Below are 54,407 nucleotides of genomic sequence, written 5' to 3'. Positions count from 1 at the left end.
TCGTCGGCCGAAACGGCCAAGGCATTGCCATCTTGCATTGTCGATTCCTGGTGTTAGTATCTGTCTTGTACAGGATACATGCGTCTCTTGTAAGAGACAATCGCTTTGAAATCATCGACGTGTGTCTTGCCTGTGCATGGGGAACACAACACGAAAGGAGGTCGCCGTGAACGACACATCCGGAAGACGTGATTTTCTGAAATTGGGAATGGCGGGACTGGCGACAGCCGGCGTGCTGGCAACCGTCGATGCGCAGAAGGCGGCCGCCCAGGCCGCATCCGACAGCCTGCTGCGCACCGTGCTCGACCGCGGCAAGCTTATCGTCGGCACCGGCAGCACCAACGCGCCCTGGCATTTCGAGAACGATGCCGGCGAACTGGTCGGCATGGACATCACCATGGGGCGCATCCTGGCCAAAGGACTGTTCGACGATCCGACCAAGGTCGAGTTCGTCATGCAGGACCCGGCGCAGCGCATCCCCAACGTCACCACCAACAAGGTCGACATCACCATCCAGTTCATGACGATGACGGCGCAGCGCTCGCAGCTGATCAACTTCAGCCGACCGTACTACGTCGAAGGCGTCGCCTTGCTGACGCTGCCCACCGCCGAGAACAAGACCTTCGACAAGCTGCTTGCCGGCGGTTCGGCGACGCGCATCTCCATCCTGCAGAATGTCGATGCCGAAAGCTCCGTCCACTATGCCTTGCCGCAGGCACAGGTGCTGCAGATCGACACGCAGGCCAACGTGCTGCAGGCGCTGGAATCCAAGCGCGCCGACGCGGCAGCTGTCGATCTGTCCACCGTGCGTTGGCTCGCCTCGCGCAATCCGGACAAATACTTCGACGCCGGCAAGAGCTGGTATTCGATGCTCTACGGCGCGGCCTTGCGGCAGGGCGATCTCGACTGGCTGACCTACGTCAACCAGACCTTCACCATCGCCATGTTCGGCCATGAATCGGCGCTCTACGATGCCGCCTTCAAGGATTATTTCGGCCAGGAGCCGCCGGCACGCCACCCCGGCTTCCCGGTCATCTGATCCCGGATCGCGGAAGGGCGGCATTCCAGCCCTTCCGCAATCCACTCGACGGCCCTCACACCGAGGCGGACGCATGGGCTATGCCCTCAATTTCAACCTGATCTGGCGGCATTTCGACAAGCTGTGGGGCGGTCTGCTGCTCAGCCTCGAGCTTGCGATGATCTCGATTGCGATCGGCACCGTCATCGGCCTGGTGCTCGCGGTCTGGTACGTCTCGGCCGGACGCGTCGTGCGCGCGATCATCGCCGCCTATGTCGAATTCATCCGCAACGTGCCGCTGATCCTGCTCGTCTATCTCGTCTTCTACGGTGTGCCGACCGTGGTCGACCTGGCCTACAGCGCGCCGACCTCGTTCGTCCTGACGCTGTCTGCCTATAGCGGAGCCTATCTGGTCGAGGTGTTTCGCTCGGGCCTCGAGGCCGTCCCGCGCGGCCAGCTCGATGCCGGCAAGGCGATCGGCCTGACGCCCTGGCAAAGGCTCATCCATGTGCGCCTCCCGACCATGCTGCGCATCACGCTGCCGGCGCTGTCCAACACCTTCATCTCGCTGTTCAAGGACACCTCGATCGCCTCGGTCATCTCGGTACCGGAACTTACCTTCGGCGCCCAGTGGATCAACTTCAACACCTTCCGCATCGTCGAGGTCTATCTGGTGACGACGGCGATGTATCTGTTGACCGGCTACATCCTGCTTTTCGGGCTCAGGCTCGTCGAGCGCCGGTTCCGGGCGGCGCGCTGACATGGCGAGCCAGATCCTCTACGCCCTGCCCTTCCTCGCCAAGGGCTTCGCCGTGACCCTTTGGGTGTCGCTTCTGGTTGTCACCCTGTCGCTCGTCGCCGGCGTCCTGCTTGGCGTCGGCCTGGTCTATGGCCCCGCCCCGCTGCGCTGGGCGGTGCGCATCTTCTCCGACACCATCCGCGGCATTCCGATCCTGGTGCTGATGTTCTTCGTCTATTACGGCCTGCCCGCGATCGGGCTGCATCTGCCGTCCTTCTGGGCCGCCGTGCTGGCACTCACCCTGTTCAAGACGGCGCAGGTCATCGAATATCTCAGGGGCGCGGTCGCCTCGATCCCGAAAGGCCAGTCCGAGGCCGCGATGGCGATCGGGCTGACCTTCCGCCAGCGGCTCACCTCCGTCATCTTCCCGCAGGCGTTCAGGCGCTTCCTGCCGCCCTGGATCAACGGCGTCACCGACGCGGTCAAGGGCAGCGCACTGGTCTCGCTGCTCGGCATCACCGATCTAATGCAGGCCATCAACCAGGTCATCGGCCGTACCTACGAGGCGATGCCGCTCTATATCCTCGGCGCGCTCATCTATTTCGCGGTCAACTACGCGCTCTCGCTCGCCAGCCGGCGGCTCGAGCGGCGCTTTGCCTTCATTCGGGAATAGCACGATGTCCGACGCCACAAACGCCAGTCCCGCGCTGCTCGACGTGCGCGATGTCTCCAAGGCCTTCGGCGCCGTCGAGGTGCTGCGTTCCGTCAGCCTTCAGGTGAAGCGCGGCGAAGTGGTCACCGTCATCGGCCCTTCCGGCAGCGGCAAGACCACGCTGCTGCGCTGTGTAAACTTTCTCGAAAGCTATGACTCAGGCTCGATCCGCATCGACGGCAAGGAGGTCGGCTATCGCGAGGCCGGAACGCGCCAGCGCCGCAGCGAACGCGACTTGGCCGCGATGCGCGCCGAGACCGGCATGGTGTTCCAGAGCTTCAACCTGTTTCCGCACCTCACCGCCGCCGGCAACATCATGCTTGGACTGACCAAGGTGCGGGGAAAGAGCCAGGCCGAGGCGCGCCAGATCGCCGAACACTGGCTCGGCCGCGTCGGCCTCGCCCACAAGGCCGACAGCCTGCCGGCCGAGCTCTCCGGCGGCCAGCAGCAGCGCGTCGGCATCGCGCGCGCGGTGGCGATGGAGCCGAAAATCCTTTTGCTCGACGAGATCACCTCGGCGCTCGACCCTGAGCTGGTCGGCGAGGTGCTGGCCGTGGTGCGCAGCCTCGCCGAGGACGGCATGACCATGCTGATGGTGACGCATGAAATGGCCTTCGCCCGCGACGCTTCGAGCCGCATCGTCTTCATGGCCGATGGCGGCGTCAGCGCCGTCGGGCCGCCCAAGGAGATCCTGGCGGCGGAAACCAGCAATGAGCGCCTCCGCACCTTCCTGGCGCGCTTCCGCGCCTCGCATTTCTGACATTGGACGGCCGTTGCCGTCCCAAGGAGCCTGCTTCCATGACGCCTTACATCCGGCTCGCCGAACTCGGCCTGACGCTGCCCGAGCCGCCGACGCCCATCGCCAACTTCGTCACCCATGCCGAGAGCGGGCGATTGATCTTCCTGTCGGGCCAGGGGCCGCTGCGCGCCGACGGCACGCTCTGCACCGGCAAGGTCGGCGAGGACGTCACCGTCGAGCAGGCCTATGAGCACGCGCGCCTGACCGGGCTCAATCTGCTGGCCGTCATGCATGCCGCCGCCGGCGATCTCGGCCGCATCGTGCGCGTCGTCAAGCTGCTCGGCTTCGTCAACGCGACGCCAACTTTCAGCGACCACCCGAAAGTGGTCAATGGCTGTTCGGACCTGTTCGCCGATGTCTTCGACAAGATCGGCGGTCACGCCCGCTCGGCGATCGGCGTCGGCTCGCTGCCTGGAAACATCACTGTCGAAATCGAGGCGGTCGTCGAGATCGCCGCCTGACCTGCCACTCACGGGATCCGCTCACATGAAAACCTATTCCGACACCGGCTCCAACACCACCATCCGCGAACGGCTGGGCTTGCGGCCGATCATCAATGTCTCCGGCACCATGACCGCGCTCGGCGCATCGATCATCGTTCCGGAGGCGATCAGCGCCATGGCGGAAATGGCCTCGCAATGGGTGGAGATGGACGATCTGCAGCGCGCCGCGAGCACGGTGGTGGCGCGCCTCACCGGCGGCGAGGCCGGCTTCATCACCGCCTGCTGCGCCAGCGGCATCAGCATGGCGATCGCCGGCGCGATGACGGGAACCAGCCTGCTCGCCATCGAGCGCCTGCCTGACGACACCGGCGACCTCAAATCGGAGGTCGTCATCCAGCTCGGCCACATCGTCAATTACGGCGCCCCGATCGACCAGTCGATCCGCGTCGCCGGCGCCAGGGTGGTGCCCGCCGGCACGGTCAGCGTCACCCAGGACTATCATGTGCGCGAAGCGATAAACGAGCGCACGGCGGCCGGCCTCTACGTCGTCGCCCACCACACGGTGCAGTACGGCATGCTGCCGCTGGAGGAATTCTGCGAGATCTGCCACGCCAAGGGCGTGCCGGTGATCGTCGATGCAGCGTCCGAATATGATCTGCGCGGTTTTCTCGCGCGCGGCGCCGACGTCGTCATCTACAGCGGCCACAAATTCCTCTCAGGCCCGACCAGCGGCATCGTCACCGGCCGCAAGGATCTGGTGCGGGCCGCCTATCTGCAGAACCGCGGTGTGGCGCGGGCCATGAAGGTCGGCAAGGAAAGCATCGCCGGCACCATGGCGGCACTCGAAGCCTGGGAGAAGCGCGATCACGCCGGCATCCGCCGGCGCGAGGAGGCGGCGCTCAACCTCTGGAAGGACGCTTTGCAGGGACTGCCGGGCATCTTTGCCAAGATCATCCCGGACCCGACTGCCAACCCGCTTGACCGGCTGCAGATATTCATCTCGCCGGAGAGCCGCTTCAGCGCCGCTGGCCTCGCCTCGGCGCTGGCGGCTGGCTCACCGCCGATCATCGTGCGCAACCACGAAGTCGAGCGCGGCCATTTCTTCCTCGACCCCTGCAATCTGCATCCCGGCGAGGCCGAGATCGTCGCCGAGCGGTTGCGTGCCGTGCTGACCGCGAAGGACCGTCCCGCCGATGCGATGAAGGCCGCCCGCAAGGATTCTTCCGGCGTCTTGCGCTGGCCGGATTGAGCACCAAGCCAATCATCCCAAACCATCAGTGATCACGCGACTGTGAACAGCCGGATCGCGGGCTGTGGGAATAAATCGGCGCCGCGACAAGTCTCCTCGGCATACGCCACCACTGGCGTTGAGGAGACCGGCATGCCCCATCATTGCAAGGACAGCGAACACGGCGGCAGCCGTCGCGATGCGCTGGCAAGCAGGATGATCGTCAGGCTCTCCTTTGTGGCGCTTGACAGCGGTGACGCAGATGAATTCAGTTTCGGCAAGGCAGGCGGCTCTGCCTGCTTCCGGGGGCTTTGCCCCTGCGAGCAGGGCAAGGTCGCCGTCGCATCTTGAGGCGGCACGGCCTGGAGTATCGGATCATGGTGCCGCTTTGAGCGAGAGGGCCCTGGCAGAACGCTTCAACGAAGTGGTGCTGCCGCATCTCGGCGATGCGCTGGCGCTGGCCCGCTGGCTGACCGGCAATGCGGCCGATGCCGAGGATGTGGTGCAGGATGCCTGCATCAAGGCTCATGCCGGCATATCAGGCTACGCTGGCGGCAACGCCCGCGCCTGGCTGCTGACCATCGTGCGCAACACCTCCTACACCTGGATGGCGCGCAACCGGCCGCGTGCCATGATGGCCGTCGGCGATCTAGGCGACCTCGATGACATGGCGGCGGCGCACGGCACCAGCATGCCCGACGAGGACGGCCCGGAGGCGAGCCTGATCGCCAAAGCCGATACGGCGGCACTGGAGGCGGCGATCGCGGCTCTGCCGCAGCCATTTCGCGAGACGCTGGTGCTGCGTGATATCAACGGCATGAGCTATCGCGAGATATCGGCCATGCTTGCCGTGCCGATCGGCACGGTGATGTCCAGGCTGGCCCGCGCCCGTGGCCTGCTGGCGTCTAAATTGGGGAGAGCGTCATGACGCACGACGACGGGCTGCCCAACGATCCCGAAGGTATCAGACTGATGATCCATGCCCTTGTCGATGGCGAGCTTGATGCGGCAGCCGCTCTTGCCGTTGAGCGTCGCATCGCCGCCGACCCCAGGCTTGCCGCCGAGCATGCCCGCATTGTCGCCTTGCAAGGCGCTGTCAGCCGCCTGCCGCGCCCCGATGTCAGCGACGCGTTTCGCGCCCGCATCGCGTCGATCGGCATGGCGGGCACCGAACGGCAGGCGCCGGTCGAGGCGGAGCCGCAGCGGGGCACGCCGTCGACGCTGCCGGGATTGATTGCAGGCCCTGGCGGCGGCCAGAGACGGGAAGCCGGGACACGTCCTTCCCAGGCGCGGCCATCGCCGAGAACGCGCCGCTTCGGCTCGTTCGACTGGCGCGCCATAGCCGCGTCGATCATGATCAGCGCGGTGCTGGCCAGCGGGGCGACACAATGGGTGATGCAGAGCGGCGTCGATGACGGCTTGGCCGCCGCGGTCGCCAGCGGCCATCGCCGCAGCCTGCTTGCCGCGAGCCCGATCGACATCGTCTCGTCCGACCGCCATACGGTCAAGCCCTGGCTCGACGCCCGCATTGGCGTCTCGCCGCCGGCACCCGACCTTGCCCAGGACGGCTACGCGCTGATCGGCGGCCGGGTCGAGGTGATATCCGGCCGGCCGGTGCCGGCCCTGGTCTACCGCCACCGCGAGCACCTGATCACGCTGGTCGCCGAACCGCAGCAGGGCGGCAAGACCACCCAGCCGGACGACCTTTCGTCCGGCGGCTTCTCGATGGTGCACTGGAGCGACGGCGCCTTCTCTTACTGGGCGATCTCCGACATGGAACGCCCCGAACTCGACGACTTCGTCGCCCGCTTCCGCAAAGCGGCGGTTTAGGCTGGATTATAGCCACCTGCCTTGCCGGTGGCCTGATATCCTTGCGGCCCCGCGCGAATTCCGCTAAGGCGCGCCTTTGTCGCCGGGGAGCAACAAGCTTGAACGATCAACGCGCCGACGTCGCCATCATCATGGGCAGCCAGTCCGACTGGGCGACGATGCGCCAGGCGGCCGAAACGCTGGAGGCGCTCGGCGTCCCGCACAAGCGCCTGATCATCTCGGCGCATCGCACGCCCGACCGGCTCTATGAATTCGCCAAGGGCGCCAAGGCCGCCGGCTACAAGGTCATCATCGCCGGCGCCGGCGGTGCCGCGCATCTGCCCGGCATGACGGCGGCGATGACGCCGCTGCCGGTGTTCGGCGTCCCGGTGGAATCCAAGGCGCTGTCGGGCCAGGATTCGCTGCTCTCCATCGTCCAGATGCCGGCCGGCATTCCTGTCGGGACACTGGCCATCGGCAAGGCCGGCGCGGCCAATGCGGCCCTGTTGGCAGCCGCCGTGCTGGCGCTCAACGACGACAAGCTTGCCCAGCGTCTCGATGCCTGGCGCGCCTCGCAGACCGCCAAGGTCGCCGACGAACCGACGGACACGCCGTGAGCCTGCCCGCCGGATCGACCATCGGCATCATCGGCGGCGGCCAGCTCGGCCGCATGCTGGCAATGGCCGCCGCCCGCCTCGGTTACCGCACCATCGTGCTGGAGCCGCAGCCGGATTGTCCGGCCGCCCAGGTCGCCAACCGGCAGGTCACGGCAGCCTATGACGACCCGACCGCCCTTGCCGAGCTGGCGGCGGCAAGTGCCGTCGTCACCTACGAGTTCGAGAATGTTCCCGTCGCCGCGGCCGAAGCGCTTGCCGCCAAGGTGGCGGTCTATCCGCCGGCGCGCGCGCTCGACGTGGCGCAGGACCGGGTGAGTGAAAAGACATTCCTCAACGGCATCGGCATTGCCACCGCCGATTTTCGTCCGGTCGACACCGACGAGGAACTGACGGCGGCGCTGAGGACATTCGGCGGCAGCGGCATCTTGAAGACGCGGCGCATGGGCTATGACGGCAAGGGCCAGCGTGTCTTCCGCAACATGGAAACGGGAGGCTTCGCCGGCACCTGCGAGGCGATGGGCAATGTGCCGTTGATCCTGGAAAGCTTCGTGCCCTTCGAGCGCGAGATCTCGGTGATTGCAGCGCGTGGCCTGGATGGCGCCGTGGCTGCCTACGACCCGGCCGAGAATGTCCACAGCCACGGCATTCTCCACACCTCGACCCTGCCGGCCGGCGTCAAACTTGAAACGGCTGAAGCGGCGCGAACGGCCGCGGCAAAAATCCTGTCGGCGCTCGATTATGTCGGCGTCATCGGCGTCGAGTTCTTCGTGCTTTCCGACGGTTCGCTGCTGGCCAACGAGATCGCGCCGCGCGTCCACAATTCAGGCCATTGGACCGAGGCGGCCTGCATCGTTTCGCAGTTCGAGCAGCATATCCGCGCCGTCGCCGGCCTGCCGCTGGGCAGCCCGGGGCGCCACTCCGACTGCGTGATGGAAAATTTGATCGGCGACGACGTGCTGCGCGTGCCCACCCTGCTCGCCGAGCCCGATCTGATGCTGCATCTCTATGGCAAGGCCGAAGCACGGCCCGGCCGCAAGATGGGCCATTTCACCCGCATCAGCCGCCGTACTTAGCTCAAAACGAGCTATTGCACCTCGTCGCTGCCCTCGTTGGGGCTGGCGCAGCTGGCATCGCCTTCGCTGCAATTGGCCGAGGCCGCAAGCTGGTTGATGCGGTCATTGGTGAGCCTGGTCAGGCACTGCGAGACCTCCATCGCGTGGATGGAGCCGCCCACGCTGGCGGCTGTGCTATGCGCGCACTCGGCGTCGCGGAAGGTGATCCAAGCGCGTTGCGCCACCTGCAGCAATCTCTTGCCGTTGGCATCATCGGAGCTGATCAGGTCCTGATAGGCCGCATTGAGCTTGGCGTCGGCGGCCTGGTAGTCCTCGCCGGCGCAAATGTTCATCATCTGCTGGCTGTCGTCGGAGCGGTCGCATTCCTGTGCGCGCACGATCGACGTTCCCGCCAGGACGACAAGGCAGGCGGACAGCAATATTCGGCGCATGATCGACCCCAAATCACTTGAAATACACCGCATCATCCCAGCCCGCCCGGAACCGTGCAATGCCGAGCGGCTGATATGGCGGATATTTGATGATATGGAGGTGTGGAGCATGCTTGCGGTTGACATGGGCAAGGCTCCTCGTTTATGAGCCACCCACCGTTGAAAAGGCGCGTCTTCTGGCGCGCCTTAAAATTTCGACCCGGAACCGGGTCCACACCGACAGGCAAGACCATGAAGATCAAGAATTCGCTCAAGGCGCTGAAGGCGCGTCACCGCGACAACCAGCTGGTTCGCCGCAAGGGCCGCGTTTACATCATCAACAAGACCGCCCCGCGCTATAAGGCGCGCCAGGGCTGAGCTTTAGGCCGGAGGCTTTTCGCCTCCGCCCCTTGATGCTTGTCGGCCTGCCGACCTTCTCACGCTAAAATCACTTTGCTGTTCCGCCGCCCGGGACTAGGATCGGGCGATGCGGATTCTTTTTGCATTTTTGACAGCCCTGCTTGTTTCCGGCGCCACAAGCGTGCCGGCCAGGGCCGCGGACGACCAGCCGGCGGCGCCGGCTGCCCCGGAGGCTCCCGCCGCGCCGATGACCAAACAGGCCCGGCTCGACAAGCTGTTTTCCGACCTCAAGCGCGAACGCAACGAAAAGGCGGCCGAACGCATCGCCGGCAACATCTGGGGCGAATGGTTCCAGTCCGGCAGCGCCTCGATCGACCTGATGATGTTGTGGTCGCAAAAAGCGATGGACAATCAGAAATTCGACGTCGCGCTCGATTTGCTCGACCAGGTGGTGACCTTGCAGCCGACCTATGCCGAAGGCTGGAACCGGCGCGCCACGGTGCATTTCATGATGAAAAACTACGGCAAGTCGATGTCCGACATCGACCACACGCTGCAACTCGAGCCGCGCCATTTCGGCGCGCTGTCGGGCCTGGCGCAGATCATGGCGCTGACTGGCCACAAGCAGTCGGCGCTCGAGGCCTGGCAGAAGGTGCTGGCCATTTATCCGATGATGCGCAGCGCCCAGGACCAGGTCGCCACGCTTTCGGAAGAGCTTGCCGGCGAAGGAATTTAGTGCAGGGAATAGGGCGTAGGCAGTAGGGGAAGGATTGGGCGGCAAACACCAACCTACTGCCTACTGCCTACTGCCTACTCAAACTTATCCCACGCCACCCCCGTATCTCCCCACATGAACCTGATCTCCGCCGCGTTCGCCTTCCTTCTCGCGCTCGTCTTTGCCTTGGTCGGCGTGACCCGCGTCGGCTCGTGGCTGATCGAGCGCCGCGATCCACCCATTGGCGAATTCGCCGACATCGGCGGCGCCCGCATCCATTATGTCCACATTCCCGCCCCCGCCAATCCGGAGCTGCCGCCGATCGTCTTCATCCATGGCGCCAGCGCCAATCTCGGGGATCAGGTGCTGCCGCTTCGGCCGCTGCTCGAGGGCCGCGCCGAAATGCTGTTCTTCGACCGGCCGGGTCACGGCTGGTCGGGGCGCGGACCCGGCAACAATGAGGATCCGTCAGCACAGGCCAATACCCTCGCTGCCTTGATGGACCGCCTCGGCATCAGGAAGGCGATCATCGTCGGCCATTCCTTCGGTGGCGTGGTGACGGCGGCTTTCGGCCGCGAGCATGCCGACAGGACGCTCGGTCTCGTCTTCCTGGCGCCGGCGACCCATCCCTGGCCGGGCGGCGCGACATCCTGGTACTACGACCTGACCACCGTCCCGGTGATCGGCCGGCTCTTCTCCGAAACGCTCGCCTATCCCGCCGGCACATTTCAGATGGCCGATGCAACGACCTGCGTTTTCTCGCCCAACAAGGTGCCGGACGACTATCTCGGCACGGCCGCGATCCCGCTGGTGCTGCGGCCTGCGGCCTTTCGCGCCAACGCCACCGACGTCGCCGGCCTCTATCGCTATACGCTTGGCGCCGCGCCGCACTACAAAGAGATCCGCGCGCCGACCGTGGTCATTTCGGGCGACCGAGACAAGGTCGTCTATGCCCATATCCATTCCGTCGGCCTGGCGCGCGATATACCGGGCGCGGAGCTCGTCTGGGTGCACAATCTCGGCCACAAGCCGGACTGGATCGCCTCGGACCTCGTCGTCGGCGCCATCGAGAAGGTAGCCGGCGGGGATGTCGACCTGGAGGCGATGGCCAGAACGGTCGAGGCGCGGATCGCCGGCGATGCCTATGGTGTGGGAAAGTGCGCCGACATCAAGGAGCCCCAGGCCGAACTCGCGCCGACCTGAGATGTATGTCCTCAAGCACGGCATCAAGAAAAACCCGGAAAAGCGATGGGCGCTGCCGGATCGCATCTTCTTCGGCTACGGCGCATGCCACATTCTTGCAGGCACTTTCCTCAAGCATCCCCCGCTTGAAGGATTTTATGCGGAGCGGATCATCCCGGCCGAGGGCTTTTCAGGAAACCATGTCTATGTGACGAACGGCGTCATCGCTTTCGACTACCACGGCTACTCCGACCGCGAGCGCCTTTTGGAGCACCATCGAAAGGGCTGGACCTCCCACAGTGCCGGTTGGCACTGCACGATCCAGAAGGTCGATTTCGACCTGCTCGACACGACCGAATTGAACCGGCGAAAGATGTTGGGTCCGGATCAGTATCTATATGACGCAGTTCTCCGTGCGCGTCGGTTTCTTCAGCGCAGGGACCACCCGGAGGCCGCGGCAAGAGCGCTCAGGATCGCGACGGCCAGAGGCTAGATGAAGGCTGGGATCATTGTCCCGCGCTTTGTATTCCAGCCACGGCGAGCCGCACGAAACCGCGCGACACGCTTCAGTCTCAAAATCAGCTGCTTAGCGGCTGCCCTGCTTTTCCGAGCCGACATAGGCGATGCGCAGCATGTTGGTCGAGCCGGGCGTCCTCAGCGGCACACCAGCGGTGATGATGACGCGGTCGCCCGGCTTGCCGAACTCTTCTTCCAGCGCAATGCGGCAGGCGCGGTTGACCATGTCGTCGAGATCGGTGGCATCGGGCGAGACGACGCAGTGCGTGCCCCACAGAAGCGACAGCCGCCGCGCGGTGTTGAGGATCGGCGACAGCGCGATGATCGGCACCTGGGGCCGTTCGCGCGCGGCGCGCAGCCCGGTGGTGCCGGATGCCGTGTAGGTGATGATCGCCGACAGTTTCAGCGTCTCGGCGATCTCGCGGGCGGCCAGTGAGATGGCGTCGGCGCCGGTCGCTTCCGGCTCGGAGCGCTGGGCGTTGATGATGCCGGCATAGGTCGGGTCGGTTTCGACCTTGGTCGCGATGCGGTTCATCATCGCTACCGCTTCGACGGGATAGGCACCCGCCGCCGATTCCGCCGACAGCATGATGGCGTCGGCGCCCTCGAAGACAGCGATCGAGACGTCGGAGACTTCGGCGCGGGTCGGCACCGGTGCGGTGATCATCGATTCCAGCATCTGCGTGGCGACCACCACCGGCTTGCCGGCGCGGCGCGCGGCGCGCGTGATCTGCTTCTGGATGCCGGGCACGGCTTCCAGCGGCATCTCGACGCCGAGATCGCCGCGGGCGACCATCAGCGCGTCGGACAGTTCGATGATCTCAGCCAGCCGGGCGACGGCTTGCGGCTTTTCGATCTTGGCCATGATCAGGGCGCGGCCGCGCGCGATCTTGCGCGCTTCGGCCAGATCCTCGGGCCGCTGCACGAAGGACAGCGCAATCCAGTCGACGCCCGTGGCGAGCACCGCGTCGAGATCCTTGCGGTCCTTCTCGGTCAGCGCGCCGACCGGCAGGTCGGTATCGGGCAGGCTGACGCCCTTCTTATCGGAAATCGTCGTGCCGGCGACGACCGTGCAGACGATCGACTTGCCGTCACTCTTCACCGCCTTCAGCTCGAGCTTGCCGTCGTCGATCAAAAGACGGTGACCGGGCTCGACCGAACTCAGGATTTCCGGATGCGGCAGATAGACCCTGGTCGACGTGCCGGGCTCGGGATTGTCGTCGAGCGTGAAGGTCTGGCCTGGCGTCAGCACTTCCTTGCCATTGGCGAACTTGCCGACGCGCAGCTTGGGCCCTTGCAGGTCGGCGAGAATGCCGATCGGCCGACCGACCTTTTCCTCGACGGCGCGGATGCGGCCGACCAGCGTGCGCATCAGTTCGTGGTCGGTATGGCTCATATTGATGCGGAACACATCGGCGCCCGCTTCGAACAATTTCTGCAGCATCTCCTCGGAGGAGGATGCCGGACCGATTGTGGCTAGGATCTTGACCTTGCGGCTGCGTCTCATTGACTGTTGGTTCCCGGGGCGGCTGGTGCGCCTCCCGTTGCGGGTTCATCGGTCAGCTGGACCATCCAGCTTGCCTGTTCGCCCGTGTCATATTCCTGGAATCCGGCGCGCTGAAAGCCCCGGGCGACGCAGTCGTTTACGCCGGCGATCTTGAACTCTTTTTCAGCCACGCACATGTTGATCGGGCCGTCCCAGCGTCCACCGCGCTCGGCGTCTTCTGCATAAAGATAGTAAAACCTTGATGACAGCGGCCCTTCGATCAACGTCTTGCAGCTCGATCCTTCAATGTGCCACCAGCCTTCGGTGATCCAGCCGGCCTTGGCACGATAGCCGATGCCGACGCCGACCAGGTTCTGCGTGGCGTTGCAGACACGGAAATCGGCGCGCGCCGGCGAGGCCATGACCATCGCCGACAGGCCGACGGCCACGGTCAGGAACGGCATGGCAAAGGCAGAGCGTATGCGCTGCCTGCCAGCGGAACCCATCCGAAAACCCCTCAAGAACCACATCTGCATCTCTCTGCGCCCCTTTTCGGAAAAGTCCGGGCGCATGTCAACGCGCCGTTTTGATCAATTCCAATCGATTTAGGAAGGCTCCCGGCGCACTATCCGTCGCCCTTTGCCAGATTTCCCGATAAACCTTGGCCAAACAACGGCATTGCGCACGCGTCGTCTTCGTGGAATGACGATAGCACCCTCCCCGGAAGCCAGCGAACAGACCATTTCCCGCCAATGACCCGATCCACAGTTTTCGCGCCTTTCGACATTGTCGAGGGCGACCGCAAGCGGGGCATCGTGCTTCTGGCCGATCATGCCCGCCGCGACCTGCCCGACGACTATGGCAGCCTCGGCCTGCCCGCGCCGGAGTTCGACCGGCACATCGCCTATGACATTGGCGTCGAAGCGGTGACGCGCGAACTCGCCGGCTTGCTCGACGTGCCGGCGGTCATCGCCAATTTTTCGCGGCTGTTGATCGACCCCAATCGCGGCGAGGACGATCCGACGCTCATCCGCCAGCTCTATGACGGCACGGTGGTGCCGGGAAACTATCCCATCGCGCCGGAAGAGCGCGAAAGGCGGCTCGACCGCTTCTACCGGCCCTACCACGACGCCGTCGGCGCCATGATCGCCTCGGTCGCGCAGGCTTCCGGCCGGGCGCCCTTCATCTTCTCGGTGCATTCCTTCACGCCGGTGATGCAGGGCAGGCAACGTCCGTGGCATGTCGGCATCCTGTGGGATCTGGACGACCGGGTTGCGCGCCCGCTGATCGATATGCTGGCGCAGGACAAGAACCTGATCGTCGGCGACAACGAGCCCTATGACGGCGCGCTGCGTGGCGACACCATGTTCAGGCACGCCATCGTCAACGGCTATGCCCACGCGCTGATCGAGATCCGCCAGGACCTGATAGCGGACCAGCAAGGCGCGCTTGCCTGGGCCGAGCGCCTGGCGCCAATCGTTGACGCGATAGACCGCCGTCCCGATATACATGCGGTAAAAATATTCGGCTCGCGCACCGGGCCGCTATGACGGAGGTTCCGATGACCAAACTCAGCGACGAGCAGAAGCGCGATTTCGAAGCCGCCGCTTTTCGCCGGCTGGTCGAGCACCTCAGGGAACGCAGCGACGTGCAGAACATCGACCTGATGACCCTCGCCGGTTTCTGTCGCAATTGCCTGTCGAACTGGTATCGCGAGGCGGCCAATGCCGAAGGTGTCGATCTCTCCAAGGATCAGTCGCGCGAGATCGTCTACGGCATGCCCTATGCCGAGTGGCAGGCTCTCAACCAGACCGAAGCGTCGGACGCCAAGAAAGCCGAATTCGAGGCCAGACGGCCGAAAGATCACTAAGACACGGCTGGCGTCAAGAACTGGCTGGTCTAGCCGGCCTCGGCAGAACTGGTCAGGCGTGTTTGCCTGATCTTCTCCATAAGATCGCTTAGCATGCCACGGGCTTCGGCCGATCCAACGTGATCAACGTAGTCTCGCGATTCTACAATCTCCCCATTTCGCACGCGCATGACGAAGATACAGGGATAGGAAACAGCCTGGCCGCTTTCGATCACGTGCCCCGCATAGCTGAATTCAGCCACGATGACCTCCGGATCGGCAGTCTCATGGACATGAATATTCGTCGGCTCCAATCTAATCGTCGGGGTGCCCTTCATTGCCCCAAAATGTCGCTGAAGTGCTTCGCGGCCGACAAGCTCAGGTCGTTTCAATGGGTCGAATGGGTGCACGACCGACGTATTCTCCGCATACAATTCCGGCAGATCTGGGCTTGCTTCGCAAATCCCGCGCACCAAGGCGAGGAATGTGTCTTTTGGTGTCCGTGTTGACGGCAATCGATACTCCTTTAAGTCTTCAAATGGTGGTGCAACCACGCTTGATCGCCGTGCTTCGGCATGGCCGGGCAGCGTGCCACCGGCGGCGGCGCAGAACGGATCATCTCTCATCTGGCCGCTGGTCTCAAGAAGGCATGGATGCCGGCCTTCCTTGATGGCAGGACATGCGCAGCGGCACCGCACGAAGACGTGGGCCAGCTGGCCCTCCGCTTGGCCCAGAACTTTGAGCAATGAGTGCTTGACTGAAAATTGAATCGATCTAATTTGCCGCGCAAAGCCATTTCTTGACCGGATTCGAGCCATGTATGCGCAAAACGCCATGCAGACTGCCATTCGCGGGCGATGGGCCGTGGCCGCCATTTTCCTCGCCAATGGCTTCCTGACCGGTAGCTGGGCGCCGCAGATCCCTGTGTTCCTGACCCGGCTCGACATTTCGAAATTCACGCTTGGCCTGCTGATCCTTTTGTTCGGCGCCGGTGCAGTCACCGCCATGACCTGGTGCGGCCACCTGATCTTGAAACATGGCTCGCGCACCGTGCTGCGCTGGTTCGGCCTGTGCGGCAGCCTCGGCCTGCTGGTCGTGGCGCTGGCGCCCAACGTGCCGCTGGCGGCCATCGCCATGTTCATTTTCGGCGGCTCGATCGGCGGCATGGATGTCGCCATGAACGCCAATGCGGTGGTGGTGGAGCGAAAGATGTCGCGCGCCATCATGTCCTCCTCGCACGGCTTCTGGAGCCTCGGCGGTTTCGCCGGCGGCGGCCTCGGCGGCTTTGCCATCCAGCACTATGGCCACCTCGCCCATGCCGCGGTCGTGACCGTGCTTGCCTTCGCGGCGATCGCGATGGCGGTCGGCTATCTCGTCGCCGAGGACAGGCCACAGGCGGCCGAGCATCACAAATTCACGCTGCCGGCAAACCCGCTGGTCTACCTGATCGGCCTGATGGCTCTGCTGACGATGATCTCCGAGGGCGCGGTGCTCGATTGGGCGGCGCTGTATCTGCGACAAGAACTCGGCGCCGACCTTGCCGTCGCCGGCCTTGCCTATGCCGCCTTTTCCGGCGTCATGGCGATCATGCGCTTCTTCGGCGATGGCGTGCGCAACCGCTTCGGCGCGGTGACGACGCTGCGCGGCTCGGCTGTCGTCGCCGCCACCGGCATGCTGATCGCCGGCCTGTCGCCCTCGCCCTGGCTCGCCATCGCGGCCTTTGCCCTTTGCGGCTTAGGCATCGCCAATATGGTGCCGATCATCTTTTCGGCGGGCGGCAACCAGGAAGGCATGTCGTCGGGCACCGGCATGAGCGTTGTCACCACCATGGGCTATTCCGGCATCTTGGTGGCGCCGTCGGCGATCGGCTTCGTCGCCGAGCATTCCAGCTTCGGACCGATCTTCATCGCCATGTCGGTGCTGCTGATCGTCGTCTTGCTGATGGCGGGCCTCGCTCACCGCGCCGAATTCGCCGCCGTGCCCGCCGAATAGCGCTTCAACTCCTCGTGGAGAAAATCCGCCACACGGCGGATGCGCACGCTGCTGCGCACATCGCGATGCATCGCCAGCCATACCGGCAGGCTTGGCAGCGGCAGGCCGGGCAGCACCTTCTCCACCAGCGGGTCGCGATCGGCCAGCGGCTCCTGACCGAGGCCAATGCCGTTTCCCGCCCGCACCGCCTCCCACAGGACGACCTGGTTGTCCGCCCTGAAACGGAAACTGCTCCGGGTGACCGGGAGGCCGAATTGCGTAAAGCCCCGGATCATCTCGTCGCTGCGGTCGAAGCCGATCAAAGGGTGATCGGTAAGGTCGGCCGGCCCAAGCGGGCGGCCGCGCCGGTCGAGATAGGAAATGGCCGCGCAGGCGCAGAGCGGGATGTCGCAGACCTTGCGTGCCACCAGTTCGTTCTGCGCCGGCTTGACCATGCGGATGGCGATGTCGGCGTCCCGTCGCAGCAGGTTCTCGACCTGGTTCGAGGCAACGATCTCGACCTCGATGCCGGGTTCCTCGATGCCGAGCCGTGCGGTCATGTCGGGCAGCACATAGGCCGCCACCACTTCGCTGGCGGCGATGCGCACCGTGCCTTCGATTGCCTCGACCGAACCCAGCGCCAGGCGTGAAAACGCGCTCGCCTGCTCGCTGACCGTCTTGCCGCGTTCGAACAGCGTGGCGCCGGCTTCCGTCAGCGCATAGCCGCTACGCCCGCGCCTGAACAGCGTGACACCGAGCGCCTGCTCCAATTCGCCGATGTGACGGCCAAGCGTCGGCTGGCTGGCCGACAGCTTGCGCGCGGCAGCCGACAAGCTGCCGGTTTCCGCGACCGTGACGAAGCTCTTGATCAAGTTCCAGTCGATATCAGCCATTCAATAATGAATATCAGAACTGCATCCATGGTCAATTTCAATTCATCAGTGAGGCAATCATATTCGCCCTGCAAACACCGATACGGACTGCAACCACCAACCAGGAGAATTCAAAATGACCAAGATCGCTCTCACCGCCGCCGCCCTCCTCATCGCCGCCAGCACGGCTTTTGCCGGCAGCGACAAGTTCGGCTCGAACGACGCCAGCCAGCCTGTCGTCGCCAGCACCGACGCCACGACCACCACCTCGATCGAGAAATCCGAGATCACCGATCAGAAGCCCCAGGGCAGCAACCGCGACCTCTTCGGCAGCCGCTGAACGGCGGTCCGCGGAAGATCCAGAAAGCGGCGGGCGCGTCCCGCCGCCTCAACCCCCCTCGCTTCAAATTAAACAAGGAGACGAACAATGACCAAGATCGCAATTCTCGGCGCCAATGGCCGGCTCGGCCGCGTGGTTGCCAAGGCCTTCATCGACGCCGGCTTCGACGTCCGCACCGTCACCCGCACCGGCAAGGTGCCGGCCGAGCTCGAAGGCGCCACGGCGGTTGCCGGCGATGCGCTGGACCGTCAATCGCTGATCCGTGCCACCGAGGGCGTCGATATCATCTTCAACGGCCTCAACCCGATCTACACCGACTGGGGCAAATGCTTGCCGATGGCCGAGAACGTCATGGCCGCCTGCCATGCCAACAACGCGCTGCATCTGTTCCCCGGCACCGTCTACAATTACGGCTCGCCTATGCCGGCGGTGATCACGGAAGACACGCCGTTCCATCCGACCACCGATAAGGGCCGTATCCGCTGCGCCATGGAGGATCTGTTCCGCCACGAGGCAGAAGCCAGCCGGGTGCGCACGATTCTGCTGCGCGCCGGCGACTTCTTCGGCGGCACCCGCAGCGGCTCCTGGTTCGACCTGGTCGTCGCCGCCAAGATCAGCAAGGGCGTCTACACCGCGCCCGGTCCCGCCGACCTCGTGCATGAATGGGCTTATCTGCCGGACTTCGCCGTGGCCTTCGTCGCACTGGCCAAGAATCTCGACAAGCTCGGCTCCTATGAGGCGCTGAACTTTCCAGGCCATGCCGTCACCGATGTTGAGATCAAGGCCGCTGCAGAAAAGGCGCTTGACCGGCCGCTCAAGATGACCTCGATGCCTTGGTGGGTGCTGCGCGCCGGCAGCCCGTTCGTGGCGATGTGGCGCGAGATCGTCTCGATGTCCTACCTGCGCTTCGAGCCGCACCGCCTGGCCTCGACGCGGCTGGAAGGCATCATCGGCGAAATCCCGCACACGCCGCTCGATCAGGCGGTCGCCCAAGCCCTCGAGGACATCGGCATCGCCACTGTGAAGAGCATGAAGGCTGCCTGAGTTAAGCCGTCTGGCCATGCCTGTCACGAAGCGAAAAGGCGGCTCAGAGCCGCCCCATCAGCAGCAACACCAGGATCACCACCAGCGCCACACCGACAATGCCAGAGGGTCCATAACCCCAGGAGCGCGAATGCGGCCAGGCTGGCACCGCGCCGATCAGGACAAGGATCAGGACTATGATGACAAGGGTGCTGATCGGCATGAGAAATTCCCTGCATTGAGTTTGCCCAAGGACGATGCTTTCGCATGACGCCGGGGGAACAATGCAAAAGGCCGCCCGGTTGTTCCGGGCGGCCTTTGCCTTTCAGATTGGCAAGCCTGCCTACTCGGCGGCTTTTGGAAAGGCGATCGCGGGTTCCGCGCCGGCGTCCGCCGTCGGCGTCTCCGACGAGATTTCGCCCTTGCCGCGCCGGAACAGCCGGCTGATCAGGCCGCGCCGTGCGCCTGGCTTGACCTTGGCGCGGGTGAACACCATCAGCATCGACGGCGTCACCACCAGCGTCAGCACCGTGGCGAAGGAGAGGCCGAAGACGATCGCCGAGGACAGCGAAATCCACCATTGCGTCGACGGCGCGTTGATCGTCGTCTCGTGATGGAATATCTCCAGCCCGAGGCCGAAGGCGATCGGCAGCACGCCGAGGATGGCCGACACCGCCGTCAGCACCACCGGTCGCGCACGCTCGCGGCAGGTCTGCAGCACGGCATCCATCTTGTCCCAGCCCTCTTCGCGCAGCCGGTCATAGGTGTCGATCAGCACGATGTTGTTGTTCACCACCACGCCGGCCAGCGCGATGACGCCGATGCCCGACATGACGATGCCGAACGTCTCGCCTGTTATCAGCAGTCCCAGAAACACGCCGATCGTCGCCATGACCACGCAGGACAGCACCAGCCAGACGCTGGTGAACTTGTTGAACTGCGCCAAAAGCACCAGGAAGATCAGGAAGATCGCCGCACCGAAGGCCTTGCTGAGGAAGGCGCTGGCTTCGGCGCTGTCCTCGTTCGAGCCGGCCAGTTTCCAGCGGATGCCGCTGCCGAGATTCATGTCGGTGACGGCCTGGGTGACCTCCTGCTGCACGGCGGCGACCTGCTTGCCGGCGGCGACGTTGGCCTGCACCACAACGGTGCGGGCGCCGTCGATGCGGTTGAGGATGCCGACGCTTGGCTTGGCCTTGCGGACGACAAAGTTCGAAATCGGCACCGACCCTTGCGAGGTCTGCACTCTGAGCTCGTCGAGCGTCGACAGCGTGCGCCGGTCCTCCGGCAAGCGCAGCCGGATATCGACCGCCTTGTCGGCGCCGGCAGGCCGGTATTCCGACAGCTTCAGGCCGTTGGTGACGAGCTGCACCACCGTCCCGACCGAGGTCGGGCTGATGCCGTACTGCGCAGCCTTGGCGCGGTCGACCTCGAGTGCCCAGTCGACGCCGGGCGGCGGCAGGCCGTCGGAAACGTCGATGACGCCGGGAACCTTGGCGATGCGCGCCGCAACCGCACGCGCCTTCTCGTCCAATCCCTTTGGGTCGATGGCTGAGAGCCTGATCTGGATCGGCTTGCCGGTCGGCGGACCGGCTTCCGGGACGCGGACCTCGACGTCGACGCCGGGAATGCCGGCCATGACGCCACGCAGATCGTTCAGGATCTGGTTCGCCGATTTGCGCTCGCGCCAGTCGATGAATTCGTACTGGATGACGCCGACGACATCCTCGGGCACATCCTGGCCACCGCCTTCGGACTTGCCGACGCGGGTATAGACCGACTTGAGGCCCGGCCAGCCGAGCAGCCGGTTTTCGGCGATCTTGGTCGCCGTGTCCATTTCGGCCAGCGAAAGGTTGCCGCGGGCATGCACATAGAGCAGGCCGTAGTCGGGCTCCACGCTCGGGAAGAACTCGACGCCGGCGCCGTACTTCGAATAGCCAACGAAGATGCCGGCCAGCAAGACGACGGTGAGCACCAGCACGGTGATGGGGAAGCGCACCGCCTGCTTGACGACCGCCATGTACCAGCCGTCGCGATTGTCGTCGGCGTGATGCTCCGGCGCCTTGGCGAAGATCGCGCCAAGCGTCGGCGCGAAGACCAGCGCATAGAGCATCGACGCCGACAGCGTGACGATCAGCGTGATCGGCATGTACTTCATGAAGTCGCCGATGATGCCTGGCCAGAACAGCAGCGGCGAGAAGGCGGCGATACGCGTCATCGTCGCCGCGATGACCGGTCCGGCCATGCGCTTGGCGGCAAGCGCGAAGGCTTCCTGCTTCGGCATGCCTTCGCTCATCCGCCGTTCGGCGAATTCGGTGACGATGATGGCGTCGTCCACCAGCATGCCGACCGCCAGGATAAGGCTGAACAGCACGATCATGTTGATCGTGTAGCCCATCATCGCCAATAGCAGGATGCCGATCAGGAAGGACGACGGGATGGCGAGGCCGATGAGCAGCGAGGCACGGCCGGACAGCGCGTAGAGGATGACGATGAACACCAGGATGACGGCGATCATCACGTGGTTCTGCAGATCACCCAGTAGCTGGTTGACGAAGACCGACTTATCCTGCGTGTAGGTGACATGCATCCCCTCGGGCATGGTTTTGACGAAGGCGTCGGACACCGCCCTCACCTTGGTCAACGTATCGATCAGATTGGCGCCGATGCGCTTCTTGACCTCGATGGCGATGGCCGGCTTGCCGTTGAGGCGCGTGATCGTCGTGGCGTCGGCGAAGGTCGAGCGGATCGTCGCGATGTCCTTGGCCTGCACCACGGCATTGGGGCCGGCAACCACCGGCAGCGCCGCGACATCCTCCGGCGTCTCGATCAGCGACGGCACCTTGACGGCGTATTTGCCTTGCGAGCCCTCGATATTGCCGGCGGCGACCAGGCTGTTGGAGGCGCCGACGGCGCCGATTAGCTGGTCAAGTTGCAGCCCGTATGAAGACAGCTTCATCGGATCGATGACGACCTCGACGAGATCGTCGCGCGAGCCCTGCAGCGAGCCTTCGAGAACGCCGGGCACCTCCTCAATGCGATCACGCAGTTCGCGCGCCGCGGCGGCCAGCACGCGTTCGGGCAATTCGCCCGACAGTGTGACGACAAGCACCGGGAATTCGGAAATGTTGACCTCGGTGACGACAGGCTCCTCGGCCGCTTGCGGCAGATCGGCCTTGCCGTCCTGCACCTTGGAGCGTGTATCCTGCAGTGCCGTCGCCAGATTGGTCTGCGGCTGGAACTCGACCAGCACATAGCCGCCGCCCTGGAAGGCGGCCGAGCGCATTTCCTTGAGGCCCTTCAGGCTTTTCAGCTTGCTTTCCATCGGCCGCAGCAGCAGGCGCTCGGAATCCTCCGGCGAGATGCCTTGATAGATCAGGCTGACATACATCATCGGAATCGGAACGTCGGGTTCCGCTTCCTTCGGCGTCGACTGATAGGCGACCCAGCCTGCAATCAGCAGGAAGACCAGGACCGAGATGGTCAGCCGGGCATTGTTGATTGCGAGTCTGACGATATCCATGACTTATGCCTGTTGCTTTCGGGAGTGGCGAACGGCCTGACATCGCCGGGCAGAGCCCGGCGCCGGCGTCGCTGCGCTACTGCGTCCCGGCGGTGGCTTCGCCGATCAGCTTGTTGATGGTCGCCTGGTCGGCCTCGACCGGCTTGACCTCATCGCCTTCCTTCACCAGTTCCTGGCCGGCGACGATGATGCGCGCATCGGCCGGGATGCCGCCAAGCACGAGGCCGGTCGGGGTGTCGTCGACCAGGTCGATCGGGAAGAACGCAACCTTGTTGTCCTTGCCGACGGCGCGGATGCCCAGATCGCCCTTGTCGCCCAGTGTCACCACCGAGCGTGGCAGCAGGACCGCGTCGGTCGGCAGCGCGCTGAGCTGGATTTCCGCCGTCATGCCGGCCGGCACCGAGCCGTCGGCATTGGGGATGGCGACCTCGACGCGGAAGGTACGGGTCGCCGACGACGCATCGCGGCTGATGTAGCGCACGGTGCCTTCGACGGTCTGGCCGCTGACCAGCCGGACGCCGGCCTTGTCGCCGATCTTGAGATAGCCGAGGTCGCGCTCGCTGATCTCGCCGCGGGCGATCACCGGATCGAGCTTGAGGATGGTCGCCACCTCGCTGCCCTGCATGACCGAACTGCCAAGCTCCACTGGCACCCGGTCGATGACGCCGTCGAACGGCGCCTTGACCTCGTTGCGGTCGAGTTCGGCCTGCGCGGTATCCAGCAGGGATTGCGCCTGGGTCAGATTGGAGCGGGCGGTGTCGAGCTGCAGCTTGGGCAGATTGCCGGTCCGGGCGAGCCGCTCGGCGGCATCGAGCTCGGCCTTGCGCTGCACCAGCAACTGCCTGGCGTTGTCGACGTTCGAGATCTTTTCTTCCGCCGCCAGCATCAGCACCAGGTCGCCGGTCTTGACATGATCGCCTTGCTTGACCGGCAGCTTGTCGATGACGCCGGCGACGCGGGTTGCCAGAACCGCGCGCTTGTCAGCCTCGGTTAGGCCGGAAATGCGGATGGCGCGCGCATAGGTCTTGCGCGGCGGCGTCACCACGGCAACGGTGCGCAACGGCGCCTTCGGTTCGGCTTCCGCCGTCTTTGGCTTGCTCGCGTCCGGCGCCTTGCCCTGCTCGACTTCGGCCGCCTTGGCCTTGTTGGCCGCTACGCTGCCGACCGATGAGAATTCGCCTGTCGCCATCCACGCCGCGAAACCAATGAGCACAACAATGGCTGCAAGCTTGTGAAACCTGATTTTAGGCATCGTCATTTTTCCACTGCGGGTTCAGCCAGCACCGCGCCTTCATGACGCGGGCGCGTCGCCGATATGGGTGCGCGCCTGACCGTGTTCAAATTGCCGTGATCGGCGAGCGCCGCTTCTACATCAAAGTTGCACTGCAATATAGCCTTAAAGTTGCAAGGCCATTACGGCATCGGGCAAGGTGAACCCGCCGCCATCCAGTTTTCGATCGCTTGATAGGTCGCTTCGGCAGAGCCCGGAGCCGGCTCACGATCCGAGCCCGGCGCCCAGCCCCAGGCGACAAGTTTATCGTCGCGGACATGCAGCGCGACATCGGTCAATTTGCGGTCGCCATTGCGCGCCGGATCCTTGATCTGGGCGCAGATTTCGGCCGAGGATTTACCGAACCAGGCCATCTCGGCCGGCGCCAAATGCCAACCCTCGGCGCCGGGTGGTCCGTTCAATGCATTGGAATTACTGGAGAAATGGCAGGTTGTGCAGCGCAGGCCCGGATTGCCGAAGCCCGATCCGTCGGTGCCGCGCTGGACGTTGAAGGCGTGCACAGATGTGGCGCCGTAATGCGCACCCGACCAGCGCGGCCGGTCGTCCGCGACATGACAATCGGCGCAGCGCGGATGTGAGAACACCGCATAGATCTTGTCCCATTCGGACAGGCCCTTGGCCATGTCGACCGTCGGGCTCGGTGATGTCTGGCTCTCCTGTGCGGTTGCGAAAGGCGCCGCCGAAAACAAGATGGCAGCAGGCGTCAGCATGATGAGAAGCTTCTTCATGCGAAGGCCACCATTGTCGACAGCGGCAACGTGCGGATGCGCTTGCCGGTGAGCGCGAAGATGGCATTGGCCAGCGCCGGTGCCGCCGGCGGTGTGCCAACCTCGCCGACGCCGCCCATCTTGTGGAAATTCTCCAGTATGGCGACTTCGAAGGTCGGGCACTGGAAGATCCGCATGGCGTCGAAATCGTGGAAGTTCGACTGTTCGACCATGCCGTCGGCGAAGGTGATCTGCTGTCCCATTGCCGCTGACAGGCCATAGATGGCGCCGGAAATCAGCTGTGCCTCGATGATGCCCGGATCGAGCGCTGTGCCGACATCGGCGGCGATCCATACCTTCTCGATGCGGATGCCCGCCGGGGTGTCCGCCACCTGGACGATCTCGCCGACCCAGCTGCCGAAAGATAGCGTGAAAGCCATGCCCTTGGCCTTGCCGGCGGGCAGTGCCTCGCCCCATTTCGCCATCGCGGCGACCTTCTCGACGACCTTCACCGCCGAGGGATAGGCGGCCATCAATCTCTTGCGCATCTCGACCGGATCGATTTTGCCGGCGGTGGCGATCTCGTCCATGAACCCTTCATGGAAGAAGCCGTTGATAGAACTGCCGACCGAGCGCCAGAAGCCGACGGGAATCGAGACGGGCGCCGCGACGCCGCTCACCCGATAGTTCGCAATGGTGTAGGGCTGGTCATAGGCCCCATCGACAATGGACTTGTCGGGACCGACCGGCGGTATCGAGGGAAACAGCCGGCGCAAGGTGCTGGCGATCACCGACGGCGAGGCGATCTTCATGTCGACGGCGACCGGCATGCCGTCGTCGCCAAGCCGCGCCTGGAACTTGCCGACCGCGGCCGGCCGGTAGGCGTCGTGGCGCATGTCCTCTTCGCGCGTCCAGGTCACCTTGATTGGGCGCCCGCCTGTCTCCTTCGCCATCAACGCGGCGCAAAGCGAGAAGTCCATCTCGGTACGGCGGCCAAAACCGCCGCCCATGAAGGTAGTGTGGACAGTGACCTTGTCCTGCCCGATGCCGACCGCGTTGGCGCAGAGCTGGCGCACCAGGGTCGGCGCCTGGTTGCCGCACCAGATGTCGAGGGCGCCATCGCTGAACCGCGCCGTGGCGTTCATCGGCTCCATGGTCGCATGCGCCAGATAGGGCACGGCATAGTCCGCCTCGACCATCCGTTCGCGCGGCGCGTCGGCGAAGGCGGTATCGACATCGCCATTGTCGCGCATTGCCGACCCCTTGGTGCCGAGCGCCTGTTTCAGCACGTCTGATATGGCAGCGCTGCCGAGCGGATATTCGGGATCCGCCCATTGGGCGTCGATGGCGTCGGCCGCCCTGAAGGCCGCCCAGGTATTTTGCGCGATGATGCCGAAGCCGTGGCCGTAATTCGTCTCGAGCGGCACGATCTTGATCACGCCGGGCATTTTCTCGGCTTTGGCGAGATCAGCCTTGACTGGCTTGGCCCAGAAGCGCGGGCTCATCTTCACCGTGCCGTAGAGCATATCCGGCAGCCTGACATCGATGCCGAAGATCGGCGCTCCGGTGACCTTGGCCAGCATGTCGATGCGCTTCTGCGGCTTTCCCAGCAGCTTCCAGTCGACTCTGTCCTTGAGCCTGACTTCGGCCGACGGCGCCATGGTGGCGGCAGCCGCGGCAACCGCGCCATAGGTCAGCGACTTGCCCGATGCCTTGTGCAGGATCGAACCGTTGGCTGTTTCCAGATCGGCGGCGGCAACGCCGAGTTTCTGCGCCGCGGCCGCGATCAGCAGATGCCGGGCTGCGGCGCCAGCCTGGCGCATCTTGTCGAAACCATCACGCGCTGAAGCCGAACCGCCGGTGGCCTGGACAGCAAGGAACTTGCCGACCACACCGAGACCTGAGCGCACCGCTTGCGCCGTCATGCCCTCGTCGAAGAAGGCGAACGGACCGCCCTCCTCGAGGATCGCCGCGTTGTAATAGGCGTAGGAGGCCGGGCCGTGCTCGACTTTGACCTGATCGAGACCGACATCGAGTTCTTCGGCGACCATGACGGCGAGCGTCGTCGAGATGCCTTGTCCCATCTCGGCGCGCGGCGCGACGATGGTGATGGTGTTGTCGGCGCCGATCTTCACATAGGGTTTGAAGGTCGCCTCACCCTTGCCGAGATCGGCCTCGAGCGGGTTCGGAAACGGTTTGCGATAATAGTAGTAGCCGACGGCAACGCCGCCCGCGACAGCGGCCGCGCCGATCAGGAACGTGCGGCGGGCGATCTTTCCGACACTGGCCATGATCAGAGCCCCGCCGTCTTGAGCGCCGCGGCCTTCCTGATGGCCGAGCGGATCTTCGGATAGGTGCCGCAGCGGCAGAGATTGCCGCCCATGGCGTTGTCGATATCGGCGTCGCTCGGGTCGGCGATCTCGTCGAGCAGCGCCACCGCGCTCATGATCTGGCCGGCCTGGCAATAGCCGCATTGCGCGACCTGTTCCTCCAGCCATGCCTGCTGCACCGGATGCAGCCTGTCCGCCGTGCCGATGCCTTCGATGGTGGTGACAGCGCCGCTGACCTGGCCGAGCGGAAGCGAGCAGGAGCGCACCGGCTGACCATCGACATGCACCGTGCAGGCGCCGCAGGCGGCAATGCCGCAGCCGAACTTCGGTCCCGTTTTGCCGATGAGATCGCGCAGCGCCCACAGCAGCGGCATGGCCGGATCGGCGTCGATGTCGAATGACTGCCCGTCGACGGTGAGGCGCATGGGATACCCTTTTGTTGTCGTCCACAGCCCTGGAGCGAAGCGTCCCTCTTGGGTCGCTTCGTCTCGATACAGATTGACAAATTACGTCATTTTGTCAATTGAGATTTTGCAGGATAATGTCGCTCCATGAATCAGAACGAAGACATCGCCGCCATCGACCCCAAACGCGTCCGTATCCTGGATGGCGCAATGAAGGTGTTTTTGGCCTATGGCTTCTCCCGCACCACCATGGACGACATTGCCCGCGCCGCCGACATGTCGCGTCCGGCGCTTTATCTTCAGTTCAAGAACAAGACCGACATTTTCCGCGCTATCGCCATGATGGTGCTGTCGCGCTCGGTCGCTGCGGCAAAAATGGCTCTGGCCGGCGATGATGCTTTCACCGAGCGCATGATGCGAGCCATCGACGAAGCTTTCATCTCGATGATGAGCGCCGTCGTTGCCTCCCCTCATGGCGCCGAATTGCTGGACATGAAATCGAGCCTCGGCGATCTCGTCGGGTGCTGGCGCGGCGGCCTTGTCGAACATATCGCCGCCGCGATCCATGGCGAGGCGGCCAGGAACGGCGTCGACCTGGCGGCCAGGGGGCTGTCGACGCAACTGCTTGCCGACATGCTGCTCGATGGGCTGGAAGGCATGAAGGCGCGGATCAGCGATCCCGAGGGGCAGCGGCAGGCGGCCGCCGCCCTGGTCAAGGTGATCGACCTGGCGTTGAAAGCCTGATGAAGCCTAGGCGTGTCGGGGTTCCGCTCAGGCGCGGCGGCGCTCCGCTTCCGGGTTCTTGCGCACCGCGAGGAATTCCTTGACCCGCCGGCCGGGTGCGGGGCCGCGCACCGGCTTGAAACCGTCATCGAGTTCGCCGGAGAGATCGAGCGTCGGCCGCTTGCCAACGGCATCGTAGTTTTCTTCCAGCCAGTCGCTGGCGGCGGTGCGGCCGAGATCGCGCAGATAGGTCAGGAAGGCCCATTCGGCGTTGACCTTCGATGACGCCGACAGGTCCTTGAAAGCCTCGTCGGCATCGATGCGGTGCATGCGGATGTCGCGATACTCGCCATGCGGCAGCCGGCCGGCGGCGATCAGTTCCTTGACGAAGGCGATCGAGCGGAATTCGCGCAGCAGCCCGGCATTGAAAGTGATTTCGTCGATGCGGTTCTGGATCTCGTTGGCGCTCCTGGGCGTTCCTTCGCGCACCACCGGATTGATCTGCACCAGCAGCACATCCTCGGTCGCCGCCGTCTTGAAAAACGGATAGAGCGCCGGGTTGCCGCCATAGCCGCCATCCCAATAGGGCACGCCCTTGATCTCGACGGCGCGGAACAATTGCGGCAGGCAAGCCGAGGCCATAACCGTGTCGAGGTCGATCTCGCCATCGGAAAAGACCCGCAGCTGCCCGGTCTCGACATTGGTGGCGGAGATGAACAGTTCCATCGACTTGCAGGCGCGCACATTGCTGAAATCGATCTCCTGCGCCACCACGTCGCGCAGCGGATTGAGCCCGAGCGGGTTGGCGACATAGGGCGAGAACACCCGCGACATGGTGTCGAAGAAGACATAGCCCGGCGTGTTCTCGATCGACCAATTGCCCCAGGCGACGTCCCACGGCATGCGCTGCACCGGGCTGAACCGGCCCTTCGCCGCCACCGCGCGCCAGAAATCGTCGAGTTTTTGCCGCGCACCGTCGACCCCGCCACGCACAAATCCATCGGCCAGCGCCACCGCGTTCATGGCGCCGGCGCTGGTGCCGGACACCGCCGATATCTCCAGCCTGCCGTCCTCCAGCAGCCGGTCGAGCACGCCCCAGGAGAATGCACCGTGCGAACCACCGCCCTGAAGTGCGATGTTGATCTTCTTGTTTTCCTCCGCCTTGCCGTTCTTCGTCATGGCGTTCCTGTCGTCCTTATGCGCCAGCCTGCCCCAACGTCACGGAAGGAAGCAGCTATCGGCGGCCTATGTTGCAGTGCAGCATATAAGGACGGACCAAGGCAAGAACACGAACACGGTCGCGTGATCACATGAAATTTCGGTCATGAGAGAAAAGCCCCCTCCGCTCGAAGCGGAGAGGCTGTGTCCTTGGATCAGAGATGCCTAGGCGACCAGATCGGGCACCGGGCCGACATAGCGCGATTGCGGACGGATCAGCCGTCCGGTCGTCTGCTGCTCGCGCGCATGCGCGATCCAGCCGGCAACGCGACCGGCGGCGAACACATTGCTGAAGGCCTGTGGCGGGAACCCAGCCGCTTCCAGCACCAGTGCGGTGTAGAACTCGACATTGGTCTGCAGCGAACGCTGCGGCTTGGCGATCCGCAACACCTCGAGCGCCGTTTTTTCGACCGCCTCGGCGAAAGCCAGCCGGCGGCCGGTCTCGCCCTCGCCGCCAAGCTGCCGCACGACCGCTTTCAGCACATCGGCGCGCGGATCGCGCACGCGGTAAATACGATGGCCGAACCCCATGATCCGCCTGCCTTGCGCGATCTCGTTGCGCAGCCAGCCGGCCGCATCGCCATGCGCCTCGATCGCATCGAGCATCTCGATCACCGGGCCGGGCGCGCCGCCATGCAGCGGCCCCTTGAGCGCGCCGAGCCCGGCCAGCACCGACGAGGGCAGGCCGGCCAATGTCGAAGCAACGACGCGCGTGGCGAAGGTCGAGGCGTTGAGGCCGTGGTCGCAGACGGTCACCAGATAGGTGTCGAGCGCTTTTGCCAATGCCGGCGACGGAACGGAGCCCCGAAGCATGCGCAACATGTCGGCGGCATGGTCGGCCTTGCCATCCGGCGCGACTGGCTGCTCGCCGCGCTGCAGGCACAGCAAGGCAGGCGTCAGCACGACGGGCGCCGCGATCAGCCGCAGCGCGTCCGCCAGTGTTTCGCCGTCTGGCAGCAGAGCCATGCCGGCGCGCATGGCGCTGTAGATGTCGAGTGGCGCCAGCAGCGACAGCGAAGGCCGGGTCCGCTCAAACACCTCGACACGCGCCTCGCCCAGTTGCGCAGCCAGTTCGGTATCGCCGGGCAGATCCTCGAAGAAGCCGTCGAGCAACAGCCGGACGACCTGCGGAAAGCTCCAGCGTCCGGCCAGTTCCGCCAGCGAATGACCACGGATCGTCAGGCGGCCGCCCAGACCATCCACGTCGGACAACACGGTTTCGGCCGCCACCACATCATCGAGTCCATTCGCCATAGCCTTGTCTCCTTGAACCTTTTCCGGATCGGAGATAAGGCTGGTCAACCCAAGCATCAATCTTGATCAATAGAATCAATATCAGAGCCGAAAATGTCGGAATGGCTATCGCGGGAAGAGGCGCTGGAAAGGCTGCGGGTGCGGCCGCAGACGCTCTATGCCTATGTCAGCCGCGGGCGCATCGGCATGCGTCCCGACCGCGCCGATCCACGCCGCAGCCAGTATCGCGCCGACGACATCGCGGCGCTGGCAACACGCCGGGCGCGCGGACGCAGCCCCTCGGCCATCGCCGAAAGCGCGATTGCCTGGGGCGAGCCGTCGATCGCAACGGCGATTTCGACCGTCCGGCACGGTCACCTCATCTATCGGGGCCGGGACGCCGCCATGCTGTCCGACCATGCCTCGCTGGAAGAAACCGCCGCTGTGCTTTGGGCCTTGCCTGAACCGGTCCGTTTTGAAGCGCCGTTGCCGGATGCGCCACGCCAGCCCGGCCGAGCCTCGGCCTTTGCGCAACTTGCCTTGCTGGCCGGCCAGGCTCGGCCTTTGCTTGGACGCAGCGCCGCCTCGATATGTGCCGACGCCGCGCGCGCAATCGGCGTGCTGGCCGGCGCCCTCGGTGCCGAGGCGGGGGCCGATCCGGTGCACCGGCGATTGGCACGGGGCTGGTCGGTCGATGAGGGTGGCGCCGATGCGATCCGGCGCGCCCTTGTGCTGCTCGCCGATCACGAGCTGAATGCATCGACCTTCGCGGCCCGCGTCGCGGCCTCCACCGGCGCCTCGCCCGCCGCTTGCCTGCTGGCGGGTCTGGCAACACTCTCCGGTCCGCGCCATGGCGGTGCCGGCGAAGCAGTGATGCAGCTTGCTGAAGATGCGGCGCGGCATGGCGCCGACGCCGCGATCCGGCGCTGGCTCGGCCACGACAGGCCGCTGCCGGGGTTCGGCCACCAACTCTATCCCGAGGGTGATCCCCGGGCCACGGCACTCCTGGCAGCCATTGGCAACACCGATGAGACCTTGCGATTGCTGGAGATCGCCGCCATCGCAGCGACCGGCGCCCAGCCGAATATCGATTTTGCCCTGGCCGTGCTGACGCGCAGCCTCGGCCTGCCGCGCGATGCGCCGTTCCATCTGTTCGCGCTTGGGCGCAGCGTCGGCTGGGCAGCCCATATGGTCGAACAGATCATGAGCGGCAGCATCATCAGGCCACGCGGCCGCTATGAAGGGCTGTTGCCCTGACAGCTTCTTGCCTGATGCGGTTTCGCGCCCGGGCTCAACTTTGTCAGCCGTCAGGCGGAGTTGGCATTGGTCCCGAACCGCGCCCGGTACGCAGCGGGCGTCGTGGCGAATTGCCGGCGGAAGTGATGCCGCAGCGTCGCCGCAGCGCCAAAGCCGGCGGTCTCGGCAATCCGCTCGATCGGCATGCTCGTGTCTTCCAGCAAAGTGCGCGCCCGCGAAAGTCGTTCTGAAAGCAGCCATCGCGCCGGCGTGACACCGGTCGCGGCCGCGAACCGGCGCAAAAATGTCCGCTCGCTCATCCCGGCAAGACCGGCCAGGGTGGCGACGGAATAGTCGTCGGCAATGTCAGCGCGCATTCTGTCGATCAACGGTCCAAGCCGGCCGCGTTCGTGCGGCTCGGGAACGGAACTCTCTACATACTGCGCCTGGCCGCCGTCGCGGTGCGGTGGCACGACCAGGCGGCGTGCCACCATGTTGGCCGCCTTGGTGCCGAAATCGCGCCGTACCAGATGCAGGCACAGGTCGATGCCCGCAGCGCTGCCGGCCGATGTCAGCACGTTTCCCTCATCGATGTACAAAACGTCAGGGACCACGGTGATGTCGGGATACATCTCCCTCAGCCTGTCGCTGTAGCGCCAATGCGTGGTTGCCTTCTTGCCCGACAGCAGGCCGGCCGCGGCAAGCACGAAGACGCCCGAGCAGATGGACAGGATGCGCGCGCCCCGCTCACTGGCCTTGCGAAGCGCCTCGATCAGCAAGGGCGGCACCGGACAGTCCACACCGCGCCATCCCGGCACGATCACGGTGCCGGCCTCGCCGATCAGATCGGGTCCGCCATCGGCGACGATGCGCACGCCGCCCATCGCACGCATTTCGCCGGCGTCGATGCCGGCGACGGCAAAGCGGTACCAATCCACGCCCATCTCCGGTCTGGGCAAGGCGAACATCTCGGCCGCCACGCCAAACTCGAACGTGCACAGCTCGTCATAGGCAACGGCAACGACCAGCGGATTGGCGGGAGGCACATTTGGCATGATCTTGACGATATATGGCAAAGCTGCCAGCTGCAATCGCCCGGTCCGGTGCGCTACTCAACTCCATCAAAAGCGACGGAGGCCCATAATGAGCTATGTGACTGACATTCCACCAGCCTCGCCGGAGATTGCCCGCGACCATTTCCTGCGCCGGCTTTCCGTCGAGACCGATTGTTCGGACGTTGCTGCAGCACTGCGCGGCGGCGAGCCGGACTTCATGCTTCTGCATGTGGTCGGTTCGCCGGATGCGTATGAGCGCCGCCACGTGCCGGGTGCGCTGCACTTGCCGCACCGCGAGATATCGGCCGAGCGGATGGCTGAATGGCCGGCAGGCACGCTGTTCGTCGTCTATTGCGCCGGGCCGCATTGCAATGGCGCGGACCGGGCGGCCTTCAAACTGGCCAGCCTCGGCCTGCCGGTCAAGATCATGATCGGCGGCATTTCAGGCTGGCAGGACGAAGAGCTTCCTTTCGCCTCAGGCAGGGAGCCTGGCGCTCTGCGGGCATGATCCAGCCGGCGCGGCTGATATCGTCCGTCCGTTCGAGCGGCGGATGTCGGCGCCTTGCGAAACGTGGGAATTGCGGCACCCGACCATTGATGGGCAAGGCACAGCCGGATCTGGCCTAAGCCTTGCCGGCTAGCCGGTTCACGACATCGTGTCGAGCTTGCGCTGCATGGCCGCGATCTGGTCCTTCAACTGCTGCAGATCGTCGGATTTCTCCGGCGGCGCGTCCTTCCTGACCGGCTCAGTGGGGGCCGCGGCCGGCGCCGAGCCCGCGGGCGGGAAAGGCGTGAACAGCCGCATCGCGTTCTGGAACATTTCCATATTGCGGCGCGTCTGTTCTTCCAGTGCCTTGATCGGCGTCGCCATCTTCATCACATCGAGCGGCGACTTGCCGATGGCGCCCTTCATCTGCTCGCGAAAGCGCTCCTGTTCCTTGGAGAAGGCGATCATCGACTGTTCAAGGAAGCTCGGCACGATCATCTGCATCTGGTCGCCGTAGAAGGCGATCAGCTGGCGCAGGAACGGGATCGGCAGCATGTTCTGCCCATCCTTGTTCTCCAGCTCGAAAATGATCTGAGTCAGCACCGGATGCGTGATGTCGTCGCCGGTTTTGGCGTCCTGAACGGTGAATTCCTCGCCCTTCTTGACCATGTCGGCCAGATCTTCGAGCGTCACATAGGTGCTCGTCCCCGTATTATAGAGGCGGCGATTGGCGTATTTCTTGATAATGATCGGGTCGTCTTTTGCGGCCATCTGCATCCTCCCCGGACACCGGCACGCCTGAGTAAGCAGCCGGTAACGATTGCGCCCTTTTTGAGGATATGCGCAAAAGCCTCATAATTCCAAGCAGTTTGTGCAGTGCGGGATCATATAATGCTGCATAGCAGGCAAAATATGCTGCGCAGCAGCGGCCCGCCCGCCGGCATGGCGGCGCGCGACCTGCTTGGCGTGCATGGGCGCCATGCCGATTTCCGGTTTGACTTGGGTCATGGAAAGGGCAAGAAAAGTTGCCAACAATGCCTGAAAACACGACAGCTCGAAGTCTGGAGAAGAAAATGTCCTCTGCCAATTCCATCGTTGTCGCCAGTGCCGCGCGCACGGCCGTCGGCTCCTTCAACGGTGCTTTCGCGGCCACGCCGGCGCATGAACTCGGTGCTGTCGTCATCAAGGAGCTTTTGTCGCGAGCCGGTGTCGAGGCAGCCGAGGTCGACGAGGTCATTCTCGGCCAGGTGCTGACCGCGGCCCAGGGCCAGAACCCCGCCCGCCAGGCCTCGATCATTGCCGGCCTGCCCAAGGAGACCACTGCCTGGGGCCTCAACCAGGTTTGCGGCTCGGGCCTGCGCGCCATCGCGCTCGGCATGCAGCAGATCGCCACCGGCGACGCCAAGGTGATCGTTGCCGGCGGACAGGAATCGATGTCGCTGTCGCCGCACGCCGAGCACCTGCGCGCCGGCGTCAAGATGGGCGACTACAAGATGATCGACACCATGATCAAGGACGGCCTGTGGGACGCCTTCAACGGCTACCACATGGGCAACACCGCCGAAAACGTCGCACGCCAGTTCCAGATCACCCGTGACGATCAGGATCAGTTCGCGCTGGCCTCGCAGAACAAGGCCGAGGCCGCGCAGAAGGCCGGCAAATTCAAGGACGAAATCGTCGCCTTCACCATCAAGGGTAGGAAGGGCGACACCATTGTCGACCAGGACGAATACATCCGCCACGGCGCCACGCTCGACGCCATGACCAAGCTGAAGCCGGCCTTCGACAAGGACGGCTCGGTGACCGCCGCCAACGCCTCCGGCATCAATGACGGAGCCGCTGGCGCGCTGCTGATGAGCGAAGCGGAGGCCGCAAGGCGCGGCATCACCCCGCTGGTGCGCATTGCATCCTGGGCAACCGCCGGTGTCGATCCGGCGATCATGGGAACCGGCCCGATCCCCGCCTCGCGCAAGGCTTTGGAGAAGGCCGGCTGGTCGGTCGGCGATCTCGACCTGGTCGAGGCCAACGAGGCCTTTGCCGCGCAGGCCTGCGCCGTCAACAAGGGCATGGGCTGGGATCCCTCGATCGTCAACGTCAATGGCGGCGCCATCGCCATCGGCCATCCGATCGGTGCCTCGGGCGCCCGCGTCTTCAACACGCTGGTCTACGAGATGCGCCGCCGCGGCGCCAAGAAGGGCCTCGCCACGCTGTGCATCGGCGGCGGCATGGGCGTCGCCATGTGCGTTGAAGCGCTCTGAGAAAACGATGAGCGGGCGGCGCGAGCCGCCCGTTCAGAATCCAGTGCCTGCCAAGCCCGAAAACAGGGCGATATCAAAAAGGGGAAATGCATGACCAAGGTAGCAATCGTCACGGGCGGATCGCGCGGCATCGGCGCGGCGATCTCGATCGCCTTGAAGACCGCCGGCTATTCGGTTGCCGCGAACTACGCCGGCAACGACGAAGCGGCGGCGAAGTTCAAGGCCGAGACCGGCATCCCGGTCTACAAATGGTCGGTCGCCGACTATGACGCTTGCGCCGCCGGCATCAAACAGGTCGAGGCCGACCTCGGCCCGGTCTCGGTGCTGGTCAACAATGCCGGCATCACCCGCGATGCCATGTTCCACAAGATCACCCGCGACCAGTGGAAAGAAGTCATCGACACCAATCTGTCCGGTGTCTTCAACATGACGCATCCGCTGTGGAACGGCATGCGCGATCGCAAGTTCGGCCGCGTCATCACCATCTCCTCGATCAACGGCCAGAAGGGCCAGGCCGGCCAGGTCAATTATTCCGCCGCCAAGGCCGGCGACATCGGTTTCTCGAAGGCGCTCGCCCAGGAGGGCGCCCGCGCGGGCATCACCGTCAACGTCATCTGCCCCGGCTACATCGCCACCGAAATGGTCAAGGCCATCGACGAGAAGGTGCTCAACGAGCGCATCCTGCCGCAGATCCCGGTCGGCCGCCTCGGCGAGCCGGAAGAGATCGCGCGCTGCGTCGTCTTCCTCGCTTCGCAGGATGCCGGCTTCATCACCGGCTCGACCATCACTGCCAATGGCGGCCAGTACTTCGTCTGAGACGTCCAACGGCTTCGGATTGTGACGAACGGACCGGGGAACCGGTCCGTTTCCCCTGACGCCTTGGAGGCCGGAAAAATACCCCGCCACGGCGCGATGCCCCAATCCGGCACGCAAAGGTTAATGGCGACAGCGCCGTCTGTGCGAACCCTGTGGACAAGCCTGTGAATCCTCGGTGGATAAACTGTTCGCAACACAAGATATTGAGGGAACAAAACGGGAAAATCCCGTTGGCGCTGATTTGTCGCCGATTCGTTCCGGCTTTGAGCGGAAGTTAACGTTAATGCCCCGGAATCAGCTGTTTTTCCTTAACGGCAAATTCAGAAAGATTAACAATTTCATAATCTTGAGCGATAGCCCCCGACCTGCTCCGTTCATTTGCCGGCAAAGGTTAAGGACAAGGCTCACCCAGCATAAAACGGGCCAGTTCGACGATTCAGCATGTGGTGAGACTCAGCATCACAAAATCCATATGTAGCCGTGAACAAAAGCTGAATCTGAGCGAGTCGCCGATTCGTAGCTGATTCGTTCCAGACTCGTTCCATCAGTTAAGCAGCAGCCAATTTAGCGCCAGGCAGAGTTGCTTTCGAAGCTGCCGGTGGAACATTCCGCTTTCGCTTCGCGCCCGAAATCCCTATGTGTCGCCTGTCATACGCGCCAGTTGAGGCACGCTCCCGACAACCAGAGGCCAGAAAGCCTTATTTCCAGGTCGATGAACATCCAGCCGAAACACACTGAGCCGCTGATCTTGTCGGGCCGCGACGTGACCGCCGTGCTTGGCCCAACCAACACCGGCAAGACCCATCTCGCCATCGAGCGCATGGTGGCGCACGAAACCGGCGTCATCGGCCTGCCGCTCAGGCTGCTGGCCCGGGAAGTCTATGCGCGCGTCTGCGAAAAGGTCGGCGCCCACAAGGTCGCGCTGATCACCGGCGAGGAGAAGATCCAGCCGCCAGGCGCCAAATATTCGGTTTGCACCGTCGAGGCCATGCCGCGTGAGACCGACGCCGCCTTCGTCGCCATCGACGAGGTGCAGCTCGCCGGCGACCTCGAGCGCGGCCACATCTTCACCGACCGTATCCTGCATCTGCGCGGCCGCCAGGAAACGCTGCTGCTTGGTGCCGCCACCATGCATGGCATCCTGCAGCGCCTGCTGAAGGGCGTCTCGGTGGTGACGCGGCCAAGGCTGTCGCACCTGGCCTATGCCGGTTCGAAGAAACTGACCCGCCTGCCGCGCCGCACCGCGATCGTCGCCTTTTCCGCCGACGAGGTCTATGCCATCGCCGAGCTGATCCGCCGCCAGCAGGGCGGTGCCGCCGTCGTGCTCGGCGCGCTTTCGCCGCGCACCCGCAACGCCCAGGTGGCGCTGTTCCAGTCGGGTGATGTCGACTATCTCGTCGCCACCGACGCCATCGGCATGGGTCTCAACCTCGATCTCGACCATGTCGCCTTCGCCCAGAACCGCAAATTCGACGGCTACCAGTACCGTAATCTGACGGCGGCCGAACTCGGCCAGATCGCCGGCCGCGCCGGCCGGCATCTGCGCGACGGCACGTTCGGCGTCACCGGTCAGGTCGACCCACTCGACGAAGACCTCGTCAAGAAGATCGAGGGCCACGACTTCGATCCGGTGAAGGTGCTGCAGTGGCGCACCGCGCATTTCGACTTCGCCAGTCTCGATGCGCTGAAGCGCTCGATCGAGACCAACGCGCCGGTCGAGGGCCTGACGCGCGCCCTGCCGGCGGTCGACGCACAGGCGCTGGAATATCTCTCCCGCGACGAGGACATCCGCGCGCTCGCCACCGATGCCAAGCGCGTGGCGCTGCTGTGGGAAGCCTGCGCGCTGCCCGACTACAGGAAGATCGCGCCTGCCCAGCATGCCGACCTCATCGCCTCCATCTACATGGACCTCGCCCGTCATGGCCATGTCGACGAGAACTACATGGCCGAGCAGGTGCGCCGCGCCGACACCACCGAGGGCGACATCGACACGCTGTCGCACCGCATTGCCCAAATCCGCACCTGGACATTCGTGTCGAACCGGCCCGGCTGGCTGGCCGATCAGGCACACTGGCAGGAAAAGACGCGCGAAATCGAAGACAGATTGTCTGATGCGCTGCATGAGCGGTTGACGAAACGCTTCGTAGACCGCAGGACTTCCGTCCTCATGCGGCGCCTTAGAGAAAATACAATGCCTGAAGCCGAAATCAGTCCTACCGGAACCGTCCTTGTCGAAGGCCACCATGTCGGCGAGTTGCAAGGGTTCCGCTTCACCGCCGACCAGACCGCCGGCGGCGAAGACGCCAAGGCCGTGCGCACGGCCGCGCAAAAGGCGCTTGCCGCCGAGTTCGAGGCGCGCGCCGAACGCTTCGGCGCCTGCGCCAATGGCGACCTGGCGCTAGGCTCGGACGGCACGCTACGCTGGATCGGCGCGCCGATCGGCACGCTGGTTTCGGGCGAAGACGCGCTGAAGCCGCGCCTTGTGCTTTTGGCCGACGAACAGCTGACCGGCCCGGCGCGCGACAAGGTCGCCGCGCGCGCCGAACGCTTCGTCAATTTCCAGATCGAAACGCTGCTGAAGCCGCTCGTCGACCTGAAGAACGCCGACCAGATTTCCGGCATCGGCCGCGGCATTGCCTTCCAGCTGGTCGAGAATTTCGGCCTCATCAACCGCCGCGATATCGCCGAGGAGATGAAGTCGCTCGACCAGGAGGGTCGCGCGGCCCTGCGCCGCCTTGGTGTGCGCTTCGGCGCCTACCACGTCTTCGTGCCCGCTTTGATCAAGCCGGCCCCCGCCGGGCTGGTGACCTTGCTGTGGGCGCTGCAGAACGACGGCAAGGACAAGCCTGGTTTCGGCGACGTCGTCCACGCGCTGGCGTCCGGCCGTACCTCCGTGGTCATCGATCCTGCCTTCGACAAGGCTTTCTACAAGCTTGCCGGCTATCGCAATCTCGGCCGCCGCGCCGTGCGCATCGACATATTGGAGCGGCTGGCGGACCTCATCCGTCCGGCGACCAACTGGAAGCCCGGCCTCGGCCAGCGTCCGGACGGCGCCTATGACGGCCATTCCTTCATGGTGACGCCGCCGATGATGTCGATCCTTGGTGCCACCGCCGACGACATGGAAGAGATTCTCAAGGGCCTCGGTTACCGCGCCGAGCCGAAGCCGGCGGCGGAGGTGAAGGCGCGGCTGGAGGCGCAGGACACCGCCGCGCGTGAAGCCGCTGCCGCGAAACTCGCGGCGGAAGAAGCCGCGCGCGCCGAGCAGGCCAAGGCAGCCGAGGCAGCCGCTACGGACGCGGCCGCGGAGGCGGCGGTCGAAGGTTCGGAACCGGCTGTTGCCGAGACCGCGCTCGAAACTCCCGCCGAGGTCATCGCGGAAACGACAGCGGAGCCGGTCGCGGAAGCGCAACCGGAAGCTCCAGCCGAAGCCGTGGAAGAACCCGCTACAGAGGTCGCTGTCGCCGAAGCGGTTGCTGAACCTGTTGCCCCGCCGGAAGCGGAAGCCGAATCGGTCGAGGCGACGCCGGCGGAGCCAGTTTCCGAAGCTGCACCGGCGACGGAAGCGGTTTCGGACGAGCCTGCCGTGGTGGCCGAAGCGGCCGCCGGCGAGCCCATCGCCGAAGCCGAAGCGCCCAAGCCCATCCTGCTGTGGCGCCAGGGCCGTTTCGAACAGCGCCCCCGCCATCACGAAGGCCGCAACAACCGCCAGCGCAATGGACAAGCGCGCGGCCGAAACAATGCGCCCGCCGATGCCGCCGGCGCACCGGCCACGGCCGCGCCCGGAGAACGTCCCACCCATGAGGGGCGGCGCGATGGCGCCGGCAAGCCGCGCTTCGACCGTTCCAAGTTCAAGCCCAAGCCGCAGGGTGAAGGCGATCAGCGCCGTGACGGCCGCCCGCAGGGCGAGCGTCCCGAGCGCCGCGAAGGCCGACCCGACTGGAAGGGTGGCCGGCCCGAGGGCAAGGGCGGTCCCGATCGCGGCAAGGGAGGCGCAAAGCCCGCTTTCCAGCCAAAGCCGCGCGAAGAACGTCCGGTGCGCTTCGATCCGGATTCGCCCTTCGCCAAGCTCGCCGCCTTGCGCGACCAGCTGAAGAAGTAGGCTCGGAAGGGTTCGATGGTTGCCGAAGGCCGCCAGCGCATCGACAAATGGCTGTTCTTCTCGCGCGCGGTGAAATCGCGCTCACTGGCGGCGAAGCTCGTCGTCGCCGGGCGCGTGCGCATCAATCGCGACAAAGCAGCGCAGGCCTCCGATCTGGTCAAGCCGGGTGACGTGCTGACCATCACGCTCGACCGGCGCATTTTCGTCTGGAAGGTGCTTGGCGCGGGTGTCCGGCGCGGCCCGGCGGAGGAAGCCCGCACCCTCTACGAGGACATGTCGCCGCCGCCCACACCGAAGGGGGAGGCGCTTCCCGACGCCATACCGGCGCTGCGCGAGGCCGGCAGCGGCCGCCCGACCAAAAGAGAGCGCCGCCAGACCGACCGCTTGCTTGGTGACGATTGAGGCTTGCCGGCCAGACCGCGGGCCGAAATCCCCGGGCAACGGCGGGCGCAGGACGGAACCGAGCCCGGCAAACAAGATGCTCCACAAGACATCAGCCGCCCTCGCCGTGCCTGCCGGCTGGAATTCCATTCCGCCAACGCCGAAGCGGTCGGGCATGGCAACGCTTGCAAGCGAGAGACAAAGGCGTTACCTCACGGAAAAAGCCCAAGAAAACTGGCCCATTAAGCTGGGACGTCCCGGAGCCGACCGATGACCTATGTCGTGACCGACAATTGCATCAAATGCAAATATATGGACTGCATCGAGGTCTGTCCGGTCGACTGTTTCTACGAAGGCGAGAACATGCTCGTCATCCATCCCGACGAGTGCATCGACTGCGGCGTCTGCGAGCCTGAATGCCCGGCCGACGCGATCAAGCCCGACACCGAGCCAGGCCTCGACAAATGGCTGCAGATCAACACCGAATATGCCGAGAAATGGCCCAACATCACCGCCAAGAAGGAGCCGCCGGCAGACGCCAAGACCTTCGATGGCGAGGCCGGCAAGTTCGAGAAATACTTCTCCGCCGAGCCTGGCGAAGGCGATTGACAATACAGCCGTAAAGGCTTGTATGACGCAGCGTAACAGGCACATCGGATTAACCGCCTTGACAGGCGGCGATTGGTTGTGGCCTTCGCTTACGCAGCAAAACCTTGATTCTTCCGACTTTTTGTGCTACATCAGCGAAACATGCCGGTGACACAACGTCGATTTATGGCGCAGACGCCCCAAATCACTGAAAGGTGAAAATCCCATTCCGGACCAGAGCGATCTGGGTCAGGCGGTCGCAGTTCGTGCGGTTTGCCGGTCCCGACCTTTCCGGTGGGTTCATCTGTTGTGCGGCTAACGATCGGTTTCCCCGGTCGCACGAGTTCAGCCGGCACCGCCGCCGGCCCATAACAAGGAGTTCAGGGCGTAATGGCAACGATCACCCCGCAGAAGAAGTCCACTGGTGCGCGTCACGGTTTCAAGACCGGCGAGTATATCGTCTACCCGGCGCATGGCGTTGGCCAGATCGTGTCGATCGACGAGCAGGAAGTGGCCGGCCATAAGCTGGAACTGTTCGTCATCGACTTCCAGAAGGACAAGATGCGCCTGAAGGTGCCGGTCGCCAAGGCGACCTCCATTGGCATGCGCAAGCTGTCGGAAGAGGATTATGTCGAGCGCGCGTTGAAGGTCGTGCAGGGCCGCGCCCGCGTCAAGCGCACCATGTGGTCGCGCCGCGCCCAGGAATATGATGCCAAGATCAATTCCGGCGACCTGATCTCGATCTCGGAAGTCGTGCGCGACCTCTACCGCGCCGACAACCAGCCGGAGCAGTCCTATTCCGAGCGCCAGCTCTATGAAGCGGCACTCGACCGCATGGCCCGCGAGATCGCGGCCGTCAACCGCATGTCGGAAACCGAAGCCGTGCGCCTGATCGAGGTCAACCTCAACAAGGGCCCTAAGCGCGGCGCCAAGGCCGACAATGAGGAAGCCGAGCAGGAAGAAGCTGCCTGAGCTCTTGAGCCTTTAAGTTCACGAAAAACCCGGCCTCGCGCCGGGTTTTTTGGTTCTCGGACAAGGCAATGGCTGGGCCTATGCTTGACCTCCGCCTTCCTTCTCCGCCTCCTGCTTCAGCGTCGCGATGAAGCGCTTGGTCCGTTCGCGCTCCGGATTGCCGAACAAGGTCGCCGACGGACCCTGCTCGACGATGACGCCGGCATCAAGGAACACCGCCTCCTGGGCGATCTTGGAGGCAAGCCGCAAATCATGCGTCGCCATCACCATGGTCGTGCCTTCGCTGGCGAGCTTGCCGAGCACGTCGACCACTTCTTGCGCCAGTTCCGGATCGAGCGCCGAAGTCGGTTCGTCGCATAGCAGCACCTTCGGCGACGGCGCCAAGGCGCGGGCGATCGCCACGCGCTGCTGCTGGCCGCCTGACAGCGTCGCCGGCCAGGCATCCGCCTTGTGCGCCATCCCGACCTTTTCCAGCAAGGCGAGCGCCCGCTCGCGCGCCTTCTCAGGCGACCATTTCAGCACCGTCACCAGCCCTTCCATGACGTTCTCGATGGCGGTGCGGTGCGGGAACAGCTGGAAATTCTGGAACACCATGCCGGTCTGCAGGCGCAGCCGCCTGATATCGGCGGCCGGCACCTTGATGCCCGGGCGAAACTCGAGCGTCTCGTCGCCGATGCGCACCGTGCCCGAAGTCGGGATTTCCAGGAGGTTGATGCAGCGCAACAGCGTGCTTTTCCCCCCGCCCGAGGGGCCGACAAGTGCCGTGACGCTGCCTTCGGCGATCGCGACCGTCACGCCCTTGAGCACAAGATTGTCGCCGAAGCGCTTTTCGATGTTGGTGAGGCGGATCATGAGCGTGCCTCCAGGAAGCCGCCATAGCGGTTGAGCCGCTCCTCCAGCCGCGTCTGAAGGGCCGACAGCACCGAACTCATCGCCAGATAGAGGATCGCCGCCTCGACATAGAGGATCAGCGGCTCATAGGTGGTGGCGACGATGCGCTGCGCCGCCTGGAACATCTCGGGCACGGTGATGGCGGCGGCAAGCGAGGTGTCCTTGACCAGCGAGATGAAGGTGTTGGAGAGCGGCGGCACCGCGACCCGGCCGGCCTGCGGCAGGATGGTGCGCCGCATCGCCTGACTCCAGGTCATGCCGATCGAATAGGCGGCTTCCCACTGGCCCTTCGGCACCGAGCCGATGGCCGCGCGGATGATCTCCGACGTGTAGGCGCCGATGTTGAGCGTGAAGCCGATCAGCGCTGCGGTAAAGGCATCGAGCAGGATGCCGACCGACGGCAGGCCGTAGAAGATCAGGAACAGCTGCACCAGCAGCGGCGTGCCGCGGAAGATCCAGACATAGAAGCGCACGAGCATGACCAGCGGCTTCGGCCCGAACAGCCGGCCGAGTGCTACCCCGAGGCCAACCGTCAGGCCCAGCACGAAGGACAACAGCGTCAGCGGTAAAGTGAAGATCAAGGCGGCCCAGAGCAGCGAAGGCAGCGACTCCAGCATCAGTTGCAGCCAGTGCGGCACGAAAGACCCTCCAGAATGGTCGAGATGGCTTCATCGAGGCGCGAATGCGCCGGCCATATCACGACAAAAGCGGCGAGCCGTCAAAGACGGCCCGCCGCTGGATGCGTTGCAGGGGCGACGAACGGCCCCACTCAAAGTTACTTCGAAACGTCCTGGCCGAAATAGGTGTCGGCGATCTTCTTGTAGGTGCCGTCGGCCTTGATATCGGCCAGCGCCTTGTTGATGGCGGCAACCAGTTCCGGATCGCCCTTGCGCACGATGACGCCGGAATAGTCGGCGTTTTCCTCTTGCGCGGCGATCTTCACATTGGCGTCGGGCTTGTGCTTCTTGAAGTCGAGGAACGACAGGCTGTCATTGATGGTGGCGTCGGCGCGGCCGGTCAAAAGCAGCTGGATCGACTGGTCGAAGCCGTCGGTGCCGACCAGTTCGGCGCCGTTCGCCTCGGCCAGCTTGCCGAAGTTCGAGGTCAGCGACTGCGCCGACTTCTTGCCTTTGAGATCGGCGAAGGTCTTGATGTCGTTGTTGTCGCCGCGAACGATCAGCACCGCCTTGGAGGCGATGTAGGGATCGGAGAAATCATACTTGGCCTTGCGCGCATCGGTGATGCCGACCTCGTTGATGACGGCGTCGTAGCGCTTGACGTCGAGGCCGGCGATCAGCCCGTCCCACTTCCCTTCCAGGAACTCGACCTTGACACCGAGCTTGTCGGCGATCGCCTTGGCGATCTCAACGTCGAAGCCGACCAGCGCGCCGGACGCGTCATGATAGGTGAAGGGCGCGTAAGTGCCTTCCGTGCCGATCTTGATGATTCCGGCCTGTTTGATCTGATCGAGATTGGCGCCGGCATGGCCTGATGTGACCGCCAGGGCCTGCAGCGTTCCGGCGACGATAAGCGACTTGAGCCATTTCATTTTTTTGTGATCCCGTCCTTGGTCTGATGTCTGGCCTGCTGTGAGGGCTGGAAAATGACAGATGCCAGCCGAAAGAATAAGGAACCAGATTTCAAAAACAAAGAATTCCTGAAACCAAATTCTCTAAATATGATCTCTTGCAGCGTCTGACCGCCCCCGGCAACCGCGTCGAAATCGCCCGGACAGCAACCCTCGCCCGCCCGCGCCAGCGGAACCTTTCTCGCGCATGGCAGTTTTGGCTGTTCTAGGGCGCGACGCCGCGATTTCAACCGGTGCCCTGCCAAGTTCGTAACGTCGGTTAGATCGCCGGAGCCAGGGAGCGCCTCATGATGGAAGACACGGCAGGACGGATTATGGTCCGCGCGGCAATGAAGGCTCCCTACCTCGAACGCGACGAAGAACATCGGCTGGCCTTGCTCTGGAAGCAAGACAACGACCAGAACGCATTGCACAGCATCACTGTTGCCCATATGCGGCTGGTGATTTCCATGGCCTCGAAATTCCGCCATTACGGCCTGCCGCTCGGCGACCTGATCCAGGAAGGTCATGTCGGCCTGCTCGAGGCCGCCGCCCGCTTCGAGCCCGAACGCGAAGTGCGGTTTTCGACCTATGCGACGTGGTGGATCCGCGCCTCGATGCAGGATTACATCCTGCGCAACTGGTCGATCGTGCGCGGCGGAACCAGTTCCGCGCAGAAAGCCCTGTTCTTCAACCTGCGCCGCCTGCGCGCCCGGCTGGCGAACGGCGCCGAGCCGCTTTCCAACACGACCCTCTACCGCGAAGTGTCGGTGGCGCTTGGCGTCTCCGAGGCTGACGTGGCGATGATGGATTCACGGCTTTCGGCGCCCGACTCCTCGCTCAACATGCCGCTTGCCGACGATGCGGGCGCGACCGAGCGGATGGACTTCCTGGTTTCCGACGATCCCCTGCCCGACGAGATCGTCGGCGACAAGATCGATATCGCGCGCCGTTCGCTTTGGCTGCGGGAGGCGCTTCATGCGCTGAACGCGCGTGAACTCAGGATCATCGAGGAACGCCGGCTGAACGACGAGGGCGCCACGCTCGAGGCTCTCGGCGAGACGCTCGGTATATCCAAGGAACGCGTCCGCCAGATCGAGGCCCGCGCCATGGAAAAGCTCAAAGTGGCGCTGGTGAAGCAGAACCCGGAATTTCTGGCGACGGCCGCCTGACTTTCAACGGCACGGCACAAGAGTGCGGTCAAAACTCGCTCCGCTGAGTCGAATGGCGTGGTTTTCGAGAACCGGAGCGGAGTGGTCTCTAAGTCCATGAGCACCGGAAGCACAGAAAGCCGCGGCAAGCGTCCAGCGAAGTGAGTTTGCAGCGTACTCTTATTTGTCGGTGACGATCTTGACCTTGTCGCCGGTCGAAACCGCGGCGCCCGGCGACAGCGCGTTGAGCACCCGGAACAGATCGAGCTTGCGGTCGACGCCGACCATCTGCGCGGCGAGCGAGCCCATGGTCTGGCCCGGCTGCACGGTAAGCACGCGGATATGCAGCGGCTTCAAGGCCGCCTTTTCAGCGGCACTCAGGATACGGAACGACCCGCTGACAGAGCGTGCCACCGTCTCCAGCGAGGTGCTGGCCGAGGGTGCCGCGGTGAGCAGCCGGTAGACCTGGCCGCCGGCACGGATCACCGCGATGTCGAACTGCCAGCCTTCGGCACTGGCATGCGCCGTCGCGGCCTCGTTGCCGTTGATGGTTTCCTGCTTGACGCTGCTGTCGTCCAGACCGGCCACCCAGCCGCTTCTGATGTAGTCGGTCAAGGCGCGGTTCTTGTCGATCGAAACGCCGTCGAAGCGGATCGCTATGTCGCCAGGCCCGGTCGCCGTCACCGCCGCCGCCGAATTGTCGATGATGAAACCGTCCGGCACCGTGAAGGACACGCCGAGGCCCGGATGAAGGAAGGTCTCGCCACGCACATAGCCTTCCTCCGGCGTATCGCCATAGAGCAGGCCGTCTATGCCGGCGAGGAAGGAATCGCGGTCGCGCGTGCCGACACCGGGCGCGCCGAACTGGCGGGCATGGCGCTGCGCCAGGTCGATGCGCTGCGGCGTGTTGGGGTGCGTCGCCAGAAAGTCGAGGCTGGCGTCGGTGGCGCCGCTGATCGAGCGGAAATCGGTATAGGCCGACATCGACTGCAGGAAGCGGCCGGCGGCATAAGGGTCGTAGCCGGCTTCGCCGATCGACTTGATGCCGATGGCGTCGGCCTCCAGCTCCTGGTTGCGCGAGAACTGCGCCAGCCGGAGCTTGCCGCGGATCAAAGCCGCCTTGGCGGTCGGGCTGTCGCCGAGCACGTCGGAAACCACTTTGGTCGCCAGGCCTTCCTCGGCCTCCAGCTGCTGGCGCTGCAGGCCGTGATTGGCGGTGACGTGGCCCATCTCATGCGCGATGACGGCGGCGAGCTCGGACGAATCATTCGCCAGCGCCAGCAGACCGCGCGTGATGTAGAGATAGCCGCCCGGCAGTGCGAAGGCGTTGACGTTGGGCGAATTGAGGATGGTGATGCGGTAAGTCTGGGTCGGGTTCGCCGACACAACGGTCAGATTGCCGACGACCTTGGCGACCATGCGCTCAAGCTTGGGATCGGAATATTCGCCGCCATAGGTCGCCAGGATGCGCGGATGCTGCGCCTTGGCCAGTTCGGCGAGCTTGTTGTTGGCACTGACATTGTCGACCGTGATCGGCTTGTCGGACGGTTGGAAGCCGGATTCCTGGACTTCCGGAGGCGTGAACATCTGGCAGCTTGCGAGCGCCACGGCAAAGCCGGCCAGCGCCAGAAAGCGCGCTAGCGGGTTCATTCGTAGCTTGTCGACGCCGATCGCCAGAGCGGCTTCCTTTCAGGTCCCGGCGCATGACCACGAAAATCGGGGGCGATCTCCGGAACCTGTCATGCGCAAAAACAAATTTCTACGGTACTCGTCACACGTCCCTAGGGGCGTGTGACGAGTACCGTAGGCAAATCACGGCTTGTGCCAAACCAATAGGGCGGACCTAGCCACACTACTTCTGCCATGGCAAGCAAGCGCCCCGTTGCCTGATACCGGTTTGACCGTAAATTATGTCCGCTTCCGGGCAATATCTCGTGATACGGCATTGCCGGCACCTGCACCGACATAGCGCCGGAACGCCTCCGGACCAGCCCCAACAAAGAAATCGTCCGCGCTGCCGGTGGCCGCGACGGCGCCATTGTCCAGAAACACCACATTGCGGCCAATGCGGCGGGCGTCCTGTGGCTGGTGCGTGACGAACAGCACCGTCATGCCGCGCTCCGCATGCACGCCGGCAACCAGGTCGAGCATATCGTCGCGTAAGGCAGGCCCGAGCGAAGCGAAGGGTTCGTCGAGCAGAAGCACCGGGCGATCGCGCACCAGCACGCGCGCCAGGGCGACACGCTGGCGCTCGCCGCCGGAGAGTTCGCGCGGCAGCCGCTTGTCCTTGCCGCCAAGGCCTGTGCGTTCCAACGCTTCGGCAATGGCGGTTCGATCGGCTTCGGTCAGCCGCAGCGATGGCGAGCGGCCGAGCCCGACATTCTGCTCGACGGAGAGATGCGCAAAAAGGTTGTTTTCCTGAAACACCATCGACACCGGCCGTGCGGCTGGCGGCGCTGCGCCGACATCGGCCCCGCCGATCAGCACGCGGCCCGACTGCGGCGTCTCGAAGCCGGCGACCAGATTGAGCAGCGTCGACTTGCCCGAACCGCTCGGCCCCATGATGGCGGTGATTTCCGCCGCCGCGAACGCGACATCGAAGGTGAGCGGCGCCTCGCCATAGCTGAACGAGACCTTGTCCAGCCGCACCGGAACACCCTTCCCTCTCATCGCTCCGTCAGACATTGCGGACCTTGTCTCTTCCCAGCCAGTCCGCCGCCAGCACCAAGGTGAGGCAAACGAGGCCAAGCAACAGCGCCAGGCCGGCGGCGTCCTGCGTGCGGTAGCTGCCCATGCGCGCCAGGAGAAGGTAAGGCAAGGTCTGCACGGAATCACTGCCGAACAGCGCGATAACGCCGAGATCGCCGAGCGACAGCGCCATGGCGAAGGCGAAGGCGGTGGCGAGCGGCCGCCGCAATGACGGCCAGTCGACCAGCCGCAGCCTGGCCCAGCCGGAAATGCCGAGCTGCGCGCAGAGCCGTTCGTGGCGCTCGCTCGCCGCGTCATAGGCGGGACGGACGGCGCGCAGCGCGAAAGGCATCGCCATGACAGAATTGACGGTGACGACCATGACCGGGGCGATGGCAAAGACATCGCCGGCATGGCGCAGCAGGAGGAACCAGCCGGCTCCGATGACGATCGGCGGCACGACCAGCACAAAACCGGCGCCGGTATCCGTGGCGTGTTCGAGCAGTGTCCTTCGACCGGCGCGGCGCCTCAACGCGAGTGCCCGTCGCGCCATGGTCAGCGCCAACGACAGCATCACTGAAAGCAGCGCCGACAGGAAAGCGAGCACCGCACTGGTCAGCGTCGCCTGCCGGACAGCGGCCTCGCCGGCGAGCCGGCCGAGATCGGCGCCCAAGCCTGCCGAGACGGTCGCGGCCATCGGTCCGATAACGAACAGCAGCGCCAGCACGATGAACACGGCGTTGAGTGACGCCTCGGTCGTGTCGACGGAGAGATAACGGCGCGGCGCCACTGGCAGGGTGGTGTCGCCGACGACATTGGCGCCAAGCCGCGTCAGCGCCAGCACCACGATGAAGGTCAAGGCAATCTGCAGCAATGTCAGGGCGACCGCCCGCGCCGGATCGAAATCGAAGCGCAGCGCCTGGTAGATGCCGACCTCCAGCGTCGTTGCCGCCGGTCCGCCGCCAAGCGTCAAAACGATGGTGAAGGAGGTGATGCAGAGCATGAAGACCAGCCCGGCGACACCCGGCAGAGCGGCGCGCAGCGTCGGCCATTCGATCAGCCGGAAGGCCGGCCGCGCCGCCATGCCGAGCTGGCTTGCCAGCCGCCACTGGTCGGCGGGTATCGTCTGCAGCGCCTCGAGGAACAGGCGGGTCGCCAACGGCAGGTTGAAGAAGACGTGGGCGACGAGAATGCCGGACAAGCCATAGATGCCTGGCCAACCCTGGCCGCCGACGGCGCTGAACAGGCCGGCGAAATAGCCGGCACGGCCGTACAGCGCCAGTATGCCAAGCGCCGCGACGATCGCCGGCAGCGCCAGCGGCACGGCGAAGAGTTGCAGGATGAAGGCGCGGCCGAAGAAACGCGGATGCCGCGACAGGGCGCGCGCCACGAACAGCGCCGGGATCACCGAAAGCAGGGTCGAGAGGACTGCCTGCCAAAGCGTGAAGCGCACGACGCGCAGCAGGTAGGGATCGAAGGCCGCCCAGGCTCCCGAAAAATCATGGGCGCCTTCGACGAGCAGGCCCGCGAATGCGCCGCCGATCAGCAGCGTGATCGCGGCGAGCGCGATGATGCCGGCGCTGACGCGTGAATCCGTGGTTTGCGCCGGCGTCACCACTCTGCCTATTTGCTCATCACCGCCAGCCATTCATCCACCCAGGCCTTGCGGTTGGCGGCAACCTCTTCGGGGCTGAACAGCAGGGTCTTGGTCGGCTTGACCAGCTTGTCGAAGGCCGGGTTGAGCGGCTTGTCGGTCTTTCCGGCCGGGAACATCCAGTTGGTCTCCGGGATCGCGTCCTGGAATTTCGGCCCGGTCATGAAGGCGATGAATTTTGCCGCCAGCGGGTTCTTGGCTCCGTTCGTGGTGATTCCCGCGACCTCGATCTGCAGATATTCGCCCTCCTCGAAAGAAGCGGCCTGGTAGCGCTGCGTGTTCTCGGCGACCATGTGATAGGCCGGCGAGGTCGTGTAGGACAACACCATCGGCGCCTCGCCCTTGGTGAACAGGCCATAGGCCTCGCTCCAGCCCGGCGTCACGGTCAGCACCTTCGTCTTGAGCTTGGCCCAGGCTTCCGGCGCCTTGTCGCCATAGACCGACTTCACCCACAACAGCAGGCCGAGGCCCGGCGTCGAGGTGCGCGGATCCTGGATGACGATCTTGTCGTCGGCACTGCCTTCGACCAGTTCCTTCAGGCTCTTCGGCGGCGTCTTCAGTTTTTCGGTGTCGTAGACGACGGCGAAATAGCCGTAGTCGAAGGGAACAAAAGTATCGTCGCTCCAGCCACCCGGCACGTTGACATCGGAGACCGCGCCATGCGGGGCAAACAACCCGCTAGCCTTGGCATCGGCGGTGAGATTGGTGTCGAGGCCAAGTACGATGTCGGCCTTGGTTGACGCGCCTTCTAGCTTGACGCGGTTGAGCAGGGCCACGCCATCGGCGACCGAGACGAACTCTACGTCGCAGCCGCATTCGGCCTCGAATTCCTTCTTCACCACCGGGCCTGGCCCCCAGTCGGCGGTGAAGCTTTCATAGGTGTAGACGGTGAGCTTGTCCTTGGCCAAGGCCGGCCCGGACAGCGCCACGACCATGGTCGAGACAAGAGCGTATAAAAGCGTGCGCATCGGCGCCTCCTTCGTTCGAATTGCAAGGAATTGAGGCGCCGGACTGTCCGAAACGTCTAATCCCTCCGCCGGTACAAACCGGATCAGGTTCAGCGGGTTGGCGAGACTGCCTCTCAGCCGGTCCGCGAAGATCGCGTTCGGCACCCCGTTAGAGCGTTTCGACACATAGGCCGGGCCGGGGAACCGCGCAAGTGGCAGTTTGCCGGCCTTCCGTTTCCGCTGCCGGGCTGGTACAGGCCACCGGATATGAGCACATTCACCATCCTGCTTGGCGGCGATCTCATCCGCACGCCCCGGCTCGACCGCCAGGTCGACGGCTCGCGCATCATTGCCGCCGACGCCGGCATCGGCCATGCCCGGCTGCTCGGCCTTGTGCCGGAACTATGGGTGGGTGATTTCGATTCGGTGCCGGCCGATCTCCCCGCCGACCTCGCCGCAGTGCCCCGCCGAACCTTCCCGGCGGAGAAGGACAAGACCGACGGCGAATTGGCGATTGCCGCAGCCCTCGAGCGTGGCGCGACTAGCCTGGTGCTGGCGGGCGCGTTCGGCGGCAAGCGCGCCGACCACGCTTTCCTGCATCTGGCGCTCGCCCTGCGCCTGGCCGAAGCCGGAACCGAGGTGCTGTTGACCAGCGGCGCCCAGGAAGGTGTCCCGTTGCTGTCGGGAACGGCCGGCTTCGACTATGCCGACGGCACGCTGTTTTCGATCCTCGGCTTTTCCGAACTTGCCGGCCTGACCGTCACCGGCGCCAAATGGCCGTTGAACCAGGTCGTAGTGGCGTTCGGCTCGTCGCTGACCATTTCCAACGAGGTCCGGGGCCGCCTCGACATCGCGCTCGGCCACGGCCGCGCGCTGCTGCTCGCGCATCCGTATCCACTACCTGAAAGCTGACATGGCCCCGCCTCTTCTCAATCTCGACGGGATAAGACTGACCTTCGGCGGCACACCGCTGCTCGACGGCGCCGCCTTGACGGCTTCGGCCGGTGACAAGATCGCGCTGGTCGGCCGCAACGGGTCCGGCAAGTCGACGCTGCTTAAGATCGCGGCCGGCCTGATCGAGCCGCAGGACGGTGAGGTGTTTCGCCAGCCCTCGGCAACCGTCCGCTATCTGCCGCAGATGCCCGACATGGAAGGTTTCGTCACCGTGCGTGCCTATGTCGAGGCGGGCCTCGGGCCAGCCGACGATCCCTACCGCGCCTCCTATCTCATGGAGCATCTTGGCCTCACCGGCGAGGAACGGCCGGGTGATCTCTCAGGTGGCGAGGCCAGGCGCGCAGCCCTGGCCCGTGTCATGGCGCCGGAACCCGACATCCTGCTGCTTGATGAGCCGACCAATCATCTTGACCTGTCGGTCATCGAATGGCTGGAAGAGGAGCTCGTGCGCACCTCCTCGGCACTCATCGTCATCTCGCACGACCGCCGCTTTCTAGAGCGCGTGTCGCGCGCCACCGTCTGGCTCGATCGTGGCCAGACCCGCAGGCTGGACAAGGGTTTTGGCCATTTCGAGGAATGGCGCGACCAGGTGTTGGAAGAGGAAGAGCGCGAGCAGCACAAGCTTGGCCGCCAGATCGTGCGTGAAGAACACTGGCTGCGTTATGGCGTGACGGCGCGGCGCAAGCGCAACATGCGCCGCCTCGGCGAGTTGCAGACCATGCGCCAGCGTTTGCGCGGCCATAGGGGCGCCGAGGGCACCGCGACCATGGTGGCGAGCGACGCCGCCGAATCCGGCAAGCTGGTGATCGAAGCGAAGAACATCGAGAAGAGCTTTGGCGACCTCACCGTGGTCAAGGGCTTCTCGACCCGCATCCAGCGCGGCGATCGCGTCGGCCTCGTCGGACCGAACGGCGCCGGCAAGACGACGCTTTTGAAGATGCTGACCGGCGAATTGGCGCCGGATGCCGGCTCGGTGCGGCTCGGCACCAATCTGGAAATCGCCACGCTCGACCAGAAGCGCGAGGCAGTCGACCCGCAGGAGACGCTGGCGCAATACCTCACCGACGGACGCGGCGAAAACCTCGTCATCAATGGCGAGCAGCGCCATGTCGTCTCCTACATGAAGGATTTCCTGTTCAAGCCGGAGCAGGCGCGCACGCCGGTGCGCGAACTGTCCGGCGGCGAGCGGGCGCGGCTGATCCTGGCGCGCGTGCTGGCCCGGCCGGCAAACCTCCTGGTGCTCGATGAGCCGACCAACGATCTCGACATGGAGACGCTGGAACTGCTGCAGGAACTGGTCGCCGGCTTTGCCGGCACCGTCATCCTGGTCAGCCACGACCGCGATTTCCTTGACCGCACCGTCACCAGCATCATCGCGCCGGACGGCGGCGGCCGTTGGGTCGAATATGCCGGCGGCTATTCTGACATGCTGGCGCAACGCGGCGGCACCAGGCTCGACGACCGCAAGGCGCGGGCCAAGGCTGAAGCGGCCGATGCGCCGGCGCCTGGCAAGAGCGAACCGGCGGCCCCGAAAGGGCCGGCGAAGAAACTGTCGTTCAAGCAGAAATTCGCCCTGGAATCGCTCCCCAAGAAGATCGAGGCGGTGACCGCGTCGATCTCGCGGCTGGAGAACAACATCGCCGACCCGGCCTATTACGAGCGCGATCCGGCCTCCTTCCAGAAAACCATCGCCGCCCTCGACAAGGAACGCGCGACGCTGGCCGCGCTCGAGGAAGAGTGGCTGGAGCTGGAGATGCTGCGCGAGGAGATGGAAGGGTGAGGAGCGTTCGGCCGTAGGCCAATCGATCGACAACGATTTGTCGATTGAAGCGACGAACGGTGAAAGCCCGGTTCGCCTTCAGGCGAATCGAAAGATCCAGTGGACCTTTGGAACGGATTGAACGCCCGAAGGCCTGGGAGCCATTAGAGCGGTTCACGGCTTGATGGAATCGAAGGGGATTCCCGATTTGTCGGTTTTGTGATTCAAGATGCTGGCTGGAGTGGAGGCCAGCATCTGATGACCCGACCTCTTTCCAATGATCTTCGCGAGCGGGTTGTGGCGGCGGTTTTGG

Annotated in this window: 55 protein-coding genes and 1 riboswitch (1 of these 56 running past the window's edge); of the genes, 32 read left to right on the top strand and 23 right to left on the bottom strand. The window is 64.5% G+C overall.

Annotated features, from left to right (window positions below):
- Positions 1 to 38, bottom strand: the start of a protein-coding gene (locus tag AB4Z43_RS25450; protein WP_019861666.1) for an IclR family transcriptional regulator. It extends 751 nt beyond the left edge of the window; only the first 38 of its 789 coding nucleotides appear in the window; its start codon is at positions 36 to 38; the stop codon falls past the left edge of the window.
- Positions 39 to 208: 170 nt separating this feature from the next.
- Here AB4Z43_RS25450 and AB4Z43_RS25445 point away from each other — a divergent pair, with 170 nt between their 5' ends.
- The 11 genes from AB4Z43_RS25445 (at position 209) to AB4Z43_RS25395 (ending at position 8,438) form a co-directional block, all read left to right on the top strand.
- Positions 209 to 1,039 carry a transporter substrate-binding domain-containing protein gene (locus AB4Z43_RS25445; protein WP_019861667.1) on the top strand — a complete coding sequence of 277 codons (831 nt, stop codon included), beginning with the start codon at positions 209 to 211 and terminating at the stop codon, positions 1,037 to 1,039.
- Between the two features lie 73 nt (positions 1,040 to 1,112).
- A complete protein-coding gene (locus tag AB4Z43_RS25440; RefSeq protein ID WP_441939397.1) occupies positions 1,113 to 1,778 on the top strand; it encodes an amino acid ABC transporter permease in 666 nt (221 codons plus the stop codon).
- 1 nt (position 1,779) lies between these two features.
- Entirely contained in the window at positions 1,780 to 2,430 is a 651-nt protein-coding gene (locus AB4Z43_RS25435) for an amino acid ABC transporter permease (protein WP_019861668.1), read from the top strand.
- Between the two features lie 4 nt (positions 2,431 to 2,434).
- Positions 2,435 to 3,229: an amino acid ABC transporter ATP-binding protein gene (locus AB4Z43_RS25430; RefSeq protein WP_019861669.1), complete on the top strand. Its 795-nt coding sequence runs from the start codon at positions 2,435 to 2,437 to the stop codon at positions 3,227 to 3,229.
- A gap of 38 nt (positions 3,230 to 3,267) precedes the next feature.
- The gene (locus AB4Z43_RS25425; RefSeq protein ID WP_010911960.1) at positions 3,268 to 3,729 is read left to right on the top strand and encodes a RidA family protein; all 462 of its coding nucleotides are present in this window, start codon (positions 3,268 to 3,270) and stop codon (positions 3,727 to 3,729) included.
- Between the two features lie 25 nt (positions 3,730 to 3,754).
- Complete coding sequence (locus tag AB4Z43_RS25420) at positions 3,755 to 4,960, top strand: aminotransferase class V-fold PLP-dependent enzyme (protein ID WP_441939393.1); 1,206 nt, start codon at positions 3,755 to 3,757, stop codon at positions 4,958 to 4,960.
- Between the two features lie 132 nt (positions 4,961 to 5,092).
- Complete coding sequence (locus AB4Z43_RS25415; protein WP_019861671.1) at positions 5,093 to 5,290, top strand: hypothetical protein; 198 nt, start codon at positions 5,093 to 5,095, stop codon at positions 5,288 to 5,290.
- A gap of 37 nt (positions 5,291 to 5,327) precedes the next feature.
- The gene (locus AB4Z43_RS25410) at positions 5,328 to 5,867 is read left to right on the top strand and encodes a sigma-70 family RNA polymerase sigma factor (RefSeq protein WP_441939391.1); all 540 of its coding nucleotides are present in this window, start codon (positions 5,328 to 5,330) and stop codon (positions 5,865 to 5,867) included.
- Positions 5,864 to 6,769, top strand: coding sequence for an anti-sigma factor family protein (locus AB4Z43_RS25405; protein ID WP_441939389.1), 906 nt, complete (start codon positions 5,864 to 5,866; stop codon positions 6,767 to 6,769). The genes AB4Z43_RS25410 and AB4Z43_RS25405 overlap by 4 nt, the downstream gene beginning before the upstream one ends.
- 98 nt (positions 6,770 to 6,867) lie before the next feature.
- Complete coding sequence (gene purE, locus AB4Z43_RS25400) at positions 6,868 to 7,365, top strand: 5-(carboxyamino)imidazole ribonucleotide mutase (protein WP_010911966.1); 498 nt, start codon at positions 6,868 to 6,870, stop codon at positions 7,363 to 7,365.
- Entirely contained in the window at positions 7,362 to 8,438 is a 1,077-nt protein-coding gene (locus tag AB4Z43_RS25395; protein WP_441939387.1) for a 5-(carboxyamino)imidazole ribonucleotide synthase, read from the top strand. The genes purE and AB4Z43_RS25395 overlap by 4 nt, the downstream gene beginning before the upstream one ends.
- An 11-nt stretch (positions 8,439 to 8,449) precedes the next feature.
- Here the strand turns inward: AB4Z43_RS25395 and AB4Z43_RS25390 are convergent, their stop codons facing one another.
- On the bottom strand, positions 8,450 to 8,869 hold the full coding sequence (locus tag AB4Z43_RS25390; protein ID WP_027047485.1) for a lysozyme inhibitor LprI family protein: 420 nt from the start codon (positions 8,867 to 8,869) through the stop codon (positions 8,450 to 8,452).
- Positions 8,870 to 9,100: 231 nt separating this feature from the next.
- On the opposite strand from AB4Z43_RS25390, the gene ykgO reads away from it, so the two are divergent.
- From ykgO to AB4Z43_RS25370, 4 genes are all read left to right on the top strand, one after another.
- Positions 9,101 to 9,226 (top strand): type B 50S ribosomal protein L36, encoded by a 126-nt coding sequence (gene ykgO, locus AB4Z43_RS25385; protein ID WP_006327841.1) that lies wholly within the window; start codon positions 9,101 to 9,103, stop codon positions 9,224 to 9,226.
- 109 nt (positions 9,227 to 9,335) lie between these two features.
- Entirely contained in the window at positions 9,336 to 9,944 is a 609-nt protein-coding gene (locus AB4Z43_RS25380; protein ID WP_019861676.1) for a tetratricopeptide repeat protein, read from the top strand.
- A gap of 114 nt (positions 9,945 to 10,058) precedes the next feature.
- Positions 10,059 to 11,126 (top strand): alpha/beta fold hydrolase, encoded by a 1,068-nt coding sequence (locus tag AB4Z43_RS25375; protein ID WP_441939384.1) that lies wholly within the window; start codon positions 10,059 to 10,061, stop codon positions 11,124 to 11,126.
- A gap of 1 nt (position 11,127) precedes the next feature.
- Complete coding sequence (locus tag AB4Z43_RS25370; protein WP_441939382.1) at positions 11,128 to 11,598, top strand: hypothetical protein; 471 nt, start codon at positions 11,128 to 11,130, stop codon at positions 11,596 to 11,598.
- A 93-nt stretch (positions 11,599 to 11,691) separates the two neighbouring features.
- Here the strand turns inward: AB4Z43_RS25370 and pyk are convergent, their stop codons facing one another.
- Positions 11,692 to 13,128 (bottom strand): pyruvate kinase, encoded by a 1,437-nt coding sequence (pyk, locus tag AB4Z43_RS25365; protein WP_019861679.1) that lies wholly within the window; start codon positions 13,126 to 13,128, stop codon positions 11,692 to 11,694.
- The gene (locus AB4Z43_RS25360; RefSeq protein WP_202361416.1) at positions 13,125 to 13,613 is read right to left on the bottom strand and encodes a DUF1036 domain-containing protein; all 489 of its coding nucleotides are present in this window, start codon (positions 13,611 to 13,613) and stop codon (positions 13,125 to 13,127) included. Before AB4Z43_RS25360 ends, pyk begins: the two co-directional genes overlap by 4 nt.
- A 246-nt stretch (positions 13,614 to 13,859) precedes the next feature.
- On the opposite strand from AB4Z43_RS25360, the gene AB4Z43_RS25355 reads away from it, so the two are divergent.
- A complete protein-coding gene (locus AB4Z43_RS25355) occupies positions 13,860 to 14,657 on the top strand; it encodes an N-formylglutamate amidohydrolase (protein WP_202361415.1) in 798 nt (265 codons plus the stop codon).
- An 11-nt stretch (positions 14,658 to 14,668) separates the two neighbouring features.
- On the top strand, positions 14,669 to 14,977 hold the full coding sequence (locus AB4Z43_RS25350; protein ID WP_038653467.1) for a DUF1244 domain-containing protein: 309 nt from the start codon (positions 14,669 to 14,671) through the stop codon (positions 14,975 to 14,977).
- 29 nt (positions 14,978 to 15,006) lie between these two features.
- Here the strand turns inward: AB4Z43_RS25350 and AB4Z43_RS25345 are convergent, their stop codons facing one another.
- On the bottom strand, positions 15,007 to 15,582 hold the full coding sequence (locus AB4Z43_RS25345; protein WP_083246447.1) for a nuclear transport factor 2 family protein: 576 nt from the start codon (positions 15,580 to 15,582) through the stop codon (positions 15,007 to 15,009).
- 190 nt (positions 15,583 to 15,772) lie between these two features.
- On the opposite strand from AB4Z43_RS25345, the gene AB4Z43_RS25340 reads away from it, so the two are divergent.
- The gene (locus AB4Z43_RS25340; protein WP_441939379.1) at positions 15,773 to 16,948 is read left to right on the top strand and encodes an MFS transporter; all 1,176 of its coding nucleotides are present in this window, start codon (positions 15,773 to 15,775) and stop codon (positions 16,946 to 16,948) included.
- Here AB4Z43_RS25340 and AB4Z43_RS25335 read toward each other — a convergent pair.
- Entirely contained in the window at positions 16,912 to 17,820 is a 909-nt protein-coding gene (locus AB4Z43_RS25335; RefSeq protein ID WP_019861685.1) for a LysR family transcriptional regulator, read from the bottom strand. The two genes, AB4Z43_RS25340 and AB4Z43_RS25335, sit on opposite strands and share 37 nt — an antisense overlap.
- Positions 17,821 to 17,935: 115 nt before the next feature.
- Here AB4Z43_RS25335 and AB4Z43_RS25330 point away from each other — a divergent pair, with 115 nt between their 5' ends.
- Together AB4Z43_RS25330 and AB4Z43_RS25325 are read left to right on the top strand one after the other, a co-directional pair.
- Complete coding sequence (locus AB4Z43_RS25330; protein WP_019861686.1) at positions 17,936 to 18,139, top strand: DUF680 domain-containing protein; 204 nt, start codon at positions 17,936 to 17,938, stop codon at positions 18,137 to 18,139.
- Between the two features lie 87 nt (positions 18,140 to 18,226).
- Positions 18,227 to 19,183, top strand: coding sequence for an SDR family oxidoreductase (locus tag AB4Z43_RS25325; protein WP_441939376.1), 957 nt, complete (start codon positions 18,227 to 18,229; stop codon positions 19,181 to 19,183).
- 43 nt (positions 19,184 to 19,226) lie between these two features.
- On the opposite strand, the gene AB4Z43_RS25320 is transcribed toward AB4Z43_RS25325, so the two are convergent.
- From AB4Z43_RS25320 to AB4Z43_RS25295, 6 genes are all read right to left on the bottom strand, one after another.
- Positions 19,227 to 19,385: a DUF3309 family protein gene (locus tag AB4Z43_RS25320; protein WP_441939374.1), complete on the bottom strand. Its 159-nt coding sequence runs from the start codon at positions 19,383 to 19,385 to the stop codon at positions 19,227 to 19,229.
- A 120-nt stretch (positions 19,386 to 19,505) separates the two neighbouring features.
- Entirely contained in the window at positions 19,506 to 22,682 is a 3,177-nt protein-coding gene (locus AB4Z43_RS25315; protein ID WP_019861689.1) for an efflux RND transporter permease subunit, read from the bottom strand.
- A 76-nt stretch (positions 22,683 to 22,758) separates the two neighbouring features.
- Positions 22,759 to 23,934 carry an efflux RND transporter periplasmic adaptor subunit gene (locus AB4Z43_RS25310; protein WP_083246896.1) on the bottom strand — a complete coding sequence of 392 codons (1,176 nt, stop codon included), beginning with the start codon at positions 23,932 to 23,934 and terminating at the stop codon, positions 22,759 to 22,761.
- A 161-nt stretch (positions 23,935 to 24,095) separates the two neighbouring features.
- A complete protein-coding gene (locus tag AB4Z43_RS25305) occupies positions 24,096 to 24,701 on the bottom strand; it encodes a hypothetical protein (RefSeq protein WP_202361411.1) in 606 nt (201 codons plus the stop codon).
- Positions 24,698 to 26,971, bottom strand: coding sequence for a molybdopterin cofactor-binding domain-containing protein (locus AB4Z43_RS25300; protein ID WP_441939371.1), 2,274 nt, complete (start codon positions 26,969 to 26,971; stop codon positions 24,698 to 24,700). The genes AB4Z43_RS25305 and AB4Z43_RS25300 overlap by 4 nt, the downstream gene beginning before the upstream one ends.
- Positions 26,972 to 26,973: 2 nt before the next feature.
- Complete coding sequence (locus AB4Z43_RS25295; protein WP_019861693.1) at positions 26,974 to 27,435, bottom strand: (2Fe-2S)-binding protein; 462 nt, start codon at positions 27,433 to 27,435, stop codon at positions 26,974 to 26,976.
- 126 nt (positions 27,436 to 27,561) lie between these two features.
- Between AB4Z43_RS25295 and AB4Z43_RS25290 the strand changes: the two genes are divergently transcribed.
- Complete coding sequence (locus AB4Z43_RS25290; protein WP_019861694.1) at positions 27,562 to 28,158, top strand: TetR/AcrR family transcriptional regulator; 597 nt, start codon at positions 27,562 to 27,564, stop codon at positions 28,156 to 28,158.
- A gap of 27 nt (positions 28,159 to 28,185) precedes the next feature.
- Here AB4Z43_RS25290 and AB4Z43_RS25285 read toward each other — a convergent pair whose 3' ends face one another.
- Positions 28,186 to 29,316 carry a patatin-like phospholipase family protein gene (locus AB4Z43_RS25285; RefSeq protein WP_027047488.1) on the bottom strand — a complete coding sequence of 377 codons (1,131 nt, stop codon included), beginning with the start codon at positions 29,314 to 29,316 and terminating at the stop codon, positions 28,186 to 28,188.
- 204 nt (positions 29,317 to 29,520) lie between these two features.
- Positions 29,521 to 30,609: a citrate synthase/methylcitrate synthase gene (locus AB4Z43_RS25280; protein WP_441939368.1), complete on the bottom strand. Its 1,089-nt coding sequence runs from the start codon at positions 30,607 to 30,609 to the stop codon at positions 29,521 to 29,523.
- A 93-nt stretch (positions 30,610 to 30,702) separates the two neighbouring features.
- Between AB4Z43_RS25280 and AB4Z43_RS25275 the strand changes: the two genes are divergently transcribed.
- Positions 30,703 to 31,845, top strand: coding sequence for a citrate synthase (locus AB4Z43_RS25275; protein ID WP_019861697.1), 1,143 nt, complete (start codon positions 30,703 to 30,705; stop codon positions 31,843 to 31,845).
- Between the two features lie 50 nt (positions 31,846 to 31,895).
- Here AB4Z43_RS25275 and ftrA read toward each other — a convergent pair whose 3' ends face one another.
- Positions 31,896 to 32,879, bottom strand: coding sequence for a transcriptional regulator FtrA (gene ftrA / locus AB4Z43_RS25270; RefSeq protein ID WP_441939366.1), 984 nt, complete (start codon positions 32,877 to 32,879; stop codon positions 31,896 to 31,898).
- An 88-nt stretch (positions 32,880 to 32,967) separates the two neighbouring features.
- Here ftrA and AB4Z43_RS25265 point away from each other — a divergent pair, with 88 nt between their 5' ends.
- Positions 32,968 to 33,387, top strand: a complete 420-nt coding sequence (locus AB4Z43_RS25265) for a rhodanese-like domain-containing protein (protein WP_027047490.1) — start codon at positions 32,968 to 32,970, stop codon at positions 33,385 to 33,387.
- A 138-nt stretch (positions 33,388 to 33,525) separates the two neighbouring features.
- Here the strand turns inward: AB4Z43_RS25265 and phaR are convergent, their stop codons facing one another.
- Positions 33,526 to 34,137: a polyhydroxyalkanoate synthesis repressor PhaR gene (gene phaR, locus AB4Z43_RS25260; protein WP_027047491.1), complete on the bottom strand. Its 612-nt coding sequence runs from the start codon at positions 34,135 to 34,137 to the stop codon at positions 33,526 to 33,528.
- Between the two features lie 302 nt (positions 34,138 to 34,439).
- Here phaR and AB4Z43_RS25255 point away from each other — a divergent pair, with 302 nt between their 5' ends.
- The 6 genes from AB4Z43_RS25255 to AB4Z43_RS25230 all read left to right on the top strand — a co-directional run bounded on the left by AB4Z43_RS25255 (position 34,440) and on the right by AB4Z43_RS25230 (position 42,483).
- Entirely contained in the window at positions 34,440 to 35,624 is a 1,185-nt protein-coding gene (locus AB4Z43_RS25255; RefSeq protein ID WP_020629066.1) for an acetyl-CoA C-acetyltransferase, read from the top strand.
- Between the two features lie 90 nt (positions 35,625 to 35,714).
- Positions 35,715 to 36,440 (top strand): acetoacetyl-CoA reductase, encoded by a 726-nt coding sequence (gene phbB, locus AB4Z43_RS25250; RefSeq protein WP_019861703.1) that lies wholly within the window; start codon positions 35,715 to 35,717, stop codon positions 36,438 to 36,440.
- A 712-nt stretch (positions 36,441 to 37,152) separates the two neighbouring features.
- Entirely contained in the window at positions 37,153 to 40,542 is a 3,390-nt protein-coding gene (locus AB4Z43_RS25245) for a helicase-related protein (protein WP_441939363.1), read from the top strand.
- Positions 40,543 to 40,557: 15 nt separating this feature from the next.
- Positions 40,558 to 40,944 (top strand): RNA-binding S4 domain-containing protein, encoded by a 387-nt coding sequence (locus tag AB4Z43_RS25240; RefSeq protein ID WP_019861705.1) that lies wholly within the window; start codon positions 40,558 to 40,560, stop codon positions 40,942 to 40,944.
- A gap of 249 nt (positions 40,945 to 41,193) precedes the next feature.
- A complete protein-coding gene (fdxA, locus tag AB4Z43_RS25235) occupies positions 41,194 to 41,532 on the top strand; it encodes a ferredoxin FdxA (protein ID WP_008873823.1) in 339 nt (112 codons plus the stop codon).
- A 369-nt stretch (positions 41,533 to 41,901) separates the two neighbouring features.
- Positions 41,902 to 42,483 carry a CarD family transcriptional regulator gene (locus AB4Z43_RS25230; protein ID WP_010911999.1) on the top strand — a complete coding sequence of 194 codons (582 nt, stop codon included), beginning with the start codon at positions 41,902 to 41,904 and terminating at the stop codon, positions 42,481 to 42,483.
- 78 nt (positions 42,484 to 42,561) lie between these two features.
- Here AB4Z43_RS25230 and AB4Z43_RS25225 read toward each other — a convergent pair whose 3' ends face one another.
- The 3 genes from AB4Z43_RS25225 to AB4Z43_RS25215 form a co-directional block, all read right to left on the bottom strand.
- Positions 42,562 to 43,335, bottom strand: a complete 774-nt coding sequence (locus tag AB4Z43_RS25225; protein ID WP_441939360.1) for an amino acid ABC transporter ATP-binding protein — start codon at positions 43,333 to 43,335, stop codon at positions 42,562 to 42,564.
- Positions 43,332 to 44,012, bottom strand: a complete 681-nt coding sequence (locus AB4Z43_RS25220) for an amino acid ABC transporter permease (RefSeq protein WP_441939358.1) — start codon at positions 44,010 to 44,012, stop codon at positions 43,332 to 43,334. Before AB4Z43_RS25220 ends, AB4Z43_RS25225 begins: the two co-directional genes overlap by 4 nt.
- A gap of 137 nt (positions 44,013 to 44,149) precedes the next feature.
- On the bottom strand, positions 44,150 to 44,923 hold the full coding sequence (locus AB4Z43_RS25215) for an amino acid ABC transporter substrate-binding protein (RefSeq protein ID WP_019861708.1): 774 nt from the start codon (positions 44,921 to 44,923) through the stop codon (positions 44,150 to 44,152).
- Between the two features lie 326 nt (positions 44,924 to 45,249).
- Between AB4Z43_RS25215 and AB4Z43_RS25210 the strand changes: the two genes are divergently transcribed.
- On the top strand, positions 45,250 to 46,113 hold the full coding sequence (locus tag AB4Z43_RS25210) for an RNA polymerase factor sigma-32 (RefSeq protein WP_019861710.1): 864 nt from the start codon (positions 45,250 to 45,252) through the stop codon (positions 46,111 to 46,113).
- Between the two features lie 159 nt (positions 46,114 to 46,272).
- Here AB4Z43_RS25210 and AB4Z43_RS25205 read toward each other — a convergent pair whose 3' ends face one another.
- The 4 genes from AB4Z43_RS25205 to thiB all read right to left on the bottom strand — a co-directional run bounded on the left by AB4Z43_RS25205 (position 46,273) and on the right by thiB (position 51,402).
- Positions 46,273 to 47,742, bottom strand: coding sequence for a M48 family metalloprotease (locus tag AB4Z43_RS25205; protein ID WP_019861711.1), 1,470 nt, complete (start codon positions 47,740 to 47,742; stop codon positions 46,273 to 46,275).
- 258 nt (positions 47,743 to 48,000) lie between these two features.
- Positions 48,001 to 48,777 carry a thiamine ABC transporter ATP-binding protein gene (thiQ, locus tag AB4Z43_RS25200; protein WP_064981194.1) on the bottom strand — a complete coding sequence of 259 codons (777 nt, stop codon included), beginning with the start codon at positions 48,775 to 48,777 and terminating at the stop codon, positions 48,001 to 48,003.
- Complete coding sequence (gene thiP / locus AB4Z43_RS25195) at positions 48,770 to 50,428, bottom strand: thiamine/thiamine pyrophosphate ABC transporter permease (RefSeq protein ID WP_064981197.1); 1,659 nt, start codon at positions 50,426 to 50,428, stop codon at positions 48,770 to 48,772. The genes thiQ and thiP overlap by 8 nt, the downstream gene beginning before the upstream one ends.
- Positions 50,404 to 51,402: a thiamine ABC transporter substrate binding subunit gene (thiB, locus tag AB4Z43_RS25190; RefSeq protein WP_019861717.1), complete on the bottom strand. Its 999-nt coding sequence runs from the start codon at positions 51,400 to 51,402 to the stop codon at positions 50,404 to 50,406. The genes thiP and thiB overlap by 25 nt, the downstream gene beginning before the upstream one ends.
- A gap of 43 nt (positions 51,403 to 51,445) precedes the next feature.
- Positions 51,446 to 51,560, bottom strand: a riboswitch (TPP riboswitch).
- Positions 51,561 to 51,648: 88 nt separating this feature from the next.
- On the opposite strand from thiB, the gene AB4Z43_RS25185 reads away from it, so the two are divergent.
- Both AB4Z43_RS25185 and AB4Z43_RS25180 read left to right on the top strand, forming a co-directional pair.
- Positions 51,649 to 52,293, top strand: a complete 645-nt coding sequence (locus AB4Z43_RS25185; protein ID WP_019861718.1) for a thiamine diphosphokinase — start codon at positions 51,649 to 51,651, stop codon at positions 52,291 to 52,293.
- Position 52,294: 1 nt separating this feature from the next.
- Entirely contained in the window at positions 52,295 to 54,115 is a 1,821-nt protein-coding gene (locus tag AB4Z43_RS25180) for an ABC-F family ATP-binding cassette domain-containing protein (protein WP_064981198.1), read from the top strand.
- Positions 54,116 to 54,407: the final 292 nt, after the last annotated feature.

The sequence above is a fragment of the Mesorhizobium sp. 2RAF45 genome, from assembly GCF_052115225.1.
Classification (GTDB): Bacteria; Pseudomonadota; Alphaproteobacteria; order Rhizobiales; family Rhizobiaceae; genus Mesorhizobium; species Mesorhizobium jarvisii.
The sequence above is the reverse complement of the archived record's forward strand: the minus strand, read 5'-3'. Positions and strand labels throughout refer to the sequence as shown.

What these genes read in the sequence shown, in the direction of transcription:
- AB4Z43_RS25445 (WP_019861667.1), top strand. Translation starts at nt 209, where the DNA reads ATGGCGGGACTGGCGACAGCCGGCGTGCTGGCAACCGTCGATGCGCAG.
- AB4Z43_RS25440 (WP_441939397.1), top strand. Translation starts at nt 1,113, where the DNA reads ATGGGCTATGCCCTCAATTTCAACCTGATCTGGCGGCATTTCGACAAG.
- AB4Z43_RS25435 (WP_019861668.1), top strand. Translation starts at nt 1,780, where the DNA reads ATGGCGAGCCAGATCCTCTACGCCCTGCCCTTCCTCGCCAAGGGCTTC.
- AB4Z43_RS25430 (WP_019861669.1), top strand. Translation starts at nt 2,435, where the DNA reads ATGTCCGACGCCACAAACGCCAGTCCCGCGCTGCTCGACGTGCGCGAT.
- AB4Z43_RS25425 (WP_010911960.1), top strand. Translation starts at nt 3,268, where the DNA reads ATGACGCCTTACATCCGGCTCGCCGAACTCGGCCTGACGCTGCCCGAG.
- AB4Z43_RS25420 (WP_441939393.1), top strand. Translation starts at nt 3,755, where the DNA reads ATGAAAACCTATTCCGACACCGGCTCCAACACCACCATCCGCGAACGG.
- AB4Z43_RS25415 (WP_019861671.1), top strand. Translation starts at nt 5,093, where the DNA reads ATGCCCCATCATTGCAAGGACAGCGAACACGGCGGCAGCCGTCGCGAT.
- AB4Z43_RS25405 (WP_441939389.1), top strand. Translation starts at nt 5,864, where the DNA reads ATGACGCACGACGACGGGCTGCCCAACGATCCCGAAGGTATCAGACTG.
- AB4Z43_RS25390 (WP_027047485.1), bottom strand. Translation starts at nt 8,869, where the DNA reads ATGCGCCGAATATTGCTGTCCGCCTGCCTTGTCGTCCTGGCGGGAACG.
- ykgO (WP_006327841.1), top strand. Translation starts at nt 9,101, where the DNA reads ATGAAGATCAAGAATTCGCTCAAGGCGCTGAAGGCGCGTCACCGCGAC.
- AB4Z43_RS25380 (WP_019861676.1), top strand. Translation starts at nt 9,336, where the DNA reads ATGCGGATTCTTTTTGCATTTTTGACAGCCCTGCTTGTTTCCGGCGCC.
- AB4Z43_RS25375 (WP_441939384.1), top strand. Translation starts at nt 10,059, where the DNA reads ATGAACCTGATCTCCGCCGCGTTCGCCTTCCTTCTCGCGCTCGTCTTT.
- AB4Z43_RS25370 (WP_441939382.1), top strand. Translation starts at nt 11,128, where the DNA reads ATGTATGTCCTCAAGCACGGCATCAAGAAAAACCCGGAAAAGCGATGG.
- pyk (WP_019861679.1), bottom strand. Translation starts at nt 13,128, where the DNA reads ATGAGACGCAGCCGCAAGGTCAAGATCCTAGCCACAATCGGTCCGGCA.
- AB4Z43_RS25360 (WP_202361416.1), bottom strand. Translation starts at nt 13,613, where the DNA reads ATGGGTTCCGCTGGCAGGCAGCGCATACGCTCTGCCTTTGCCATGCCG.
- AB4Z43_RS25355 (WP_202361415.1), top strand. Translation starts at nt 13,860, where the DNA reads ATGACCCGATCCACAGTTTTCGCGCCTTTCGACATTGTCGAGGGCGAC.
- AB4Z43_RS25350 (WP_038653467.1), top strand. Translation starts at nt 14,669, where the DNA reads ATGACCAAACTCAGCGACGAGCAGAAGCGCGATTTCGAAGCCGCCGCT.
- AB4Z43_RS25345 (WP_083246447.1), bottom strand. Translation starts at nt 15,582, where the DNA reads ATGAGAGATGATCCGTTCTGCGCCGCCGCCGGTGGCACGCTGCCCGGC.
- AB4Z43_RS25340 (WP_441939379.1), top strand. Translation starts at nt 15,773, where the DNA reads ATGTATGCGCAAAACGCCATGCAGACTGCCATTCGCGGGCGATGGGCC.
- AB4Z43_RS25335 (WP_019861685.1), bottom strand. Translation starts at nt 17,820, where the DNA reads ATGGCTGATATCGACTGGAACTTGATCAAGAGCTTCGTCACGGTCGCG.
- AB4Z43_RS25330 (WP_019861686.1), top strand. Translation starts at nt 17,936, where the DNA reads ATGACCAAGATCGCTCTCACCGCCGCCGCCCTCCTCATCGCCGCCAGC.
- AB4Z43_RS25325 (WP_441939376.1), top strand. Translation starts at nt 18,227, where the DNA reads ATGACCAAGATCGCAATTCTCGGCGCCAATGGCCGGCTCGGCCGCGTG.
- AB4Z43_RS25320 (WP_441939374.1), bottom strand. Translation starts at nt 19,385, where the DNA reads ATGCCGATCAGCACCCTTGTCATCATAGTCCTGATCCTTGTCCTGATC.
- AB4Z43_RS25315 (WP_019861689.1), bottom strand. Translation starts at nt 22,682, where the DNA reads ATGGATATCGTCAGACTCGCAATCAACAATGCCCGGCTGACCATCTCG.
- AB4Z43_RS25310 (WP_083246896.1), bottom strand. Translation starts at nt 23,934, where the DNA reads ATGCCTAAAATCAGGTTTCACAAGCTTGCAGCCATTGTTGTGCTCATT.
- AB4Z43_RS25305 (WP_202361411.1), bottom strand. Translation starts at nt 24,701, where the DNA reads ATGAAGAAGCTTCTCATCATGCTGACGCCTGCTGCCATCTTGTTTTCG.
- AB4Z43_RS25300 (WP_441939371.1), bottom strand. Translation starts at nt 26,971, where the DNA reads ATGGCCAGTGTCGGAAAGATCGCCCGCCGCACGTTCCTGATCGGCGCG.
- AB4Z43_RS25295 (WP_019861693.1), bottom strand. Translation starts at nt 27,435, where the DNA reads ATGCGCCTCACCGTCGACGGGCAGTCATTCGACATCGACGCCGATCCG.
- AB4Z43_RS25290 (WP_019861694.1), top strand. Translation starts at nt 27,562, where the DNA reads ATGAATCAGAACGAAGACATCGCCGCCATCGACCCCAAACGCGTCCGT.
- AB4Z43_RS25285 (WP_027047488.1), bottom strand. Translation starts at nt 29,316, where the DNA reads ATGACGAAGAACGGCAAGGCGGAGGAAAACAAGAAGATCAACATCGCA.
- AB4Z43_RS25280 (WP_441939368.1), bottom strand. Translation starts at nt 30,609, where the DNA reads ATGGCGAATGGACTCGATGATGTGGTGGCGGCCGAAACCGTGTTGTCC.
- AB4Z43_RS25275 (WP_019861697.1), top strand. Translation starts at nt 30,703, where the DNA reads ATGTCGGAATGGCTATCGCGGGAAGAGGCGCTGGAAAGGCTGCGGGTG.
- ftrA (WP_441939366.1), bottom strand. Translation starts at nt 32,879, where the DNA reads ATGCCAAATGTGCCTCCCGCCAATCCGCTGGTCGTTGCCGTTGCCTAT.
- AB4Z43_RS25265 (WP_027047490.1), top strand. Translation starts at nt 32,968, where the DNA reads ATGAGCTATGTGACTGACATTCCACCAGCCTCGCCGGAGATTGCCCGC.
- phaR (WP_027047491.1), bottom strand. Translation starts at nt 34,137, where the DNA reads ATGGCCGCAAAAGACGACCCGATCATTATCAAGAAATACGCCAATCGC.
- AB4Z43_RS25255 (WP_020629066.1), top strand. Translation starts at nt 34,440, where the DNA reads ATGTCCTCTGCCAATTCCATCGTTGTCGCCAGTGCCGCGCGCACGGCC.
- phbB (WP_019861703.1), top strand. Translation starts at nt 35,715, where the DNA reads ATGACCAAGGTAGCAATCGTCACGGGCGGATCGCGCGGCATCGGCGCG.
- AB4Z43_RS25245 (WP_441939363.1), top strand. Translation starts at nt 37,153, where the DNA reads ATGAACATCCAGCCGAAACACACTGAGCCGCTGATCTTGTCGGGCCGC.
- AB4Z43_RS25240 (WP_019861705.1), top strand. Translation starts at nt 40,558, where the DNA reads ATGGTTGCCGAAGGCCGCCAGCGCATCGACAAATGGCTGTTCTTCTCG.
- fdxA (WP_008873823.1), top strand. Translation starts at nt 41,194, where the DNA reads ATGACCTATGTCGTGACCGACAATTGCATCAAATGCAAATATATGGAC.
- AB4Z43_RS25230 (WP_010911999.1), top strand. Translation starts at nt 41,902, where the DNA reads ATGGCAACGATCACCCCGCAGAAGAAGTCCACTGGTGCGCGTCACGGT.
- AB4Z43_RS25225 (WP_441939360.1), bottom strand. Translation starts at nt 43,335, where the DNA reads ATGATCCGCCTCACCAACATCGAAAAGCGCTTCGGCGACAATCTTGTG.
- AB4Z43_RS25215 (WP_019861708.1), bottom strand. Translation starts at nt 44,923, where the DNA reads ATGAAATGGCTCAAGTCGCTTATCGTCGCCGGAACGCTGCAGGCCCTG.
- AB4Z43_RS25210 (WP_019861710.1), top strand. Translation starts at nt 45,250, where the DNA reads ATGATGGAAGACACGGCAGGACGGATTATGGTCCGCGCGGCAATGAAG.
- AB4Z43_RS25205 (WP_019861711.1), bottom strand. Translation starts at nt 47,742, where the DNA reads ATGAACCCGCTAGCGCGCTTTCTGGCGCTGGCCGGCTTTGCCGTGGCG.
- thiQ (WP_064981194.1), bottom strand. Translation starts at nt 48,777, where the DNA reads ATGTCTGACGGAGCGATGAGAGGGAAGGGTGTTCCGGTGCGGCTGGAC.
- thiP (WP_064981197.1), bottom strand. Translation starts at nt 50,428, where the DNA reads ATGGCTGGCGGTGATGAGCAAATAGGCAGAGTGGTGACGCCGGCGCAA.
- thiB (WP_019861717.1), bottom strand. Translation starts at nt 51,402, where the DNA reads ATGCGCACGCTTTTATACGCTCTTGTCTCGACCATGGTCGTGGCGCTG.
- AB4Z43_RS25185 (WP_019861718.1), top strand. Translation starts at nt 51,649, where the DNA reads ATGAGCACATTCACCATCCTGCTTGGCGGCGATCTCATCCGCACGCCC.
- AB4Z43_RS25180 (WP_064981198.1), top strand. Translation starts at nt 52,295, where the DNA reads ATGGCCCCGCCTCTTCTCAATCTCGACGGGATAAGACTGACCTTCGGC.